Annotated in this window: 57 protein-coding genes and 2 pseudogenes (2 of these 59 only partly in view); 22 read left to right on the forward strand and 37 right to left on the reverse strand. The window is 59.5% G+C overall.

Annotation, left to right across the window (positions count from 1 at the left end; translation table 11 throughout):
• Together ACCC96_RS17775 and glsB are read right to left on the reverse strand one after the other, a co-directional pair.
• On the reverse strand, nt 1–1,061 hold the 5' portion of the coding sequence (locus ACCC96_RS17775) for an aldehyde dehydrogenase family protein (protein ID WP_413696454.1). 442 nt of this gene lie to the left of the window's left edge; 1,061 of the gene's 1,503 nt are visible here — the first part of the coding sequence; its start codon is at nt 1,059–1,061; the stop codon falls past the left edge of the window.
• Between the two features lie 85 nt (nt 1,062–1,146).
• Nucleotides 1,147–2,055 (reverse strand): glutaminase B, encoded by a 909-nt coding sequence (gene glsB / locus ACCC96_RS17780; RefSeq protein WP_018929762.1) that lies wholly within the window; start codon nt 2,053–2,055, stop codon nt 1,147–1,149.
• 228 nt (nt 2,056–2,283) lie between these two features.
• Here glsB and ACCC96_RS17785 point away from each other — a divergent pair, with 228 nt between their 5' ends.
• The 3 genes from ACCC96_RS17785 (at nt 2,284) to ACCC96_RS17795 (ending at nt 4,395) form a co-directional block, all read left to right on the forward strand.
• Nucleotides 2,284–2,913, forward strand: a complete 630-nt coding sequence (locus tag ACCC96_RS17785; RefSeq protein ID WP_413696455.1) for a ferric reductase-like transmembrane domain-containing protein — start codon at nt 2,284–2,286, stop codon at nt 2,911–2,913.
• Nucleotides 2,914–3,132: 219 nt separating this feature from the next.
• Complete coding sequence (locus ACCC96_RS17790; RefSeq protein WP_413696456.1) at nt 3,133–3,648, forward strand: DoxX family protein; 516 nt, start codon at nt 3,133–3,135, stop codon at nt 3,646–3,648.
• A gap of 48 nt (nt 3,649–3,696) precedes the next feature.
• Nucleotides 3,697–4,395, forward strand: coding sequence for a dienelactone hydrolase family protein (locus ACCC96_RS17795; protein WP_413696457.1), 699 nt, complete (start codon nt 3,697–3,699; stop codon nt 4,393–4,395).
• Nucleotides 4,396–4,447: 52 nt separating this feature from the next.
• Here the strand turns inward: ACCC96_RS17795 and ACCC96_RS17800 are convergent, their stop codons facing one another.
• From ACCC96_RS17800 to ACCC96_RS17820, 5 genes are all read right to left on the reverse strand, one after another.
• Nucleotides 4,448–4,810 (reverse strand): copper-binding protein, encoded by a 363-nt coding sequence (locus ACCC96_RS17800; RefSeq protein ID WP_413696458.1) that lies wholly within the window; start codon nt 4,808–4,810, stop codon nt 4,448–4,450.
• Entirely contained in the window at nt 4,807–7,965 is a 3,159-nt protein-coding gene (locus tag ACCC96_RS17805) for an efflux RND transporter permease subunit (protein WP_413696459.1), read from the reverse strand. Before ACCC96_RS17805 ends, ACCC96_RS17800 begins: the two co-directional genes overlap by 4 nt.
• Entirely contained in the window at nt 7,962–9,191 is a 1,230-nt protein-coding gene (locus tag ACCC96_RS17810) for an efflux RND transporter periplasmic adaptor subunit (protein WP_413696460.1), read from the reverse strand. The genes ACCC96_RS17805 and ACCC96_RS17810 overlap by 4 nt, the downstream gene beginning before the upstream one ends.
• A complete protein-coding gene (locus ACCC96_RS17815) occupies nt 9,188–10,444 on the reverse strand; it encodes a TolC family protein (RefSeq protein ID WP_413696461.1) in 1,257 nt (418 codons plus the stop codon). Before ACCC96_RS17815 ends, ACCC96_RS17810 begins: the two co-directional genes overlap by 4 nt.
• A gap of 95 nt (nt 10,445–10,539) precedes the next feature.
• Nucleotides 10,540–10,881, reverse strand: coding sequence for a hypothetical protein (locus ACCC96_RS17820; RefSeq protein WP_413696462.1), 342 nt, complete (start codon nt 10,879–10,881; stop codon nt 10,540–10,542).
• Nucleotides 10,882–11,051: 170 nt separating this feature from the next.
• Here ACCC96_RS17820 and ACCC96_RS17825 point away from each other — a divergent pair, with 170 nt between their 5' ends.
• Complete coding sequence (locus ACCC96_RS17825) at nt 11,052–12,242, forward strand: MFS transporter (RefSeq protein ID WP_413696463.1); 1,191 nt, start codon at nt 11,052–11,054, stop codon at nt 12,240–12,242.
• Here ACCC96_RS17825 and metC read toward each other — a convergent pair.
• The 9 genes from metC to ACCC96_RS17870 all read right to left on the reverse strand — a co-directional run bounded on the left by metC (nt 12,239) and on the right by ACCC96_RS17870 (nt 22,592).
• A complete protein-coding gene (gene metC / locus ACCC96_RS17830) occupies nt 12,239–14,998 on the reverse strand; it encodes a cystathionine beta-lyase (protein ID WP_413696464.1) in 2,760 nt (919 codons plus the stop codon). The genes ACCC96_RS17825 and metC overlap by 4 nt on opposite strands.
• A 259-nt stretch (nt 14,999–15,257) precedes the next feature.
• Nucleotides 15,258–15,854 (reverse strand): cysteine dioxygenase, encoded by a 597-nt coding sequence (locus tag ACCC96_RS17835; protein WP_413696465.1) that lies wholly within the window; start codon nt 15,852–15,854, stop codon nt 15,258–15,260.
• Nucleotides 15,855–15,871: 17 nt separating this feature from the next.
• Nucleotides 15,872–16,708 (reverse strand): amino acid ABC transporter ATP-binding protein, encoded by an 837-nt coding sequence (locus ACCC96_RS17840; protein ID WP_413696466.1) that lies wholly within the window; start codon nt 16,706–16,708, stop codon nt 15,872–15,874.
• The gene (locus tag ACCC96_RS17845) at nt 16,695–17,483 is read right to left on the reverse strand and encodes an amino acid ABC transporter permease (protein ID WP_413696467.1); all 789 of its coding nucleotides are present in this window, start codon (nt 17,481–17,483) and stop codon (nt 16,695–16,697) included. The genes ACCC96_RS17840 and ACCC96_RS17845 overlap by 14 nt, the downstream gene beginning before the upstream one ends.
• A complete protein-coding gene (locus ACCC96_RS17850) occupies nt 17,473–18,207 on the reverse strand; it encodes an amino acid ABC transporter permease (RefSeq protein ID WP_019648695.1) in 735 nt (244 codons plus the stop codon). The genes ACCC96_RS17845 and ACCC96_RS17850 overlap by 11 nt, the downstream gene beginning before the upstream one ends.
• On the reverse strand, nt 18,204–19,415 hold the full coding sequence (locus ACCC96_RS17855) for an aminotransferase class I/II-fold pyridoxal phosphate-dependent enzyme (RefSeq protein ID WP_413696468.1): 1,212 nt from the start codon (nt 19,413–19,415) through the stop codon (nt 18,204–18,206). Before ACCC96_RS17855 ends, ACCC96_RS17850 begins: the two co-directional genes overlap by 4 nt.
• Nucleotides 19,412–20,836, reverse strand: coding sequence for an FAD-binding oxidoreductase (locus tag ACCC96_RS17860; protein WP_258668827.1), 1,425 nt, complete (start codon nt 20,834–20,836; stop codon nt 19,412–19,414). The genes ACCC96_RS17855 and ACCC96_RS17860 overlap by 4 nt, the downstream gene beginning before the upstream one ends.
• Entirely contained in the window at nt 20,833–21,684 is an 852-nt protein-coding gene (locus ACCC96_RS17865; RefSeq protein ID WP_413696469.1) for a transporter substrate-binding domain-containing protein, read from the reverse strand. The genes ACCC96_RS17860 and ACCC96_RS17865 overlap by 4 nt, the downstream gene beginning before the upstream one ends.
• A 65-nt stretch (nt 21,685–21,749) precedes the next feature.
• A complete protein-coding gene (locus ACCC96_RS17870) occupies nt 21,750–22,592 on the reverse strand; it encodes a transporter substrate-binding domain-containing protein (protein ID WP_413696470.1) in 843 nt (280 codons plus the stop codon).
• A 240-nt stretch (nt 22,593–22,832) separates the two neighbouring features.
• Between ACCC96_RS17870 and ACCC96_RS17875 the strand changes: the two genes are divergently transcribed.
• The 3 genes from ACCC96_RS17875 (at nt 22,833) to ACCC96_RS17885 (ending at nt 24,617) form a co-directional block, all read left to right on the forward strand.
• Entirely contained in the window at nt 22,833–23,693 is an 861-nt protein-coding gene (locus ACCC96_RS17875; protein WP_413696471.1) for a LysR substrate-binding domain-containing protein, read from the forward strand.
• A gap of 118 nt (nt 23,694–23,811) precedes the next feature.
• Nucleotides 23,812–23,973, forward strand: coding sequence for a hypothetical protein (locus ACCC96_RS17880; protein WP_413696472.1), 162 nt, complete (start codon nt 23,812–23,814; stop codon nt 23,971–23,973).
• Entirely contained in the window at nt 23,970–24,617 is a 648-nt protein-coding gene (locus ACCC96_RS17885) for a helix-turn-helix domain-containing protein (RefSeq protein WP_258668832.1), read from the forward strand. The genes ACCC96_RS17880 and ACCC96_RS17885 overlap by 4 nt, the downstream gene beginning before the upstream one ends.
• Nucleotides 24,618–24,872: 255 nt before the next feature.
• Here the strand turns inward: ACCC96_RS17885 and ACCC96_RS17890 are convergent, their stop codons facing one another.
• The 3 genes from ACCC96_RS17890 to ACCC96_RS17900 all read right to left on the reverse strand — a co-directional run bounded on the left by ACCC96_RS17890 (nt 24,873) and on the right by ACCC96_RS17900 (nt 28,229).
• Complete coding sequence (locus ACCC96_RS17890; RefSeq protein WP_413696473.1) at nt 24,873–25,379, reverse strand: hypothetical protein; 507 nt, start codon at nt 25,377–25,379, stop codon at nt 24,873–24,875.
• Between the two features lie 294 nt (nt 25,380–25,673).
• Nucleotides 25,674–26,888, reverse strand: a complete 1,215-nt coding sequence (locus ACCC96_RS17895; RefSeq protein WP_413696474.1) for a diaminopropionate ammonia-lyase — start codon at nt 26,886–26,888, stop codon at nt 25,674–25,676.
• Nucleotides 26,889–26,963: 75 nt separating this feature from the next.
• Nucleotides 26,964–28,229, reverse strand: coding sequence for a Zn-dependent hydrolase (locus tag ACCC96_RS17900; protein ID WP_413696475.1), 1,266 nt, complete (start codon nt 28,227–28,229; stop codon nt 26,964–26,966).
• Nucleotides 28,230–28,379: 150 nt separating this feature from the next.
• Here ACCC96_RS17900 and ACCC96_RS17905 point away from each other — a divergent pair, with 150 nt between their 5' ends.
• Nucleotides 28,380–28,847: an Lrp/AsnC family transcriptional regulator gene (locus tag ACCC96_RS17905; RefSeq protein WP_019648684.1), complete on the forward strand. Its 468-nt coding sequence runs from the start codon at nt 28,380–28,382 to the stop codon at nt 28,845–28,847.
• A 20-nt stretch (nt 28,848–28,867) separates the two neighbouring features.
• On the opposite strand, the gene ACCC96_RS17910 is transcribed toward ACCC96_RS17905, so the two are convergent.
• Nucleotides 28,868–29,509 carry an FMN-dependent NADH-azoreductase gene (locus ACCC96_RS17910; protein WP_413696476.1) on the reverse strand — a complete coding sequence of 214 codons (642 nt, stop codon included), beginning with the start codon at nt 29,507–29,509 and terminating at the stop codon, nt 28,868–28,870.
• A 103-nt stretch (nt 29,510–29,612) separates the two neighbouring features.
• Here ACCC96_RS17910 and ACCC96_RS17915 point away from each other — a divergent pair, with 103 nt between their 5' ends.
• From ACCC96_RS17915 to ACCC96_RS17925, 3 genes are all read left to right on the forward strand, one after another.
• Entirely contained in the window at nt 29,613–30,467 is an 855-nt protein-coding gene (locus ACCC96_RS17915; RefSeq protein ID WP_413696477.1) for a LysR substrate-binding domain-containing protein, read from the forward strand.
• Between the two features lie 47 nt (nt 30,468–30,514).
• A complete protein-coding gene (locus ACCC96_RS17920; RefSeq protein ID WP_413696478.1) occupies nt 30,515–30,940 on the forward strand; it encodes a GNAT family N-acetyltransferase in 426 nt (141 codons plus the stop codon).
• A 167-nt stretch (nt 30,941–31,107) separates the two neighbouring features.
• Nucleotides 31,108–31,590 (forward strand): GNAT family N-acetyltransferase, encoded by a 483-nt coding sequence (locus ACCC96_RS17925; RefSeq protein ID WP_413696508.1) that lies wholly within the window; start codon nt 31,108–31,110, stop codon nt 31,588–31,590.
• A gap of 105 nt (nt 31,591–31,695) precedes the next feature.
• Here ACCC96_RS17925 and ACCC96_RS17930 read toward each other — a convergent pair.
• The 5 genes and pseudogenes from ACCC96_RS17930 to ACCC96_RS17950 form a co-directional block, all read right to left on the reverse strand.
• Nucleotides 31,696–32,025, reverse strand: a pseudogene (locus tag ACCC96_RS17930) (DUF4158 domain-containing protein); the annotation flags it as partial.
• A gap of 3 nt (nt 32,026–32,028) precedes the next feature.
• Nucleotides 32,029–32,268, reverse strand: a pseudogene (locus tag ACCC96_RS17935) (recombinase family protein); the annotation flags it as partial.
• A 55-nt stretch (nt 32,269–32,323) separates the two neighbouring features.
• A complete protein-coding gene (locus ACCC96_RS17940; protein ID WP_413696479.1) occupies nt 32,324–32,692 on the reverse strand; it encodes a hypothetical protein in 369 nt (122 codons plus the stop codon).
• Nucleotides 32,693–32,749: 57 nt separating this feature from the next.
• Nucleotides 32,750–34,270 carry a DUF1566 domain-containing protein gene (locus ACCC96_RS17945; protein WP_413696480.1) on the reverse strand — a complete coding sequence of 507 codons (1,521 nt, stop codon included), beginning with the start codon at nt 34,268–34,270 and terminating at the stop codon, nt 32,750–32,752.
• A gap of 513 nt (nt 34,271–34,783) precedes the next feature.
• The gene (locus ACCC96_RS17950) at nt 34,784–35,713 is read right to left on the reverse strand and encodes a malate dehydrogenase (RefSeq protein WP_413696481.1); all 930 of its coding nucleotides are present in this window, start codon (nt 35,711–35,713) and stop codon (nt 34,784–34,786) included.
• 500 nt (nt 35,714–36,213) lie between these two features.
• Here ACCC96_RS17950 and ACCC96_RS17955 point away from each other — a divergent pair, with 500 nt between their 5' ends.
• Complete coding sequence (locus tag ACCC96_RS17955) at nt 36,214–36,612, forward strand: hypothetical protein (RefSeq protein WP_305412344.1); 399 nt, start codon at nt 36,214–36,216, stop codon at nt 36,610–36,612.
• Between the two features lie 87 nt (nt 36,613–36,699).
• On the opposite strand, the gene ACCC96_RS17960 is transcribed toward ACCC96_RS17955, so the two are convergent.
• A complete protein-coding gene (locus tag ACCC96_RS17960; RefSeq protein ID WP_413696482.1) occupies nt 36,700–37,425 on the reverse strand; it encodes a tetratricopeptide repeat protein in 726 nt (241 codons plus the stop codon).
• A 228-nt stretch (nt 37,426–37,653) separates the two neighbouring features.
• Here ACCC96_RS17960 and ACCC96_RS17965 point away from each other — a divergent pair, with 228 nt between their 5' ends.
• Complete coding sequence (locus ACCC96_RS17965; RefSeq protein WP_413696483.1) at nt 37,654–37,815, forward strand: DUF2986 domain-containing protein; 162 nt, start codon at nt 37,654–37,656, stop codon at nt 37,813–37,815.
• Nucleotides 37,816–37,950: 135 nt separating this feature from the next.
• Here ACCC96_RS17965 and ACCC96_RS17970 read toward each other — a convergent pair whose 3' ends face one another.
• Nucleotides 37,951–39,000 (reverse strand): alpha/beta hydrolase family protein, encoded by a 1,050-nt coding sequence (locus ACCC96_RS17970; RefSeq protein ID WP_413696509.1) that lies wholly within the window; start codon nt 38,998–39,000, stop codon nt 37,951–37,953.
• A 287-nt stretch (nt 39,001–39,287) separates the two neighbouring features.
• A complete protein-coding gene (locus ACCC96_RS17975; protein WP_019648669.1) occupies nt 39,288–39,902 on the reverse strand; it encodes a hypothetical protein in 615 nt (204 codons plus the stop codon).
• 263 nt (nt 39,903–40,165) lie between these two features.
• Here ACCC96_RS17975 and ACCC96_RS17980 point away from each other — a divergent pair, with 263 nt between their 5' ends.
• The gene (locus tag ACCC96_RS17980) at nt 40,166–40,426 is read left to right on the forward strand and encodes a DUF6429 family protein (protein ID WP_258668863.1); all 261 of its coding nucleotides are present in this window, start codon (nt 40,166–40,168) and stop codon (nt 40,424–40,426) included.
• A gap of 173 nt (nt 40,427–40,599) precedes the next feature.
• Here ACCC96_RS17980 and ACCC96_RS17985 read toward each other — a convergent pair whose 3' ends face one another.
• Nucleotides 40,600–41,481 carry a LysR family transcriptional regulator gene (locus tag ACCC96_RS17985; RefSeq protein ID WP_413696484.1) on the reverse strand — a complete coding sequence of 294 codons (882 nt, stop codon included), beginning with the start codon at nt 41,479–41,481 and terminating at the stop codon, nt 40,600–40,602.
• Nucleotides 41,482–41,591: 110 nt separating this feature from the next.
• On the opposite strand from ACCC96_RS17985, the gene ACCC96_RS17990 reads away from it, so the two are divergent.
• A complete protein-coding gene (locus ACCC96_RS17990) occupies nt 41,592–42,176 on the forward strand; it encodes an isochorismatase family protein (protein ID WP_413696485.1) in 585 nt (194 codons plus the stop codon).
• A 57-nt stretch (nt 42,177–42,233) separates the two neighbouring features.
• Here the strand turns inward: ACCC96_RS17990 and ACCC96_RS17995 are convergent, their stop codons facing one another.
• On the reverse strand, nt 42,234–44,135 hold the full coding sequence (locus tag ACCC96_RS17995) for a potassium transporter Kup (protein WP_413696486.1): 1,902 nt from the start codon (nt 44,133–44,135) through the stop codon (nt 42,234–42,236).
• Between the two features lie 517 nt (nt 44,136–44,652).
• Between ACCC96_RS17995 and ACCC96_RS18000 the strand changes: the two genes are divergently transcribed.
• On the forward strand, nt 44,653–45,999 hold the full coding sequence (locus tag ACCC96_RS18000; protein WP_413696487.1) for a PAS domain S-box protein: 1,347 nt from the start codon (nt 44,653–44,655) through the stop codon (nt 45,997–45,999).
• A gap of 35 nt (nt 46,000–46,034) precedes the next feature.
• On the opposite strand, the gene ACCC96_RS18005 is transcribed toward ACCC96_RS18000, so the two are convergent.
• Complete coding sequence (locus tag ACCC96_RS18005; RefSeq protein WP_413696488.1) at nt 46,035–46,655, reverse strand: cell wall hydrolase; 621 nt, start codon at nt 46,653–46,655, stop codon at nt 46,035–46,037.
• Nucleotides 46,656–47,104: 449 nt separating this feature from the next.
• On the opposite strand from ACCC96_RS18005, the gene ACCC96_RS18010 reads away from it, so the two are divergent.
• Nucleotides 47,105–47,956 (forward strand): CAP domain-containing protein, encoded by an 852-nt coding sequence (locus tag ACCC96_RS18010; protein WP_258668869.1) that lies wholly within the window; start codon nt 47,105–47,107, stop codon nt 47,954–47,956.
• A 70-nt stretch (nt 47,957–48,026) separates the two neighbouring features.
• On the opposite strand, the gene ACCC96_RS18015 is transcribed toward ACCC96_RS18010, so the two are convergent.
• The 5 genes from ACCC96_RS18015 to ACCC96_RS18035 form a co-directional block, all read right to left on the reverse strand.
• Nucleotides 48,027–48,425 (reverse strand): DUF5329 domain-containing protein, encoded by a 399-nt coding sequence (locus ACCC96_RS18015; RefSeq protein WP_413696489.1) that lies wholly within the window; start codon nt 48,423–48,425, stop codon nt 48,027–48,029.
• 64 nt (nt 48,426–48,489) lie between these two features.
• Nucleotides 48,490–48,726 (reverse strand): hypothetical protein, encoded by a 237-nt coding sequence (locus ACCC96_RS18020; protein ID WP_081628196.1) that lies wholly within the window; start codon nt 48,724–48,726, stop codon nt 48,490–48,492.
• A 123-nt stretch (nt 48,727–48,849) separates the two neighbouring features.
• Nucleotides 48,850–49,086 (reverse strand): hypothetical protein, encoded by a 237-nt coding sequence (locus ACCC96_RS18025; protein WP_019648658.1) that lies wholly within the window; start codon nt 49,084–49,086, stop codon nt 48,850–48,852.
• Nucleotides 49,087–49,147: 61 nt separating this feature from the next.
• Nucleotides 49,148–49,936 (reverse strand): DeoR/GlpR family DNA-binding transcription regulator, encoded by a 789-nt coding sequence (locus tag ACCC96_RS18030; protein WP_413696490.1) that lies wholly within the window; start codon nt 49,934–49,936, stop codon nt 49,148–49,150.
• A gap of 95 nt (nt 49,937–50,031) precedes the next feature.
• Nucleotides 50,032–50,925, reverse strand: a complete 894-nt coding sequence (locus ACCC96_RS18035) for a LysR family transcriptional regulator (protein WP_111453640.1) — start codon at nt 50,923–50,925, stop codon at nt 50,032–50,034.
• A gap of 86 nt (nt 50,926–51,011) precedes the next feature.
• Between ACCC96_RS18035 and ACCC96_RS18040 the strand changes: the two genes are divergently transcribed.
• From ACCC96_RS18040 to argE, 5 genes are all read left to right on the forward strand, one after another.
• Nucleotides 51,012–51,806 carry an NAD(P)H-dependent oxidoreductase gene (locus ACCC96_RS18040; protein WP_413696491.1) on the forward strand — a complete coding sequence of 265 codons (795 nt, stop codon included), beginning with the start codon at nt 51,012–51,014 and terminating at the stop codon, nt 51,804–51,806.
• 550 nt (nt 51,807–52,356) lie between these two features.
• Nucleotides 52,357–53,667, forward strand: coding sequence for a flavin-containing monooxygenase (locus tag ACCC96_RS18045; RefSeq protein ID WP_413696492.1), 1,311 nt, complete (start codon nt 52,357–52,359; stop codon nt 53,665–53,667).
• A 24-nt stretch (nt 53,668–53,691) separates the two neighbouring features.
• On the forward strand, nt 53,692–54,108 hold the full coding sequence (locus ACCC96_RS18050) for a RidA family protein (protein ID WP_018930235.1): 417 nt from the start codon (nt 53,692–53,694) through the stop codon (nt 54,106–54,108).
• A gap of 156 nt (nt 54,109–54,264) precedes the next feature.
• The gene (locus ACCC96_RS18055; protein WP_064618446.1) at nt 54,265–54,942 is read left to right on the forward strand and encodes a DUF1028 domain-containing protein; all 678 of its coding nucleotides are present in this window, start codon (nt 54,265–54,267) and stop codon (nt 54,940–54,942) included.
• On the forward strand, nt 54,939–56,090 hold the full coding sequence (gene argE / locus ACCC96_RS18060; protein ID WP_413696493.1) for an acetylornithine deacetylase: 1,152 nt from the start codon (nt 54,939–54,941) through the stop codon (nt 56,088–56,090). The genes ACCC96_RS18055 and argE overlap by 4 nt, the downstream gene beginning before the upstream one ends.
• A gap of 15 nt (nt 56,091–56,105) precedes the next feature.
• Here the strand turns inward: argE and ACCC96_RS18065 are convergent, their stop codons facing one another.
• On the reverse strand, nt 56,106 holds a 1-nt sliver of the coding sequence (locus ACCC96_RS18065) for a LysR family transcriptional regulator (protein ID WP_413696494.1). Its footprint extends 911 nt past the window's final position; a 1-nt sliver of its 912-nt coding sequence is all that appears in the window; the start codon falls outside the window, past its right edge — the gene reads right to left on this strand; the stop codon is cut by the window's right edge — 1 of its three bases falls inside, at nt 56,106.

Below are 56,106 nucleotides of genomic sequence, written 5' to 3' on the forward strand. Positions count from 1 at the left end.
AAATGCTGCTCGCTGCCCTCAACGATGTGCAGTTTGCAGCCCTGGCCCCGAGCGGTGCCGGCCTGTTGCAGTGCATCGAGAAACAGCGGCACCAGTTCGGCTGCTCGGTCGCGGTGGATCAGGCAAACGTTCAAGGTGTTGCAGACTTTGCGGTCCAGCGAATTGCGCACCACGGCGGCGAAGCGCTGGGCATCGGCATCTTTATTCGCGATCATCCAGGCGCCACCGGTGCCGTGCAGGCTGACGGCGGTGCCGGCCTGTTGCGCGATGCTGCCCAACTGGCTGACCGCACGCCCCGAACCACGGGCCACGGCCAGCGACAGGCGCCGGTCGGCGAACATTGCCCAGCCGGCGGCGTGATTGACACTTTCGACCAGCGACACCGCACCGCTCGGCAACCCGGCATCGGCCAGTGCCGGATTCAATGCATGGGTGACGATGGCCTGGGCGGTGCCCAACGCGTCGCTGCCAATGCGCAGCACCGCGGTGTTACCAGTGCGTAGCACACCGGCAGCGTCGGCGAAGACATTCGGCCGGCCTTCGAACACAAAAGCGACGATGCCCAGCGGCGAAACCACCTGTTCGACTTTCCAGCCGTCGTGCTCGACGCAGCTCACGACTTGACCGCGGGTGGCCGGTGCATCGCGCCAGGCCCGCAGGCCTGCGATCATGTCGCGGCGCATGCGCTCATCGGCCAGCAATCGCGTGGTGGAACGCCCGCGCGCCTTGGCCCGCTCGATGTCGGCCAGGTTGGCGGCTGCAATCAAGGCCCAGCATTCCGGGGTTTCCAGGCGTTGCGCGAAGCGATCGAAGAACTCGCTGATGGCGTGATCCGAAACGCTGGACATTGCGGCAAACGCCGCCTCGGCGCGCTCGATGGCGACCGTCGCCGCGTGCTGATCCGCCACCGGGATCAGCAACAACTCGCCGCTGACCTGCTCCACCAGCAGATGGTCGCCGGGCTGAAAGCGCGCCGCCAGTTCGGGGCTGACGACAGTGACACGATTACCAGCAAAAGGGATCGGCGTGCCGGCGACTAGACGTTCGAGCGCAAGAGACATGAAGCGGTTTCACCATGCAGGGGGCGGTCGGAAAATGTATAGCAAATTTTCCGTAGCGTCATTATCGCCCCCCGCCTACACCGCTCTAGAACACCGACCAGCCAATCCGCTGACTCAACAACTCCAGCGCCGCCATGCCAGCGAGCGAGTTGCCGGCGGCGTTCAATTCCGGGGACCAGACGCACACCGTGAATTGCCCCGGCACCACCGCGACAATGCCTCCGCCCACGCCGCTCTTGCCCGGCAGACCGACGCGATAGGCAAAGTTGCCCGCTTCGTCGTACAGCCCGCTGGTGGCCATGATCGAGTTGACTTGTTGGGTCTGGCGGGCGCTGAGGATCTGTGCGCCGCTGTGTTTGCAGAAACCGTCGTTGGCCAGGAAGCAGAACGCCCGGGCCAGGTCCACGCAACTCATGCGCAGCGCGCAATGGCTGAAGTAGCTGCGCAGCACCGCTTCGACATCGTTATGAAAGTTGCCGAACGACTGCATCAGGTAAGCCATGGCCGCGTTGCGCGCGCGGTGCTGGTATTCGGACTCGGCGACCTTGCCGTCCACCATGATGTTCGGGTTGCCGGACAAGCGCCGGACAAAATCGCGCATCGACAACGCCGGAGCGGCAAAGCGCGATTGATTGATGTCGCAGATAACCAATGCGCCGGCGTTGATGAAGGGATTGCGTGGGCGCCCGCGCTCGAATTCCAGCTGCACCAGCGAGTTGAACGGCTGGCCGGATGGCTCGTGGCCCAGGCGTTCCCAAATCGCTTCGCCGGAGTGTTCGATGGCCTGCACCAGGCTGAACACCTTGGAGATACTCTGCACCGAGAACGGCGTGTCGGCGTCCCCCGCGCAAAACAACTCGCCGTCATTGCCATAGACGGCAATGCCCAATTGATTGCCCGGTACCTCGCCGAGGGCGGGAATGTAGTCAGCCACTTTGCCCTGACCGATCAACGGTCGGACTGCGTCAAGGATCTCGTTCAACAGCGCTTGCATGCCGGGTTCCGAAGTCTCGCCCCATGGGATTGCGGGGACACTGTCGCTAGACGCCGCTGGTCGGCGCTGAATCACAGTTTTGTACGCGAATGTATCTGTCGCGGCCCGGGATACACCAACTTGCACCGGGCGGTCTTTCAGACATATCGCCAATACAGCTGATTGCAACACTTCTGTCGTCCGCTGACTACCGGCAAACCGGGTCGGCAATTGCTCAGGAGTGTTGTCATGATGACCCGAGTCCCCCGTTACCATGGCTGGTCGCTGTTTGGCCTGCTGGCCATGCTGGTGCTGTTGATGACCGGCCTGATTCTGCTGTTCAACCCCGACCTGGTGGAAGCCACCCGCATCGCCATTCGCGCCACCGCACGCACTTCGTTTGCGCTGTTTCTCGCTGCGTTCACTGCATCGGCCCTGGCGGTGCTGGTGCCCTCGCCTTTCAGCCGCTCGCTGGTGCGTGAACGACGCTTCATCGGCCTGGCCTTCGCGTTTTCCCATCTGGTCCACGCCGTTCTGATCTACAGCTACGGCCAATTGAACCCCGAGTTCTGGCCCGGGCGCACCACGGTTGGCAATATTCCGGGTTCGGTCGGTTACCTGTTCATTCTGTTGATGGCGTTGACCTCATTCAAAACCACGGCGCGCCTGATCGGCCCCAAAACCTGGAAAGCCCTGCACACCAGCGGCATGTGGGTGATCGCGGCGGTGTTCGCCTTTTCCAACTTCAAACGCATCCCCCTGAGCGCCTGGTACGTCCTGCCGTTCGGCCTGATGTTTTCGGCGATTGTCGTTCGGCTGCTGGGCAAGATTGCGCAGAAGTACAAACGGTCCGCCAGAAACACGCTATTGACCGAATAAAACCTCAACAACACCACCAATCCCCCGTGGGATCGGGCTTTTGTGGCGAGGGGGCTTGTCGGAACGCCGCACCGCCCCGTTGGGTTGCGAAGCAGCCCCAAAATCTCTGATGCATCAAAGATCTTGTGAGTGCTACGCACTCAAACGGGGCGGTGCGGCGTTCCGACAAGCCCCCTCGCCACAGTTCGCTCCCACAATGAATCCCCGGAGATCAAACCCATGAACACTTCACTTTCGTCGGCCATCCAAGGCCTGCACCTGAACCTCGACCGCGTCGGCAACTGGATCGCCCCCCTTACCCTGCGGCTGTTTCTGGCCTGGGAGTTTTTCGAGTCAGGGCTCGAAAAATGGAACGGCCAGAATTGGTTCGCCGACATCCAGGACCGCTTCCCGTTTCCCTTCAACCACGTTCCCGCCTCGCTGAACTGGGAACTGGCGATGTGGGCCGAGCTGATCTGTGCCCTCACCCTGCTGGCAGGCCTCGGGACACGGCTCTCGGCGATTATTCTGGTAGTGGTCACGGTCGTCGCGACCGCTGCCGTCCACTGGCCGGCCGATTGGTCTACATTGAGTGAACTTGCCCAGGGTTATGCCATCAGCAACAAGGGCCACGGCAACTTCAAACTGCCGTTGATCTACCTCGTAGCCCTCATGCCGTTGTTGTTCTCGGGGGCCGGCAAACTCAGCATGGACGCGTTGTTGGTTCGACTCTTCTGGCGGCGCAATCACCGCTGATACGCCAGCGTCTCGATACCCCCATCCAACTTGTGTAAAGGAGCCATCATGAGCGTAACCAGCCAATGGATCGAAATCAGCAGCCCCGAAGGCACCTTCGGCGCTTACCTGGCCATCCCCCACACCCGTAAAGGGCCGGGGATCGTGCTGATTCAGGAAATCTTCGGGGTCAACGAACATATCCGCTCGGTCGCCGAACAATACGCCGCCGACGGCTACCTGGTCATCGCGCCGGATCTGTTCTGGCGCGACGGCCACCGTATCGAACTGGGCTACGACGAAGCTGGCTGGAAACGCGCTGTCGAATTGATGATCGCCACCGACACCACCAAGGCCCAGGCAGACATCAAACTGGCCATCGACACCCTGAAGACGCATACCGGGCTGGACGGCAGGATCGCCTCCATCGGTTTCTGCTTCGGCGGCATGCTGTCGTACAACACCGCGGCCAACGGTTTCGTCGACGTGGCGATCGCCTATTACGGCGGCGGCATTCAGAACCAGCTGGATCGGGCCGGTGAAATCAAGGTGCCGCTGCTGATGCACTTCGGCGAACAGGACAGCCACATCCCCATCGATGCCGTGAAGCAAATCGCCGAGCGTTTCGAGTTCAACGACGACGTCGATATCGAGGTGTATCCGGGGGCCGAGCATGGCTTCAACTGCTCGCACCGTGACAGCTACAACCAGCGGGCGGCGGTCGAGGCGCATGGCAATACGTTGCTCTTTCTCAGCCAGAACCTTTGAACCAGACGACCCGGCGGCCGAATCACATTCGTGCCGCCGGGAAGGCTGAGCGCTATTTCACGATTTCAATCGATGTGATCGTAGCGGTCGCACCCTCAAGCTGAAATTCGAAGTTCACCTTATCCCCGACCTTCACCGAGGCCAGTTGCTCCTCTGTGGCCCGAAACCCCATGGTCATCGGCGGCCATTGCACTGCCGGCACAGCACCGTGAGCAATGGTCAGTGTGTGTTTCGTATTGTCGATGGCTTTGACCGTTCCCGTCGCCTTAGCCACTGGCGCCTGCGCTGCCTGCTGCTTCGTCGGTGTGCCGTCCATGTTCATATCGTCCATGTTCATACCCGGCATCTGCGCTGCGTGGGCAGGAAAAGCAAGCGCGACCAAGGTGCTTGCCGTTGCGATCAGAGTCAGTTTCATTGGATTTTTCCTTGAGTGTGGTTGGGTTCAAGCTGGAGCTGACGGCGGCGCATCAAGCGATACGCTGCCGGGATGACAAACAGAGAAAGCAGGGGCGCGGTGATCATTCCGCCGACCATCGGCGCGGCGATGCGGCTCATGACTTCACTGCCGGTGCCGCCGCCCAGCAGGATCGGTAACAGACCGGCAATGATCACCGCCACCGTCATGGCCTTGGGTCGGACGCGTTGCACCGCCCCCTCACGAATCGCGGCGACCAGCCCGCGCTCAGTGCAATCGCCAGCGTCTTCACGCTCGGCCCAGGCGTTCTTCAGATAGAGCAGCATGATCACGCCAAACTCGGCGGACACACCGGCCAGCGCAATGAAGCCGACACCCGTGGCCACCGACAGATTGAAGCCGAGCCAATAGAGAAACCACACACCGCCCGCAAGGGCAAAAGGCAGTGTTGCCATAATCAGCAAGGCTTCGTCGAAACGCGCGAACGTCAGGTAAAGCAGCACAAAAATGATCAGCAGCGTGGCCGGCACTACCAGCTTGAGTCGCGCGTTGGCCCGTTCGAGGAACTCGAACTGCCCGGAATAGCTAAGGCTCATGCCGGGCTGCAATTTGACCTGCTCATTGACCACCCGACGCAGGTCGGTGACCACTGAGGCGATGTCCCGCCCACGCACGTCGATATACACCCAGCCGGAAGGTCTGGCGTTTTCACTCTTGAGCATCGGTGGCCCGTCAGTCACCTTGACCTTGGCCACCGTGCCGAGAGTGATCTGGCCTCCCAGCGGCGTGTAGATCGGCAGTTGCTCCAGAGCGCCGAGAGAATCGCGCCACTCGCGGGGATAACGCACATTGATCGGAAAACGCGCACGCCCCTCGATGGTTTCGCCAACGTTTTCACCGCCAATGGCACCGGCCACGATCGATTGCACATCGGCAATATTGAGTCCATAACGAGCGGCAGCCTTACGGTCAATGTCCACATCGATATAGCGCCCACCGGTCAAACGTTCGGCCAGCGCGGAACTGACGCCCGGTACGCCCTTGGCAGCGCGCTCGACACCCTGTGTGGCCATGTCGATTTGTGCCAGATCGCTACCGGAAACCTTGATCCCGATCGGGCTTTTGATACCGGTGGCGAGCATATCGATACGGTTGCGGATCGGCGGAATCCAGATATTGGTCAGCCCCGGGACACGGACCACTCGATCCAGTTCTTCCACCAGTTTTTCCTGGGTCATTCCTGGGCGCCATTGTTCATGTGGCTTGAACTGGATAGTGGTTTCAAACATCTCCAGCGGTGCCGGGTCGGTGGCTGTTTCGGCACGACCGGCCTTGCCGAAAACGTGTTCGACTTCCGGCACGGTTTTGATCAGCCGGTCCGTCTGTTGCAGCAACTGCGCCGCTTTCTGTGCAGACAATCCCGGCAGCGCCGAAGGCATGTACAGCAGATCACCTTCATCCAGCGGCGGCAGGAACTCGCCCCCTAAGTGAGACATCGGCCACAACGCGCTGACGAAGATCAGCAACGCAGCCAACAGGGTGATTTTCGGTCGGCGCAGCACCGCGTCCAGCAACGGTTGATAGAGCCTGATCAACCAGCGATTCAGTGGGTTTTGTCGTTCGTCAGGGATCCGCCCGCGAATCCAGTAGCCCATCAACACCGGCACCAGAGTCACCGACAGCCCTGCCGCGGCGGCCATGGCGTAGGTTTTGGTGAACGCCAGGGGCCCGAACAAACGCCCTTCCTGAGCCTCCAGAGTAAACACCGGAATAAACGACAGCGTGATGATCAACAGACAAAAGAACAGCGCCGGCCCTACCTCCACCGCCGCGTCGATCATCACTTGCCAGTGACGCTCACCTTTGAGTTCTTCCGACGGATGACTGACATGCCAGGCCTCGATCTTCTTGTGGGCGTTCTCGATCATCACCACCGCGGCATCGACCATCGCACCGATGGCAATCGCGATCCCGCCCAGGGACATGATGTTGGCGTTTATTCCTTGATGACGCATGACGATAAAAGCAATCAGCACCCCAATCGGCAACGAGATGATTGCCACCAGCGCCGAGCGTAGATGCCACAGGAAAATCCCGCAGACCAGCGCGACGACGATGAACTCCTCGATCAACTTGTGGGTGAGGTTCTCCACGGCTCGATCGATCAACTTGCTGCGGTCGTAGGTGGTGACAATCTCCACACCGGGCGGCAAGCTGCGTTTCAATTCATCAAGCTTCGTTTTAACCGCCGCAATGGTTTCGCGGGCATTCTTGCCACTGCGCAAAATAACCACGCCGCCCACGGTCTCGCCTTTGCCGTCGAGTTCAGTGATACCACGACGCATCTCCGGCCCCAGTTGAATCGTCGCCACATCGCCGAGGGTGACGGGCACGCTGCCCACGCCGAGCTTGAGGGGGATGGCACGAAAGTCATCGAGGGTCTTCAGATAGCCCGAAGCGCGCACAATAAACTCGGTTTCAGCCATCTCCAGCACAGCACCGCCGGTTTCCTGATTGGCCTTGCCGATCGCCTCGGTGACCTGGGCCTGGGTGATCCCCAGACTGGCCATTCTCAGCGGGTCGAGCTGAACCTGATATTGCTTGACCATCCCGCCCACGGTGGCCACTTCGGCAACGTTGGGCAGCGTCTTGAGCTCAAACTTGAGGAACCAGTCCTGCAGGGCGCGCAGTTGCGCGAGGTCATGCCCGCCGCTGCGATCCACCAGGGCGTACTGATAGATCCAGCCAACCCCAGTGGCATCCGGCCCCAATGCCGGTTTGGCGCTGGCCGGCAGGCGACTCTGGACCTGGCTCAGGTACTCCAGCACCCGCGAGCGCGCCCAATACAAATCGGTTCCATCCTCGAACAACACGTAGACAAAGCTGTCGCCGAAAAAGGAATAGCCGCGAACGGTCTTCGCACCGGGTACCGACAACATGGTGGTTGCCAGGGGATAGGTCACCTGGTTCTCGACAATCTGCGGCGCCTGGCCTGCATAGGGTGTACGAATGATCACTTGAACATCAGAGAGATCCGGCAGTGCATCGATGGGGGTACTTTGGACTGACCAGACGCCCCAGGCCGTGACAAACAAGGTCGCCAGCAGCACTAGGAAACGATTGGCCACCGACCAGCGAATCAGCGCGGCAATCATGGCTGGGCTCCGGTTTGTTCCAGGGGCTGAACAGTCAGCCCTTTGAGACTGGCCTCCGAGTCGAGCAAGAACTGGCCCGAACTCACCACCTGCTGCCCCTCCTCCAGACCGTTCAGAACCGCCGTTTGCCCATCGTTTTCCTGGCCTGCCCGCACCTCTACCGGGCGATAGCGCCCGCCGTCTTCGGCAAGCATTACCAACACGCGCCGGCCAGTGCGAATCAATGCCTCGCTAGGCACCCACAACACGCTTTGCTCAGTCGACCGGTTCAACCGCACCTGCACCGTGAGGCCAGGGCGCAAGCGGCCGTCAGGATTGGGCAATTCAACCCGCACGCTGACGGTTCGGCTGTCCGCGCTGGTTTGCGGCAGGATCGCACTGACCGTACCGTGAAGGATTGCGTCCGGGAACGTCGCCAGCCGGGCCTCTACCGTCTGACCGACCTGGACTGCCCCGGCTGCCGATTCCGGCACGGCCACCGCCAGCCACACACGATCAAGGCCGTTGACCCTGGCCAGCGTCTCGCCGACGGCCAGGGTCATGCCGGCACGTACATTCAACTCCTGCAACACGCCGGCAGTGGGAGTGGTGATGGTCTGGTTTGCCTGCACCTTGCCGCTGCGCTCAACCTGAGCGATCAACGCCGCCGGCATTCCGGTCAGACGCAGGCGTTGACGGGCCGCCGCCAACAGGCCGGCATCGCCCACGTTTTTGAGTGCCAGGAACTCTTCCTGGGCCGCGGCCCATTCAGGCACCAGAATGTCCGCCAATGGCGCACCGGCCTTGAGTACATCGCCCGGCGCACGGGCATACACCCGTTCGACAAAACCCGGCGTGCGTGCCTGGATCACCGCGACATCCCGTTCGTTGTAGGTCAGCACGCCTGCCGCTTCGAGGCTGGAAGCCTGAGCGCCACGGGTCACGGTAGCCAGACGAACGCCCAGGTTCTGCGCCACGCTCGCGTCGATCTGCACGGCGGCTGTGTCCTGGGCGCCGTCGGCGTAGCGCGGCACCAGTTCCATGTCCATGAAAGGCGACTTGCCGGGCTTGTCGAACTTTTGCTGCGGGTACATCGGGTCGTACCAGTACAAGGCCTTGCGCTCGTCCTGAGTCATGGTGCCTTGAACGACGGGCTCAGCTCTATGGGCAAGCCAGTAACCGCAGACACCGCCCAGCGCCAGTGCGCCACCAACCCACAGAACACCTTTGAAACGCTGAATGCTCATTGACCCGCCTCCCCATACGCGAAATACAGCCGAGCACTGGTCAGCGCTTTCTGTTCGTTGACATCGATCTGCTTCAGGCGGGCGTCGATCAATTCACGCCGGGCGGCGACGACGGCCGACAAATCAGCTTTACCCGCTCGGTAACTGGCCATGAGCAACTCGACCTTTTCTTTGGCCAGCGGCAACAGGCTCTCCTGATAACGCCGCACAGCACGGTCGAGCCGTTGATAGTCGGCCAGTTGTTCTTCCAGTTGCTGGGTGTGCTCACGGGTCAGGGCTTCGCGTTCGGCCTCCAGTTGATTCAGCTCAGCACGCTTTGCCGCGATCTTCGGGTTCTGCCGGGTGTCGGGGAACAGCGGCAGATCGAAGGTGAATTGCACGCTGACCATGTCGCCAAATTCCCGACCGCGCCGCTGATAATCGACCTCCCAACTCCAGTCGGACCGTTTGTCAGCCTCGGCCTCACGAACTTTGGCCTGCGCCTCACGGGTCATTGGCGCAAACGCCGCCAATGAGGGGTGATGCTCAAGCTTGTGGACGTAACCCGACGTATCGATGGGCCATTGCGGCCAGTTTCCGACCGGTTGTTCGTTGGCGGCAGAACCAATCCAGCGCTTGAGTGCCGCGCGGGCTTGCGCGCGTTGCAGCAGTAATTGGTCTTGTTGCTCTTCCAGTTGCGCCGCTTCCTGTTTCGGTGTCACCGCATCGGCAGGCTGAGCCCGACCGCTGGCGATCTGTGCACGAACGGTGTCGGCCAACAACCGATTCTCGCGGTAAAACGCCTGGAACAGCGTCTGTTTCAGCTCCACCGAATAACTGCCGATCCAGGCCAGCGCCGTGGCCTGCCGTACATTCAGGCGTTCGACACGCCCTTGCGCAGCGGCCAGCTCAACCGCGGCCTCGGCAACTTCAGTGCGCGCCCGACGCTTGTCACCATTGGGCATTTCCTGCATCACACCGACCGTTTGCATGGTCATGAAATCGTGATCCAGCGTCCCGCGATCGGGACCGCCCACCGGAAAGTTCTGCACCCCCAGCACCAGCTTGGGGTCGGGCAACTCGCCGGCAGGAATCGCGGCGCTTCTGGCCGCCTGGAGCTTTTCGGCCTGGGCTGTGAGGGACGGCGCGTTGTCGTCAGCCAGCCGCAGGGCTTCGTCGAGAGTCAATGGGGCAGCAGCGCACGGCAAAGCCAGCACGCTTGCCGCCAGGGCAGCCGCCAGCGGCCACCCTGTGCGAAAGCACATGGAGTTCATGTTCACAATTCCTGTGATGATCCACTGCGCGCTTTCAAAGGCGCACAGCAACGCCATCCCGTGAAGGCGGAATGGGGCTCAGCGTGGAACAGGAATCAGGCGCGAGGGGGTCGCCATACCCCGGACGGGGTCTGGACAGGCAGTGCGTCTACAAAAAACGTGGTTACGACGGGGTTGAACAAGGTGACTGGAGGTTTAGCGATGCTGACTTGCAGCATGCCACCGGTCTTGCACTCCTGACCGGGCTTGCAGGCTTTGCCGTGCTCGGACGGGGTGCTCATGTCCTGGCAGCAGTCTTGGTCCATGTCGCCCATCATCGCCATGCCCGTGGTTTTCATCGGGCAAGGTTCCGTGGGCGCCTGAATGCCCGCCATTCCACTCAGCGGAAGCGCGAAGCACATCAGGAAAATGAGACAACACCGCAAATAACGTTTCATGGGCCGAAGTCTAGCCAGAGGAATCGTTGCTTACAATGACAGTTGGGTGAAAAACATATCGCACGGTGCAAGCACGGCCTCGCGATACATCGGTAGACTTTTGGCCCACAATCAAACACACGCAGGCTGCGACAGCCCACCAGCGCCCGGTGTTCAGATGAGGACTCGATGTGAACAAAAACCTCGCCAACGCCCAATCCACGCCACTGCGCATCCCACGAACAGTCTGGGCCCTGGGCTTTGTCAGCCTGTTCATGGACCTTTCGTCAGAGCTGGTGCACAGCCTGCTGCCGGTGTTTCTGGTCACCACCCTAGGCGCCAGCGCACTGACCGTCGGGGTGATCGAAGGCATTGCCGAGGCGACGGCGATGGTGGTCAAAATATTCTCCGGCGCCATCAGCGACTTTATCGGCCGGCGTAAAGGCCTGCTGTTGATGGGCTACGGTCTGGCGGCGTTGGCGAAGCCGCTGTTTCCCCTCGCGCACTCGGTTGATGTGGTATTTACCGCACGCTTTCTGGACCGCATCGGCAAAGGCATTCGTGGCGCGCCGCGCGATGCGCTGGTCGCCGATGTCGCCCCCGCCGAAATCCGTGGTGCCTGCTTCGGCTTGCGCCAGTCGATGGACACCGTGGGGGCGATTCTGGGTCCGGTTCTGGCGATCGTACTGATGCTCTGGCTCGGGCAGATCCATCTGGTGTTGTGGTTTGCGGTGATCCCGGCGGTGATATCAGTGGCGCTGATTGTCGGTGGAGTCAAAGAACCTACCGATGTCACCGGGAAACACACCTTTCGCTCGCCTATCCACTGGAAAGTTTTACGGGAGTTTTCCCGCGGCTATTGGTGGGTGGTCATCGTCGGCGGGCTCTTCACGCTGGCCCGTTTCAGCGAGGCCTTTCTGGTCTTGAAAGCCCAGCAAACAGGCCTGACGGCCACTTGGGTGCCGATGGTGATGGTGGTCATGTCGCTGCTGTATGCGGTGTCGGCCTACCCTGCCGGCTGGTTGTCCGACCGGATCAGCCGCACCAAGTTGCTGTGTGTCGGCATGGGATTACTGATCCTGGCGGACCTGCTGCTGGCGCAAGCGGACTCAATCATGACCATGCTGGCAGGCGTGGCCCTGTGGGGCCTGCACATGGGGTTCAGCCAGGGCATTCTCGCGACGCTGATCGCCGACACCGCCCCCGAACATCTCAGGGGCACGGCGTTCGGCCTGTTCAATCTGATCAGCGGCGTGTGCCTGTTGATCGCCAGCGTACTGGCCGGCGCACTGTGGGAAACCTCGGGTTCCGCCAGCACCTTCATTGCCGGTGCGGTGCTGGCGGCTGCGGCGTTGCTGTTGCTTTTGCTGCGCAAGCCCTAGTCCGCGATAGCGGCGAACCCGCGTTGCAAATCCTCGGTCAATGCATCGACATCTTCCAGGCCAATGTGCAACCGCAGCACCGGGTTCAATGCGCGATCTGCCGCACTGTTGCGATCCTGGGTGTCGGCGACGGTGATCAGGCTTTCATAGCCGCCCCAGGACGCGCCCAGACCAAACACCTGCAACGCATCGATGAAGCGCTCTACGTACGTGGCGTCGGCATCGCGCAGTTCGAAGGACAGCAGTCCGTTACTGCCCGTGAAGTCCCGCCGCCACAGTGCATGATGGGGATGATCGGGCAACGCCGGATGGAACACCCGTTTCACCTGCGGTTGCGCCTGTAGCCAATGAGCGATTTCCAGGGCCTGGCGTTCGTGCACCTCCAGGCGTGGCGCCAGGGTTCGGGCGCCGCGCAGCACCAGCCAGGCGTCGTCGGGGCTGACGGCGATGCCAAAGGTGTCGCTCATGGACGCCAGCGGCTGCCAGACTTCTTGCCGGGTACAGACGCTGCCCATGACCACATCGCTGTGGCCGCACAGGTACTTGGTCAATGCCATGATCGAGATGTCCGCGCCCAGCGTCAGCGGCCGGTACAGGTAGCCCGAGCCCCAGGTGTTATCGACGGCCAACAGAATGCCCCGTGGTTTGCACAGCGCGGCGATGGCCGGCAGGTCGCAGAGTTCATACAGCAGCGAGCCGGGCACTTCGGTGTAGACCATTTTGGTGTTGGCTTGCAGTTGAGTTTGTAGCCCGCTGCCGTCAGGCGCGAAGTAGCTGACCTGAATGCCGAACGGCTCAAGCAGTTCGCGAGCCAGACGCCGCACGGGCGCATACACCGCGTCAGTGATCAGCACATGATCACCGGGCCGCAAGTAGGCCAGGAACGTCTGCACCACCGCCGCCAGTCCGGTGCCGAACAATCGGGTGCGGTAACCGCCCTCCAGTTCCGTCACCAGATCTTCCAGGGCAAAAGCGGTCGGATTACCCCGGGCGCCATAGCTCAGCACCCGCTCCCGGTCACGGCGAACACGGGCATCGCGCATTTGCGCCAGATTGTCGAACAGCACTGTGCTCAGGCGAGTGACCGGCACGTTGACACCCCGGCTGCCACTGCCCTTTTCGGTACGCGCCGCCTGCACCAGACGGGTACGCACCCGCGCATCACGAGTCGCTTGAGACGGCGCACGCAGCGGTTTCAGGCTGGCGATTTCGTCTGCGCTCATTTGCGCCAACAGGCCGATTTCCCAAGCCAAATACTGACGCGCCGCGTCTTTGTTGCCGGTGTGGCGATCATGGGTAAAGAACAGAAAATCGATGCACTGGTGATCGGGCGGCGTGTTGGCATCCTCTTGCAGCACAAACCCCGCCGTACGCCAGGCGTCGACACCACCGTCCAACAGCCGGGTTTGCGCACGCTGAACATCAGGCAATTCCAGCGCCGCGAACGCTGCCAGCTGCGGGTCATCGGTCAGCAACACCAGAGGTCGCTGTTCACCGGCCACTTCACTTGCCAGCAACGAACGGATCGACCAGCGTGAGCCGGCAATATGACCTTTGCGGAAGGTCATGCTCGGGCGCAGGTCAATCAATGCTACCGCGTCATCCTTCAACTCATCGGCCAAGGCTTGTGCCGTGATGACCGGCAACGCTTCGTGTGCGGGCGTCTCATGCGTCGATAACGCCAGACCGCTGCTCACCCCACCCTCCAGCACATAAGCTTCATGCCCCAACTGCCGAAGCCAACTGGCAACGATCGGTGCCCGTATACCATCGCTGTCGATCAGCACCAACCGCGCCTGACGCACGCCGATGTACAGGTCGGTAGACTGAATCAATTGCCCACCCGGCGTGTGTTGCGCACCCGACAGACTGCCGGCGACAAACTCCTCGGCAGTGCGCACATCGCACAGAAACAAACTGCGTGCGGCCTCCCCTGCCCACTGCTCGACCTGCGCCGCCGCAACGGTTTTTACCCCGGCCCGCTCGGCCAGTTGTGCCGCGGCGAGGCGTTGTTGCGGCAAGGTCTTCGATGACACCTCATCGGCATAGCGGCGGGTGCTGCCATGTTCCAGCCGGAAATCTTCCAGGTACCAGCCCTGCGTACCGTTTTCCAAGGCGTAGACCGGGTTCTTCAACCCCAGATTGATCAAGGTCTGGGCGCCGATAATGCTGCGGGTTCGACCGGCGCAATTGACCACGATCGGCGTGCTGTCATCCGGCACCAGATCCTGTACGCGATAGCCCAGTTCGCCATTCGGGCAGCAGACAGAACCGGGGATGGTCATCTTGCGGTATTCGTCGAACGGCCGACCGTCCAGCACCACCAGCGGTTCGCCCCGGGCTTGCCATTCGGCTAACTGCCTGGCGGTGACATGCGGCGTATCACTGGCCTCTTCCACCAACTCACCAAACGCTTTGGACGGCACATGCACACCCGCGAACAGTTGCAGGCCTGCCGCCTGCCAGGCATCGGCGCCGCCGTCGAGAACATGCACGCGGCTGTACCCCAGCGCCTGCAAACGCCGAGCAGAGCGCACCGCGATGTCCCCGCCGTCCTGGTCATAGATAACCAGCCGCACTTGAGGGTTCGGCGCCAAGCGTCGGACCTCCAGTTCCAGGCGACTGTAGGGCAGGTTCACCCCGTGAAACAGGTGGGCTTCGCCATATTGGCCATGCTCACGCACATCAAACAGAGCAATTTCCTGCCCGTCGAACAGCCATTGCTGCAGTTGCCCTGGGGTTACGGTCTGGCTCATGAGGGTCCCGTGTGAAAAATAAAAAATGAATATTGTTGAAGGGCCTGCGACCAAATCCGGTCAGTTATGCGTGGCACTGAACCTGTGGCGAGGGAGCTTGCTCCCGTCGGACTGCGTAGCAGTTCTTTGTTTGGGGCCGCTTCGCGGCCCAGCGGGAGCAAGCTCCCTCGCCACAGGTTATTCATTGCTCGGCCTATCGCTTAAATGCCTGGTATCAGGGCCCGAGCACTCGTTGGCCGCGATTTCCCGGCAAGATCAATCATGCGTAGGCCTTGATCGACGGCGCCATTTGCGAGGCGTTGTAATTGAGAATGCGCCCGTCGGCCTCGACCCCGTAGCGGCCGTTGAGCGATTCCAGCGGCAAACCGTACAGGTGGAAATGCAGGGTCGGCTGCTCGCCTTCGACACGGATGCCATGCAGGTCTTCACCGAGAAACGAGATCGACGTGCCGGGTTGCACGATCACTTCTTTTTCCAGGTGCAACGTGGTGAACCCGGGCTCGCGGCCCTCGTCATCACGGGTGTAGACGTAGTTGATTTCCTGGCCTTCGATGGCGCTGATGATCGCCCAGGTTTCGTGGTTGTGAGGGATGGTGCTTTTGCCCGGCAACAATGAGTTGAGGTACAACGTCGGCGTGTCGCCATCGTCGTTCAGACGGTAGCGAAACGCGGTGCTGCCCTGCCCCGGCACTGGCGCCGGGAACGTGTCGAAATTGAACAGATCGCGACGCTCGGCAAGGGTTTCGAGCAAGGCGACGATCTCCGTCAACGCGGCACGGTCGACGCCACGCTGATGGATGACGCGGATTTTCTTGAGGAAATCCTCGATGACGGCGGCACGGTTATCGGTACTCATGAACAGACTCCTCGGTATTAGACGGACAGGCTGTAGCGGCTCAGGTTACTCAACAGATACGGATCGTTGGCGACACGGGGACGGCGTCCCGGATCGCCCAGGGCGTGACGCAGAAACTCCTGGGTCCGCTCGCTGGTGGGGTGCTGGAAAATCTGCTCGGCACTGCCGTGTTCGACGATCACCCCGTTTTCGGTGAAGTAGACGATGTCGCTGATCTCTTCGGCGAAGCGCATTTCGTGGGTCACCAGCACGCAGGTCATGCCCTCTTCAGTGAGTTCGCGAATCACCGTCAGCACCTCGCCAACGGTTTCCGGATCGAGGGCAGAAGTCACCTCATCGAACAGAATCAGTTCCGGGCGCATCGCCAACGCCCGGGCAATCGCCACCCGCTGTTGCTGACCGCCGGAGAGTTGCCCCGGATAAGCATCGGCCTTGTGCTCCATGCGCACTTTGGCCAGCAAGGCGCGGGCGTCTTTCTCGGCCTCGGCGCGATTGCGCCCCAGCACTTTGCGGGGGGCGATCACCAGGTTCTCCAGCACCGACAAATGCGGGAACAGGTTGTACTGCTGGAACACAAACCCCACACGCTTGCGTAACTCGATGCGCTGGGTTTCCTGGGCCAGGGTGTGAACCTCAGTGCTGCCGACGCGGATGGTGCCGCGTTGGGGCTGCAACAAACCGGTGATGCAGCGCAGGATCGTCGACTTGCCGGAACCGGATGGGCCGATGATCGACACGGCCTGGCCGCGGTGCACGTCGAGGTCGATGCCCTTGAGCACCGGGTTACTGCCAAACGACAGGTGCAGGTCGCGCAGGCTGACCAGAGGCTCGGCGACGGTTTCAGTAGAAGGCATAACGTCGCTCCAGGCGTTGGGTGAGTCGGGAAATCGGGTAGCAATAAGCAAAGAACAGCACCAACAGGCTCAGGTAAATCACCACGGTGAAGCCGGTGAGGTTCACCGTGTTGCTAGCGATTTGCGCGGTGTCGATCACGTCATGCACGCCCACTAAAGACGCCAGTGCGGTGCCCATGGTGATCACCGCGTAGAGGTTCATCCACGGCGGCAACATGCGCTTGAAGCACTGCGGCAGGATGATCGAACGAAAAATCTGCCCGCGAGTGAAGGCCAGGGATCGCGCCGCTTCCCATTGGGTACTGGGGATCGAGGCGACGGCGCCACGGAATATCTCCGCAACGTTGGCGCTCGCCGGCAACGCCAGGCCAATCGTGACCTTGACCCAATCCGGGAACGAGACATAAGTGCTGCCGATGTGGATCTCGAACGGGAACACATAAGTGGTGAAATAGATCAGCGCCAGCCACGGTGCGTTGCGAAAAATCTGCACCCAGATCCGCGCCGGCAAGCGCAGCAGCCACAACGGCGACAACGCCAGGGCACCGACCAACAATCCCAGCAACGAGCCCAGCCCGATCGCCACCAGACTGATCAGAATGTTCTGGCCAAACCCGGCGACCAAGGCCGGCGACCATTGCAACAAAGCCTTGAATACCGGACTGTGCGGCACGAAATACACCAACCAGAGCACGCTACCCACCAACAGCAGCAACTTGCCGCCATGCCGACGCGGCCAGGCCAACGGCGCGGTGACGGACGATTCAATGGCCATAGCCGGGCATCCTCAGGCGCGCTTCGAGCAGGCGACCCACACAATTGACGGTAAAACTCAGCAGGCCGAAAAACGTCAGGATCAGAATCATCAGCTCCAACACGTTATCGCTCTGGGTCCAGATCATGATCGCCGCGTAGGTGATATCGCCGACGGCGATGGCCGAGGCGACGGCGGTCATTTTCACCAGGTCGATCAGATTGTTGATCAGCGACGGCAAGGCAAAACGCAAGGCCAGCGGCAGTTGCACATTCCACAACAACTGGCGACTGCTGAACGCCAGCGAACTGGCCGCCTCGATTGTTACCGCCGGCACCGCTTCGATCCCGGCGCGCAAGGCTTCGGCATGAAACGCGCCTTTGTGCAGCGAAATCACGATCACCACCCAGGCGAACGGCGTCAGCGGGTTGGCCGCGCCGACGGCCTGAGTCAGCAGCATATTCAGCACCAGAAATGCGCAATACAGCTGCACCAGCGTCGGCGTGTTGCGGGTGACTTCGACAAACACCCGCGCAGGTTTTGCCAGCCAGGGTTTGCCCGAGGTCAACATCGCCGCCAAACCGACGCCCGCCAACAGGCTGCCGACGATAGTGAAGAGGCACAGCAACACCGTGGTCAGCGCACCCTGCTCCAGGGTTCCGCGCTGATAAGCGTCCAGCAAAAAGCCGTAGTTCAGGCCGAACCCGGCGGCCCAGTGGACGAATAGTTCCAACAAATGACTCATGGTTCGCCCCGCAATTGCCTGCAGGCTTGAGCGATGCGGCGTCCGGCTTCGACTACGGTCTCGGTCGCCGTGGCAATGGACAGGCGAAACCACGGCGACAAGCCATAAGCGCTGCCCGCCACGCCGGCCACGCCCTCTTCCAGCAAATACGCGACGACGTCGGCATCGCTTTGCAGACGTCGACCGTCCGGGCGATAGCGCCCCAACAACCCGGCGCAGCGCACAAACACGAAGAAACCACCTTGAGGTTCGAGCACTTCAAGACCGTCCACTTCGCGTAAGGCGCTGACCAGTGAATCCCGGCGTTGTTGATAGGCCGCGACTTGCGACCGCAAGAAATCCAGTCCACCTTCGAATGCCGCCAATGCAGCGGCTTGTCCGACCGAGGAAGCGCCCGAGGTGGATTGCGATTGCACCACGGTCATGGCCTGGGTCAGCGCTTGCGGTCCGGCGCCGAAACCGATGCGCCAACCGGTCATGGCGTAGGTCTTGGACACCCCGCCCACCAGCAGGCAGCGCGCCTGCAAATCCGGCGCAACGTTGAGCAGGCTCTGGGCAGGCAAACCGTCGAAACGGATATGTTCGTAGAGCTCATCCAGCAGAATCAACGCGTGGGGATGGCGCCGCAGCACCTCGGCCAGGGCGCGCAGTTCGGCCGCGCTGTATACCGCGCCGCTGGGATTGCCGGGGCCGTTGAGGATCAGCCAGCGAGTCCGTTCGCCAATCCGTTGCTCCAATTGTTCGGCCGTCAGTTTGCAGCCCTGCGCCAGCCCGCATTCGATAAACACCGGCTCGCCGCCATTGAAGCGCACGCTGTCGGGGAACGACGGCCAGTACGGCGTTGGCACCAGCACCTGATCGCCGTCGTCGAGGGTGGCGGCAAAGGCATTGAAGATGATCTGTTTGGCACCGTTGCCAATCACGATCGATTCCAGCGGATAGTCCAGCTGGTTTTCCTGCTGGAGTTTGCGTTGCACCGCGATGCGCAAGGCCTTCACGCCCGGTGTCGGCGTGTACTTGGTGGCACCGGCGGCGATGGCGGCATAAGCGGCCTGCTTGATGTGCTCCGGGGTGTCAAAATCCGGCTCGCCGGTGGTCAGGTCGAGGATGTCGCGACCAGCCTCGCGCAATGCCGTGGCTTGAGATTTCGCGGCGGCATTGGCCGACAGCGAGACGTGCTGTACGCGTTTGGACAGACGAAGCGTCATGACTGACTCCCCTTCAAAACCTTGCCGGGGTTCAGCAGATTGTTCGGGTCCAGCGCTTGCTTGATCCGGCGCATCAGGTCGAGTTCCACCGGGCTTTTGTAGCGCCCGAGCATGTCCCGTTTGCGCTGGCCGACACCGTGCTCGGCGCTAATGGAGCCGCCGTGAGCGTGGGCGCTGTCGTGCACCAGTTGGCTGAGTGCTGCGTAATGGGCCATGTGCGCCTCGACCGTTGAGTTGTGCGGATGGGCTACGTTGTAATGCAGGTTACCGTCGCCCAGATGGCCGAAGGTGTAATGCCGCACACCAGGGAAATGGCGCTGCAACAGCGCATCGGTATGGGCGACAAATGCCACGACCTGGGAAATCGGCACCGAGATGTCGTGCTTCATGTTGCGACCGGCACGCTTCTGCGCCTCGCTCATGTTCTCGCGCAACAGCCAAAACGCCTGGCTCTGGGCGAGGCTTTCGGCGATCAGCGCATCGGCCAGCAGGCTCTGCTCGTAGGCCTCGCCCAGTACCTGTTCAAACGCTTCGCGGGCATGGCTTTCGCTGTGGTTATCGGACAATTCCAACAACGCGAACCAAGGCTGACGGGCACCGGAAAAGGGTTGTGGGCCTTCGGGAAATTGCTCGCGCAGCAACGCAAGGCACCCGGCACTGAGCAGTTCGAACGCGGTCAGGCTGGCACCAAAACCGGCGCGGGCATGGGACAGGAACGTCACCGTCTGGGCCAGCGAGTCGAAGGCCAACAGCGCTGTGGCCTGGGCCTTGGGCAACGGGAACAGTTTCAGGGTGGCGGCGGTGATGATGCCGAGGGTGCCTTCGCTGCCGATGAACAGGTCGCGCAAGTCGTAGCCGGTGTTGTCCTTGCGCAAACCGCGCAGGCCATTCCAGATGTCGCCCTGGGCGGTGACCACTTCCAGACCAAGGGTCAATTCGCGGGTATTGCCATAGCGCAGCACCGCCGTGCCACCGGCATTGGTGCCCAGATTGCCGCCAATGGTGCAGCTGCCTTCGGCGCCCAAGCTCAGCGGGAACAGGCGCCCGGCATCGCGGGCGACGCCCTGAATGGTGTGCAGAATGCAGCCCGCCTCGACGGTCAGGGTGTCGTTGTCGGTGTCCACTGCCCGAACGCGATTCATCCGGTCGAGCAGCAACAACACCGCGCGGCCACTGGCGTCCGGAGTCGCGCCGCCCATCAGCCCGGTGTTGCCGCCCTGCACCACCACCGGCGTATCGCAGGCCACGCACGCGCGCACCACCGCCGCAACTTCTTCGGTGCTTGCCGGGTGCACGGCAGCAATCACCTGCCCCACGTAACGGCCCTGTTTGTCGGTCAGGTACGGCGCGGCCTCTTCGCTGGTCTGCACATGACGGGCGCCGAGCAGTTGCTGCAAGGCCACGAACAACGGTCGACTCATGACCGCACTGCCAGCGGTGCCGCGTTGCGGTATTGCTCGTGCAGGTCACGTAAGGCTTGCGACGGCGCCATGCCGGTGCGTTCGCCCAATTCGATCAGCCAGCCGCTGCGGTGCCAGTCACGCACGATGGCATCCAGTTTCGCCTGGGTATCGTGCTCGCCCTTGCGCACCCAGATCACCGAGTTCGACGGGATCAAATCCCCCGGCAGCGGAATTTCATACCCGGCCCACTCGGCATCGCTCAATAAGGTATACATGGTCGGGCTGACATGCACCGCCGCCACGCAACCATTGCCGCGCAGCGACAACAGCGATTCGGACTGGCTGCGAAACGCCTTGATCTGCGCGCCATAGGTTTCCTGCAATGGCTTGATGAAGTTGCTGCCCTGGGACACGCACACCGGCTTGTCCTTCAAGTCACTCCACTGGGCGATACCCGCGCCCTTGCGAATCAACGCGGCGCCGCCGACCTCTTCATAGGGCGTGGGCACGTAATCGAGAATCTCGGCGCGTTCTTCGGTGAACTGCATATTGGCGATCAGGATGTCGACCTTGCCCTGTTGCAGGAACTGCACCCGGTTGGGTGCCAGCACCGAAACAGTCTGGGCCTCGACACCCAGCGCCTTGGCGATGCCCTTGGCCAGTTCGACGTTGTACCCCAGGTGTTCGCCGGTCTTGGGGTCGAGGGTGCCGAACGGCGGACCACTGAGCATCACCCCGACGCTGATCGCGTGGCGTTGTTCGATCTTGTCCAGCGTGGCATCGGCCTGAGCGAGGCTGGCGCCCAGCACGGCGCATCCTGCCAGGCACAGCATGGCCAGGCTTCTAGCGGAAAAATATCGGTTCATGCACGACTACCTTGAACGACCGCCGAATCCGTCGGCGGTCTATTGAAAACGATGAGGTGAACCGCTCAGGCGCCGTTGGCCTGGAACTGTTTCTGCAATTCAACCAAAGCCGGTGACGCGGGGGTGATGCGGTTGCGGGTCTGGGCGTCGATCAGCCAGCCGCTGCGGTGCAGTTCCTTGATGATGGGGTCGAGCCGAGCCTGGGTATCGCGTTCGCCAGGTCGGGTCCAGATCACCGAAGGGGCCGGGTTGAGCTCCGGACTCAGCGCGCGATAGCCCTGCCATTCGGCGTTGTCGGCGATCAACGGGTTGATCAGCGTGGCGTCATGCACCGCCGCGACACAGTTGTTGCCACGCAGCGCGAGCAAGGATTCCGACGAGCTCTTGAACGCCTTGATCTCCACACCCAGCTCTGTGAGCGGCTTGATGTAGCTGCTGCCCTGGGAGGTGCAGACGGGCTGGCCTTTGAGGTCTTCCCAACGGCTGATCTTGCTGTCCTTGAGCAGCGCCGCGGTGCCGCCGACACGGTAGAACGGCGTCGGCACAAAACCGAGAATCTCACCGCGCTCGGCGGTCCATTCCATGTTGGCGATCAACAAATCCACTTTGCCCTGCTGCAAAAACTGCACACGGTTGGCGGGCAATACCGGCACCAGTTGCACCTCGGCGCCCAACTGCCGGCCCAGTTCCTGAGCGAGGTCGACATTCAAGCCCCGTGGTTTCTGAGTACCCGGATCGATACTGCCGAAGGGGCCACCGGACAGTACGACCCCCACCGTCAGCACATGGCGTTGCTGGATCTTGTCCAGGGTGGCATCAGCCTGAGCCCCGGCACTGGCGGCCAATGAGATCAAGGCGCCCAGCATCACAGGCAACCATCGTTTTACAGGTGAGCGCTCAAGCAACATGGATTTCCCCTCATGGATGATCGGCGTTCCCCGACCTGATGAGGCGGCATCCTAGGTACAGTCCTGAAGTAACGGAAATTCAAATATCTAATATCGTTATAACTTACCGTATTGCTGCTAAGCGAAAATCCTCACAGCGCCCGTAGTTACCGCATTAACGCTAAAATATCGCCAAGAACACATAAACAAATGTAATGTTTATGTTTGCAGCCCTGATATAAAAACAGCCCGGAAATGGCCATGTCGACCTCACCTACCCTCGATCTCGAATTACTGCGCACCTTCATTGCCGTGGTCGATCACCACAGCTTCGCCGAGGCCGGCGCACAACTGGCCCGCACGCAATCGTCGGTCACCCAGCACATGCAACGTCTGGAACAACAAGTGGGGGTGAGTCTGTTCGAGAAGCGCGGGCGTCAGAAACAACTGACCGAAGCCGGCTTGCAGTTGTTGCGTCATGCGCGGCAGATGCTCTCGCTCAACGACGATGCGCTGAATTCCCTGCGCGAAAGCAACTTGAGCGGTGTGCTGCGGATCGGCTCGCCGCATGACATCGCCGACACCATCCTGCCGCCGATCCTCAGCCACATCGCCCGCTCGGCCCCGCGCTTGCGCCTGGAGATCGATGTCGGCCGCAGCCCGTTTCTGATGGATGACCTGCACCGGGGCAAGGTCGACATGGTGATCTCCACCCGCGAAGACCCGAGCCTCGAAGGCTTCGCCTTGCGCACCTCGCCGGTGTGGTGGATCTGCTCGGCACAGTACATTCATACGCCGGAAGAACCCTTGCCGCTGATTCTGGTGGATGAACCGAGTATCTATCGTCGCTACGCCCTGGAGGCGCTGGAGCGCGCGAATATTCCATGGCGCCAGGCGTACCTGGCGTCGAACCTGATCGGCATCAAGGCCGCAACGCGTGCCGGGCTGGGCGTCACGCCCAGAAGCATGGAAATGCTCGGCCCCGACATGCGTGTGCTCGGCGAAAACGATGGCCTGCCACGACTGCCGGACGTGACCTACCACTTGTGGATTCGGCCCAACACGGTGAATCCGCTGGTACGTCGGGCCTATGAGTTGATCAGGAGCAGTCGGGGGCTTTGACGCGGCCACGCATAAGAACAAAAGAGCATTAATAAATACAAAAACAGTATTTATAGTTATAAAAGTATCCGCGTACTCTCAGCTCATCCCGTCATTCATCACCACAGTGAAGTGCCCCATGAATCCGACTGACAACCTCATCGACTTCGCCAGCTACCGCAAACGCAAAAAGGCTCAGCAACGGGCACGGGCCATGTGGGAAATGTACGCACGCAACGCGGGTCTACAGGCCTTTCAGTGGGTCCAGGCCGCCCAGTCGACCGAGACCCGTCACGCATGAACGCGCAGCAACCCTCGCGCTTTCTGGTGAGCGCAGGCGAACCCGTGACGGACTTGAATAACCTCGAACAACTGGAAGAAGACCCGATCTGCGAGCGGGTCGCGCAGAACCTGCAACGGCTGCGGGGCAAGCGTCATCTATCCCTCGACGCCCTGGCCCGGCAATGCGGCGTGAGTCGGGCGATGCTGGCGCAGATCGAATCCGGACGCAGCGTGCCGTCGATTAAAGTGCTGTGCAAAATTGCCAAAGGCTTGAAGGTTTCGGTGGCGGCGTTTCTCGAGCACCGGGCTTTCGAAGGTGTGGCCGTGCTGTCGGCGAACCAGAGCAAACGCCTGGTCAGCGCCAGTGGCGCCTTCGTCAGCCGCGCGCTGTTTCCGTTCGACGTGGCACGCCAATCGGAATTCTACGAATTGCGTTTGAGCCCGTTGGGCGAAGACCACTCCGAGGGGCATGGTCCCGGTGTGCAGGAGAACCTGGTGGTGTCGCAGGGCGTACTGGAAATCAGCGTCAACGATGAACGCTACCTGCTGTCCACCGGCGACTCGATCCTGTTCTACGCCGACCAGCCCCACCGCTATCGCAACCCCGCCGACAGTGAGGCCGTGGCTTATCTGGTGGTGACCTACCCGGAACGCCTGGACTAAACACCGGAAAAAGCAATGAACATCCTATGTGGGCTTGTGTGGCGAGGGAGCTTGCTCCCGTTGGGTCGCGCAGCGGCCCCGGCATTTCAAAGTTAAACCGCATGTAAAGGATTTACGACCGCTTCGCAGCCGAGCGGGAGCAAGCTCCCTCGCCACACAAGCCCGCTCCCACAGGGGATCTGCGGTGTCTGATGGAATGAAAAAGCCCCCGCAACCGTCAGGTCGCGGGGGCTTTTAAATATCTGCTGCCAGGGATCAGCAGGTGCAGCACATCATTGGCATGCCGTTGCAGCTCATCATCATCGGCATGCTGCAATCGTTCATCATTTTCATCATCAGGGCGCAGCAGCTTTTCATCATGTCCGTGTTCATGCCGGCCATCGGCATGATTTTGCACATCATGCCGTCGGTCATCATGGTGCATTCCATCACGCACTTCATCGACGGCATCGGCATGCCCATCATGGGCATCATCATGTTCATCATTGGCATGGCCATGCTCGCCTGAGACATGCACATCATGCTCATGTTGCCGCAGTGCATTATCATCGGCATGCCGCAGTTCATCATCATCTGCATCATTTCAGCGCTGTTCTTGAACATCGTCATGTCCATGCCAGCGGCCGGCATCATTTTGCACATCATGCCGTCGTCCATCATTTCGCAGCTCATGGTCGCCATCATCATCGGCATGCCCATCATTGGCATCATCGGCATGTTGGCGTTCATCATCGGCATTGGCATCTGCATGGCGTTCATCATGGTGTAACTCCCTAAGCGATTCGATAGTTGGACGAAGCTGATGGGGGCGGATTCTAAGGACTGGCGAAGGGACGACAAGATGATGGCCGAGCAGCAGAAATTGATGTTGAAACCGCTTTAGTGCCGTGGCGGGGACACCGCTATCTGCTATAGCGCCCCCATGGAATTCATCGCAGACAGAATCGAAGCGAAGACGTGGTTTTATCGGTTATGGATATTCGACCCAGCGCTATATAAATAACCGAAAGAAATAATCGTTCTAAACAGCGCAGAGTTTTTTATCCGTACCAGGAGCTAGCAATGCTCGTGGATTCGCAACCAGGCCTGCTGGCGCTGTTGCACTGACTCAGCTGACTCGCCGACCAGCTCCTCATAGACAGCTGGCGCGGTAGCCCCCTCGGTGTTGATGATGAGCACTCTCGAATTCTTGTTCAGGCCGACCTTTTCGGCATCGGCAGGAACCCCCATGAGATTGATCAAACCAGCGAGCCCGGCGACGCCGGATTCTCCTCCGACAACAGGAACATCATTACCCGAGCCTGCAGCGAGCAGCCGCATTGCGCCTACCGCATCGCTGTCATTGATGAGCATGAAATGGTCAACGCTCTCACTCAGGAATTTCCATGCAAGCGGTGACGTTTCGCCACAGGCCAAACCTGCCATGACGGAATCCACGGAGCCGGTCGCATGGGCAGCCCGCCCCTTCAGCGCGCTTTGATAAAGGCAATCGGCCTGGACCGGCTCAACCATCACCAGGGTCGGGCGATCGGCGCCATAACGCTCCCAGAAGTAACTGACCAAACCTGCCGCCAGACCCCCTACTCCGCCTTGCACAAAGATATGCGTGAACGGTTCTGACGCCTCGATGATTTCGGCGGCGATCGTGCCATAGCCTTGCATGACATCGCGCGGAATCACTTCGTAGCCTTCATACGAGGTGTCGGAGACAACCTGCCACTGGTTCTCTCTGGCCAACGTCGCGGCACGCTCGACCGACTCGTCGTAGTTGCCAGTAATGCGGACAATCTCTGCACCATAAGCGGCAATGGCTTGCTCGCGCTCAACACTCACGTTGGCATGAAGGACGATAACGCACCGACAGCCAACACTTTGTGCCGCAGCCGCCAGTGCTCGTCCGTGGTTACCGTCGGTTGCACTGATCGCCGTAAAGATGCCGAGCTGGTCCCGGTACTCACCCGCGAGCAACGCTTGAGAATTAAAGTTCTTTTGCGGGAACAATCGCAAAATCAACCGCACCAGGGCAATCGGCGCGCCCAATGCCTTGAAGCTACCCAGCGGTGAGCGAACCGACTCATCTTTCACGCAGATTTGCCCGACATTAAGCTGCTTCGCCAGATCATCAAGATCCCACAGCGGCGTCGCTGTAACGCTGAGTTGATCCCATGTCGAAAGCCAGCGACGACTCTCTTCAGCCTGCTTGATGCTCATGATGTGTTGAAGTGACTCTGGGTACGCTTCGTGTGTGGCGTTCGGGTTGGAAAAAAGCATAAAACCTCCAATGTCAGGCAAAGAGATACCACCGCCGGGTCTTGAAAACAGGCGTCGTGTGTTGCAGCGAAAAAGTTATCGGGTGGTAGCGAGTCGTCGAGCAACCACGTCCAGCAGTACCTGAGCGCCCTTGATCAGTTGATCTTCATCGGTGTGCTCCCGAGGGTTATGGCTGATGCCGCCCTTGCTTGGCACAAAGATCATCGCGGATGGCGCAACGCGCGCGATCATCTGAGCATCATGCCCTGCCCCGGAAGTCATGCGTCGATGGGTGAAGCCGAAACGCCTGGCGCTGTCTTCGATGACCTGCGCCAATTCGGAGTCGAACACGACCGGCTGAAATCTCACCAGCTGCTCGGTGGAAACCCGTACGCCCTCACGCTCTGCGATGTTGGCGAGGAATCGGGATAAACGTGTCTCAGCCGCTTGCAAACGAGCCTCGTCGGGATCACGCAGGTCGACCGTAAACGTCGATTTGCGAGGAATGACGTTAATGACATTGGGTTCAAATTGCATGCAGCCAACGGTCGCCAAGGTAGTACCACCCGACTCACTGGCGATCTCGCGCAAGTGATTCACCACCGCGCTTGCGCAATAACCGGCATCGTGACGCAAATGAGTGGGCGTGGTGCCCGCGTGGTTGGCGTTGCCCTGAATCGTCACCTGCTGCCACGAAATCCCCTGGAGATTTTCGACCACACCGATCAGCGTTGACTCGGCTTCCAGGATGGGGCCCTGTTCAATGTGAAGCTCCACATATTCGTGCGGAATCAGCGCGCCTGGTTCCATATCCCCAGCGTAACCGATACGGATGAGCTCATCGCCAAGACGGGTTCCGTCCGTCCCGATGGTGTTGAGCGCTTCGTCGACACTCATACCACCGGCAAAAACCAGCGAGCCCATCATGTCCGGCTGGTAACGCACACCCTCTTCATTGGTGAACGCGCCGACCGTGATTGAGCGCTCAGGCGTTACGCCAGCGGCACGGAAAGCACGAATGACAGCGAGCCCCGCGAGAACCCCATAACACCCATCCAAAGCACCGGCGTTTGTCACGGTGTCGATGTGCGAGCCCATCATGAAAGGCGCCTCTGTGCCGTCATCGGTGCTTGAGCGGAGGGTTCCAAACACATTGCCGATGCGATCGACTTTGACGTCTAGGCCCAACTCATTCATCCAGCAGACGAGCTGATCACGGCCCTCCCTCTCGGCATCAGTCAGCGCAATTCGGGTACGCCCTCCGTCCTTGAGGTCAACACCGATCTGGCCCAGCGTCGCGAGTTGCTCCAGGAGCTTTGGCCCGTCCAGGTTTAATCCGTCATTGGCGCTTGCAACACTCATCAAACTTCTCCGTGACGCGGGATGCCCTTGGCGGGCTTTCGTAAATATTAATTCAATGAGATGCTCCATAAATTGACAATTTCGTAGTGCATACGCACTTCTGTTGCAAATATTGGCGCCTCATCGAAATAAAATTACCAGGATGCAGAAATGACGCTCGACGAGTTCGACATCAAGTTGCTGATTGAAATACAGCAAGATGCAACGCTCTCTCAGATTGAACTGGGCAAACGGGTTTCGTTGTCTTCCGCAGCCGTCAACCGCCGCCTGAAACGCCTGAATGACGAGGGCGTTATCAAGAAGACCATCGCAGTGATCGAACCAGCAGCCATGGGGCATCCGCTGACGATCATTGCTGAGGTCGAGGTCGAGAGCGAGCGGATAGATTTGCTGGATGCCATGAAGCAAAGCTTTGCCGCATGCCCTCAAGTGCAACAGTGTTACTACGTCGCGGGCGAGTGGGACTTTGTGCTGATCCTCGCGGTCAGGAGCATGCAGCAGTACACCGACCTGACCCGCGAGTTGTTCTTTGAGAACAATAACGTCAAACGATTCAAAACCCTTGTTTCGATGAGCACCGTGAAGCTGGGTTTGAATATCCCATTGGGCGTTGAATAACTTACGGTGCAGTGGAAGCGTCAGCGACCAAGACTATCCGCCAGTCCCCTGGCCTGCTGAGTTGCGGCCTCACGCGCATTGAGGTCAACGTCTTCCCCCAGGATGGTTTTCTCTACAATCACCGAATGCACATCCGTCACACCGATAAATTTCAGCCAGGCTTCCACGTAGGGCTTCTGGAAGTCGAAGCGCTCTGCCGGCGTGATCGATTGCGCCGAAAAATCCAGGCCACGGGCGTACATCACCACGGCGGTTTTGTCGTGCAGCATGCCTTCCAGACCGCGCTCTGGATCGAAGCTGAACAGGATGTCTTTCTGCGACACCAGGTCGATAAAGTGCTTGAGTTTGTACGGGATGCTGAAATTCCACAGCGGAACGGACATCACCAACACATCCGCGCTGTGCAAATGCGCGGCCAGATCCTTCAAGGTGTTCCAGGCGTCTTCTTGCCCCGGGGTCAAGGGCGTGCCGTTGAGTCCGGCGTATTTGGCCTCCATGGCCAGATCATTGAATTCCGGCAACGCCATGTTCCAAAGGTCGAGGGTGATGATTTCGGTGTCCGGGGTGTTTTCCAGATAGCGCGCAATGAAGCTGCGGGCGACTTCAAGGGAGGCCGAGCGCTGTTTGCGCGGGGAACATTCGATATGCAGAAGAGTAGCCATGGCACGCCTCGGGTAGTGGGAGATGGGGGCGATGAACATTGCAACATAGTTTTATTTAGAATATAAATCACAAATAAATCATCTATTAATCACAGACCAAACTATGTTCGATGCTCTGCTGCTCAAGACATTTGTCACGGTCGTCGATGAAGAAGGCTTCAGCCGTGCAGCCGAGAAGCTGCACCTGACCCAGTCTGCGGTCAGTGGGCACGTGCGGCGACTGGAAGAACAGATTGGTAAACCGCTGTTGAAGCGTACTACCCGTTCCCAGCAACTGACGCCCGATGGCGAACGCCTGGTGGCTTATGCACGCACCATCCTCGCGCTGAACCGTGATGCGTGGGCAGAACTGACACGCACGCCGTTTCACGGGCGACTGCGGATCGGGGTATCCGAAGACTTTGTCGAATCGCGATTAATGCGGACTTTTCAGGATTTCGCGGCGCAGTACCCGGGGATGGAGATCGACGTGCAGGTGGGCATTCCGGGCACGTTGCTGGCCTCGATGAAACAAGGGCATCTGGAACTGGTCATCGGTTCTCTGTGCGAAACCAGCGACACGGGGCTGCTGCTGTGGCAAGAACCACTGGTGTGGGCCTGGTCGGCGCAACCCGTCACCCAGTTACCGACGCCGTTGCCGCTGGCCCTGTTCCCCGAGCCGTGCCCTTATCGCGAGGTAGCCCTGACGCAGCTGGCTCGGGCAGGGATCGCCCAACGAACGGCGATGTTGTGCAGCAGCGCGGCCGGATTGCGAGCAGCGGCACTGGCTGGCTTTGCGATAGCGCCCATGCCAGTCAGCCAGTTGGGGCAAGGGTTGGCGGTTCTTGGCGCAGAACAAGGGTTGCCGGACTTGCCCGATGCGCAGTTTCGGTTGTTTAGCGCTCCTGAAGCGGATCAGGCGATTGTGGCAGCGGTCACTCAACTCATTGTGGAGTATTGCTCCACGCGCAGGACTTAAGAATCATACCTTGTCGACCCAATTACTCACTGCTCAGGGAGAGCGCCATGTCTGTAGAAATCCAGCTTTCGGAAAATGCGACTGAAGCAGAGCGACTAGGCATTTTGACCCCATTGCTGGCCCATAACCTGGCCAACGGTGGAGACGACGCCCATGAAACTTTTGCTCTGTTGCTACGAGACGCTGACAGTAATGAAGTTATTGGTGGGCTGTACGGCAAGGTCTCTTATCGATGGCTGCTCATCGATCTTGTCAGCGTTCCCGAGTCAATGCGTGGTCAGGGCATCGGAGAACGGCTAATGCGCATGGCTGAAGAAGTTGCGCAGAAAAAACACTGCATTGGTATCTGGCTGGAGACCTTCAGCTTTCAGGCTCCCGGTTTCTATCGAAAGCTTGGTTACTCCGAATTCGGACGCCTGGCAGACTATCCACCGGGACATACCCGGCTCTATTACCAGAAGTCGTTGTGCTGACCGCGCATTGGATCTTGGGCCGATAGCTGTGCTTCGTACTGTCCGCCATGGGCTGTGGATTTCGGTCAGTCATGACACACCGGAATCGGCTATGAAATATCCTCCCCGCTATGAGACAAAGACCGGGAGTCTGCGGAGCACCAATACATCAAGGAGAATTGCACATCATGGATGAAGCCATTACGTACCGAACGGCAACCGTAGAGGATGCACTGACCATTTGTGAACTCGGCCAATTGCTTAACGCGGTACATCACGCTGCCCGTCCCGATATTTATACTGCTGCTACCCAGGATTTTTCGCGCGACCTTCCTCACTGGATGAGTTTTTTCGAGAAACCGGGTCAGGTTGTATTCATTGCGAATGTCGCTCACCAAGCCGCAGCCTTCATTTCTGCCAGCCTGTCGACAAGCTCCGGACCGCTGATGCAACCGCTGGCTATTGTTCGAATCGGGTCGGTTTGCGTAGCCGAGCAATTTTGGGGAAAAGGCATTGGTCGAACCTTGGTAAAACTCGTTCAAAACTGGGCAATCGAGCACAACGCCCAAGACATAAGGCTGTCTGTATGGGCGTTCAATGCACGTGCTACGCGTATGTACACAGAGTTGGGGTTCGAAACCCGTGCATTCGAAATGGGAATGCGCGTGTAAGGGTGATTCCCTCCAACGTGAAAAAGAACTTTGAGCTACAGCTTTGGGTCGATTTCGGTTAGTCGCGACAGGCAGCAATCGGCCAGAAGCGGACATCCGTGACGTGTAGGTGCGCAGTTCCTGGGCGTGCTCTCGGCGGGTCACGTCGCGCTCGCCGTACTTCGCCCAGCTCGTCGGCTCGGCCTGGACCTGCTTGGCCACCCACTGGATCACCGATTCAGGGAGGTCCCTGTCGGTACCCAGCGCATAGCCGGGGTAGCGCAGCAGGCAAAGCTGCACCGCAAAGCCCAGGCGGTTGGCATCGCCACGCCGCTGGCGGATCAGCGACAGATCGGAGTCGTTGAAGGTGTAATAACGAATCAGGTCATCCTGACTCTCCGGCAGCGCAAGCAGGGTGTCCCGCTCCGTTGCCGAGAGGATCGAGCGACGCGGCATGGATCAGTCATCCGTGCGGAGGTACTGGTAGAGTGTTTCCCGGCTGATGTTGAGCTCGCGGGCCAGTTGTGCCTTGGGCTCGCCGGCCGCCGCCCTGCGCCGCAGGGTAACAGCCTGCTCGTCGGACAGGGCTTTCTTGCGGCCTCGGTAGGCACCGCGTTGTTTGGCCAGGGCGATGCCCTCGCGTTGCCGTTCACGGATCAGGGCGCGCTCGAACTCGGCGAAGGCACCCATCACCGGTAGTCGCCGGCGCCGTTGCGTGTGGCGATGCAAGTGCTGGTGCGTAGCTGACGCCGTTTCACCAGTCCATCGGGTAATGCTCGATCCTGCAAGGGTGGCTGTTGCCGTCGCCTTTGCAGATGCCATCCAGGTACTGGTAACGCATCCTTACCCATTGGCCGGACGCAGGCCAGAGCTTACGCGGGATCATACTTTGCCAGTCGGCGCTCTCCGGCTCGAAGGTGATCACCGTTCCTGTCTTCGGGCACTGAGCGCCTGCGGGGTCAGCCTTAACTGACGCCACACGGCCCTGGAGTTCGGGGTAGGGATGCTTCCCCCTCGCGGTGATCTCTACTTCTAACTTACAGACCTGCCAGCTGGAAGCCTGCGTGGAGCTTGCCAAGATCGACGCCATAACCCCTACAACAGCTATGATAATGCTTTTCACGGATATTCTTGTGCCCATAGGAATATATGGAAACGCGTGGTCACTGGAGATCGCACTTCACTCACGTACAAGTCGGACCTCAAGGTTCAAAACGAGCGGCTCGCAGGTAGTGTTGCCGTCGCGCCACAACACCCAGACCCTGACCCATGAACTGCTGTCCCGCGTCTCGGAGCCACCGTTGCAGACGGTAGAAGTCCAATAGCCCTCGTGCAGCGGCGATGTTCCGGACGCCGGGAAATCGGCAGCGGGTATGTTCACTATATTGAACCAACGCTCTGCAAGGCTGTTGACTTCTTTGATGGTGGGCAGGCGCCAGCCTGGTTGCGCGCTGGCGTCTACTAAGGCTCGCAGGTAGCGGTAGCGAACAGGCATCCCGATGCAGCGCTGGCCGCTCCATACTTGAGGCTCCTGACAGCGGCGCCACACCAGGCCGGTGTGGCGGTCTTCAACCACGCCGCCGGGCACGCCGCGTTCGTCGGCTACTGCGCGATAGCGCCCTGCCTCCGGAGCTTCGGGGCCGCGCACCAAGCGAACAAACAACGGCGCAGTGTCGCTTGTCATCCTGCGGTGGCACCTGTTGACAGATCCGGAGTCGAAGCTTACGCACCATATGCGGGTCATATCGGCAGGCTCGGAGGTCATGTAATTCCCCGACACGGTGTTGGGAAACCATTGCACATCGACGGCCGCCTCTTGGGGCCTTTTATCGGCCAGTACATTGATCAGTTCGTCCATATCGATCAAGCCCTGCAGCTCAGCCACCGTGGGCAGGCGCCAATCGGTAAAGCCGCACAGCCGCATCGTATTCACCTGTGCCACATAAGCCATGGCGTCACCCGGCCGTCCATCGCCATGGTAAGAATAAGCGTCGGTATTGGCCCGGCTTCCTGGTGTCGGCTGGTTGTGCGGTCCGTAGGTATTGACCAGCGAGCTATAGCCCAGGTCGGGCGGGCCAATCGGCCTACGTATGAACGCAGGTCTGCCGCTATCTGGCTTGCCCTCCCAGACCAATCCGGACACCCGATCCCGCACGCACGAGCTCAAAGGTTGGCCAGCCACCGTCTCGTAGTCGGGACGGCCTGCACGCAACATGCCGTCCTGTTTTGGTACTAAGGTCAGCGGCCCAGAAGCTGTACACGATTGAGGCGCCGGAGTTTGGCCTTGCTGCCACCCCAGGCATACGCGCGCTCCGGTGGGCGGCACCCTCATTGTTATCTGTTCTGCGGTGCTTGCTGACGGCTGCGCAGCGGCAGACACCGCGCCCAGCCCAAGCATGAAGATCACTGTGGCTGCGACACGCACCACGGTCATCGCGCTGGATTTCTGTTCGGATCGAAGTCGATTTCGGAAAGCCACCACTCCGGAAGCACGAACCATGGCGCAGAGCGCTCGGGGCTTGGGAGGGTACCGCGTACTGGCGAGATTGCTGCGGACTTGAAGGTCGGCCTCATGCATTGTACTTGTTCTTCCATCGGGCACATATGCTCGTGTAATGCCACCTGGGGCGCCATCGGGAGTATCCAGCAACTGCAAGCGCTTTTCTAGGTATCGTAAGGTCGAACAACTTCGATCATCCATTGTGAACACTATCCCTAGTCGATCGATTAGAACCTGGCCAGGTTGGCTTACGAGAACCTTAGCGTACGGCTTTCTCCGAATTCTGCGGGCTCCCCTATTACACTCGTCCGTCCGATGAGGGGGCAGATTCGTAAGATGACGAATAATACGCCAAGCGTCCGACGGTGCTTGGCACCTCCTGAAGCGATAACCAACCCCCGGTGACAGTCAGCTTCGGGTCGTTTTTTTCCTGTCGTAACGGTCAGCTTTTGGTCGATTTCTGGCCTTCGCGATAGGCAGCAATCGGCCAAAAGCGGCCATCGAATGTCTACTTATTCAGGGGCGATTCACAATCAGGATTGGCCTGACAGGGTATGGGGACAGTCGAAACATGCATCGGTCGTCCGCGCCAATCCGGCCTGTTCAGGCCCATAAAAGATCATAGTGCCACTGCCTGACACCAGTAACACCATGACCCCGAGCGCCAGGGACCGGCGCTCCACTCCCCGTTGCGTCCCCCTCATATAGCCCCGCTCACAAAGCATTCATTTCAGCAATATCACGCACCACCTGATCTGCAGAGCGGTCGAACATCGCCTGCTCCTGCGCATCCAGAGACAACTCGATCACCCGCACAACCCCATCCTCTGCCAGCACACAGGGGACACCCATGGCAATACCAGTTCGCCCGTACTCGCCCTCGAGAATCGCGACCGTCGGCAAAATGCGGTTTCGCCCATTGGCGATAGCATCCACCATCTGCGCAATTGCCACGCCTGGCGCATCGCAGGCGCTCCCCACCTTCTTCAAACCCAGAATCTCGCCGCCACCCTGACGTGTGCGCTCCACGATCTGCTCTATCTGCTGATTGGACAGGAAGTGAGACAGCGGCACCGAACCGACCGCACAGTATCGCATCAGCGGCACCATGCTATCGCCATGCCCTCCCAGCACCAGCGCCGTGATATCCCGAGCAGAAAACCCTGTCTCCTCGGCAATGAAACACTTCATGCGCGCTGTATCCAGTACCCCCGCCTGCCCGAACACCCTGTTGCGTCCCAGCCCACTGAGACACCAAGCCCGATAGGTCAGCACGTCGACCGGGTTCGACACCACCAACACCGTCGCCGCCGGAGCATGACGATTAATATCCAGCATGATGCTATCGAGAATTGGCAGATTGATACTCAATACATCCTGACGCGACTGACCAGGCTTGCGGGGCACACCCGCCGTAATCACCACCAGGTCAGAATCCTGCAGCAATTCGGCATTGGACCCGCCGTAAACCCTGGTATCAGAACCTGACTCAACTGCCGCCTGCCAGACGTCCAGCGCCTTGCCCTGTGCCAACTCACCCTGCACATCAATCAACATCAACTCACGACAGAACTCTTCCCGGGCGATGATCTGAGCCGCAGCCTCACCCACCATACCGGCACCCACAATTGATAGCTTATTCACCTCACACCTCCCTGCGGCTCGCGCCACCAGCAACACGCCCGCCTATACAGAGAAGTATTACCCGCTAATGCTAAAAGACCACCCGAAGGTGGTCTGTATTTGTTTTACCTGCTTTTCGCCATTCCCATGGCGGCATTACTTCAGCCTCTGATAACCCCCGTAGGCCGAGCCGTGCGGCCTTAGCGGACTGCTCCAGGTCTATCGCAGCCCTTTGCCATCGCCCGCAATGGGTTGTGGATTTCTGCCTGTCGCGAAAGGCTGCAACCACCCCATAGCTGCCCGTGGTGAGTGGCGGCAACCGGCCAGAAGCCGACAACCAGATAGCAAACCTCAAAGAGACCGAACAATGAGGTCGCCGGCTATTTAAGCAGCGCTATCCTAGAACTTTTCTCTTTTTATCGGTCTATGTGGACAGGCACATCCTCGGTAAGCGCGACCTCGCAGGCTTCCCGCAGTCAGATGGCCACACGTCCATTGTCAATCAGAGGTTGTCTTCGCTCATGAAATTCCATGACCCACGGATGGTGCTCTTCGGCCTGTTCGCGCTCGCGGCAGTGGGCTCCGCATCAGCAACACAAATGAAGACCTCAACCCCTGTTTTCGCAACTGAAGTAGCAGCCGTTCAGGCTCCGGTCGAGGCCGCCGGCAACCCTTGGCCAACCTTGGCCAGTATGGCCGGCAAGCAGCCAGGCCCCTTGCTGGCCCATGACGACCGATACTGGCATGACGGCCGTTGGCACGATCGTAGAGACGATTGGCGCCGAGACGAATGGCGTAGAGAACAGTGGCGCAGAGAGCAAGCTCGTCGAGAAGCTGAACGCCATCGTTATTGGGAGCGCCACGATGATCGGCCCATGCGGCACCGCTATGAGGATGATCACCGCTACTATCGTCGCTAGTGCGACGCCACGAGACGGAAGTCTGACCATTCAACGCGACGGTCGTAGCTGGACCGTCGCCGACCAGCCAGAAGGCCACTCAGAAACTCAACCGCGCACCAGGTAGGCTCCCGACGGAACCCGATGCCGTAGCTTCTTGCATTTGCCGGGTGGGGGCTGATGCCCGGGCGGGCGATCAGGAAACCAGATTCGGCATTTACCCGGAGGCGGCCAATGGCCGCGGGGAATCTCAACGCCATCGTACGCGGGCGCTGGCTCGGCGGAAGCCGATTGCAATTCTCCTTCGGGCATCGCGCGAGCGAAGTTGCCAGCATCGCGCCCAGTATCCGGAGCGGCTTGTTCAGTAGCGGCCATTTCTGCTTCGCGGAGCCTTTGGGCCTCCTCTTCGAGCCCCTTCTGTACTGCAACCTGGTCCTCTTCTTTGGCGTTGGGTGAGGTGCTCGATGCGTTGGCCTGCTGCGCCGCCTGGATCAATTGGAAGTTGCGGTTGCGTAACGCTGCGTTGCTACCGACTCTCATGTTCGAGCGCACCGCCAATGTTTCAGCCTGCTGGTACTGCCCCTGCTGAAGACGCAACACACCGAGATAATGCAGCGTCGCGGGATTGTTTGGCTGGATATGCAGGGCACGCTCCAGCGTGGCAGCGGCTTGGTCCAACTGGCCATCTCCATACTGCCGCGAGGCGGTTTCGATCAGGGTGGTTGATGCGCTGTTGCTTTGCGAGGGCGCCCTTCGCTCGGCAGCAACCGAACAAAGCGACGTGACGACGCAGAACGCCAGGATAAGACCCGGCAGAAAATTCTTGGTTGGCATCAGGGGGCGGACTCGGCTGATCTCGGACGGCACTGTCGTAAAACAGGCCACCAGCACTGCTCGGCATCTGCGACACAGGGCCCCCATTGACCTGGCCAGTACCCTGAAGTTCCCGCCGCAACGGCCATTGCGGACGGAGTGGAATTCGCAGGCCGCCGCACCGGTATCAATTTTTACCTGAAATTTTAAGCTGGTATCATTCAAGCACTGACAAACCGAGCAGAAAATATGAATCGTCGTAAAAAAATAAATCAGTTATTAAAGGCTAATGCCAAAAAGGCCAGCGCCAAATTGGCACCGAAAAGCAAGACTAAATACATTAGTAAAGCTGACCGATTGAAGCTGGCGGCTGAAGCCGGTCAGGACTCAATCACTTCCGCTGAGAGCTGATCTACGTAGCCTTCGCGACCGACCGCTTCCGCCGCAGAGCCCACTTCCCTGCCCAACCGATCTGACAGATTGCGCGGACGTCAAAACTGCTACAGCGGTTTTTTGTTGAGCTGCAGCAGTTCCCTTAGCACGAGTTTACAAACTTTCTTCTTTGTAGGATGACTGAAGAAACTCTGCTATCAGCGATGTGATCTGCTGCTGAATCACCCCACGTGAGCGACCGCCGTCGCCATCCAGGCAAATGATGCCATCGCCTGGTACATCGTCTTCGAGCAGTTTCTGCGCGCCAGGTTTGCACATCGACAAGAAGCTGAAATGGCTTGCGTCGCTGATTTCGACGTAACGGCTTGACGCCGCAGGCAAGCGTTTGGCCAGGTTGGCAGACTCCAGTTCAGCAGGAAGGTCGTGCGACGGTACGCCGGCAGCGATCACCAGCGTTGGTACCGGCAGCGCCGCCAGGCTTTCATCGGTCATGCCCCGTGAAAGGCCAATGTCCAATGTAACCACGGCAGTGACGCGTTTATCGCGCAAATCGGCGGCCAACGCGGCCTTTGATTTTGAGGTGCTTGCAGGGTTTATCGTTTCGTAGACGGTGCAACTCGCTAACTGCGGGTGGGCTTTGCAGTCAAGGGCGAAGCGGTCTGGATCGAAACGAGCACCGGCGATCTCCAAGGCGGTCATGCCGCCGAGTGAATGGCCCACTACTGCAATTCGGTCATTGGCGACCAAGCCGAATTTTTCAGGTTGAGTCGTGACGCTATCAATGGCTCGACGCACATCAACGGGCCGCTGCCATAACTGCGCCGCTGCTTGAGGGCTACGGTCATGAGTGGTGGTGCCAGGGTGATTGATCGCGGCGACGATGTAACCCCTATGGGCCAGAGCACTGGCAAGCCAGATCTGGTTGCTCCAGTTCCCCCTGTACCCGTGGGAAAGCACCAACAAGGGATGCTTGCCAGCAGCGGGCGGCGCGTTACGAACGGCAGAAGCACCGACAAACACCACATCATCGCCGATCAACTGCGTGGCGGCGGTAGTCGCACTGGGGTACCAAACGACCATCTCCAGTGAGCGGTCACTGTGCGAGTCCGGCAGTGTGGAAGATTGGAAGCCGACAGGGTTCTCATCGGCGAGTGCGAGAGTAGTCAGGCAGGTCAACAACAGGGCGCCAAAAGCTATTTTCAATGTCGTTTCTTCCTTGATTAGACAAATACATGGCAACCTGAACCCGCCGTCAGGCGAATCCACCTTCGTACGGAGTCGAAGCTAACGTGGCTGCATAGTGAGAGCACGGACATTAAAGCCCACAATCGAATCCACGGGCATGAATTTCATCGTTAACTCTGTTCGCGGCCTTTAGTGAGAAGGCTGAATGCCCGCTTTTCCGCGTGTCTTTCCTGATGCCAGGAACCAATAGCGATTCAAGGCCAACCCTTTGGCATACACCTGAAAGAATTGGCCCATGCCCCCTCTTATGGCTCGTTTGGAAATTCGACATAAGCGATGACTTTACCGAACGGCGCACTTGTCATACCTATCGGCATATTCACTCCTGGGTAGCCTGCTATCGGTGTATTGATGATTGAAACCTGCTCCCCCGGGGCGCGGTTATCCGCAGCGATCAGCAAAAAGTAAGTGCCATCGGCGGGCGCGACGCCGGACCATTCAATTGCCAGCGCATTGGGGCCGACCAAATTATCAGCCACGATATTACCTTGTGCATCGAGCACCACTGCTTTGGGTTTCAGAGCACTTTTCGCAAACCCCATGCACATGTTGTTGCACATTGAGCTGACGTTGATCACGTAGGTCTGGCCCTTGAGCAAACGGAAGTTGAACAGTCGGTAGTTGCCTTGCTGCGTCCCCATGACAATGCGTGGCTCTGCTGGGCTGATCTCCCATCGCACCGGAAACAGGTCACGATTGATCGGCAGAGGAGTGACCGGTGCCTGGTGAATGGCTTCCTGGAATGAATGAGCGATTGGTGTATTGCTGGACTGGACCTGATCGATGTATTGGTTTTGCGAATTGCTTGAGCAGCCAACCAGGGACAAGACAACAGCAAGTGGTAGTAAGCATTTGAGCATCGGGGGTCGTCCATTGAGTACTACAGGCGGGAGCCGTTAGTCGAATTTAAAAATGTAAACAGTCATTGTCGGCGGCTCTGGCTGAAGCTTGAATGTAAGTAGGTAAAATCGTTGCCCGTCCGCTAGGGAGAGAATGGAGAAGTCTCTTTTGAGACTCGCCCTCTTTTTCAACATAGGCCCCAACCGTTAAAGTGTGGGGTTCACGGATCGCTTAATGAACATGAACTCGATGAGACCTGTTGAATACGAGCGGAGCAACGATCATGGAATATGACGACAAACTGATTGAAGAAGCCGTGCTTGCCCTGTTGGCAACCTTCAGTTTTGACAACGGCAATGCCTGGAAAGGGTTCGACTTCGAGACCATGAACCGATTGCATGAACAAGGTTTCATCAGTAATCCGGTGAACAAGAACAAATCGATTTGGTTGACGGCCGAAGGGCTGGAGCAAGGTCGGCAGATAGCCGACCGGTTGTTTGAGGTAAGAACTCAAGTGGGGCACGTATCCGACTCGGATACCTGACTTCATGCTGCGGCAACCCTAGGTGCCCCTCGAAAAAAGCGCAAAAAAGGGGACGGATTTATTTCTCTCAAATAAATCCGTCCCCTTTTCGTTCCGTTCGCGGTCTTTTAGAGAGAAGGCTGAACGTCTGCGTTCCCGCGTATCTTGCCTAGTGAAAAGGCACTCACCACCCACTAAGCATCCTGCAATTTCTCACGCAGAAACTCGATAAACCGTTGGGTTTTCGCCGGTAACAGTCGCGTCTCGGTGAGGGCATAAACCGAGACGGGCGAAGCCTGCCACTGCGGCAAGACTCTGCGCAGCGTGCCATCGGCGAGGTCTTGCGCAACGATGCCTTCGGCCAGTAACGCGACTCCCAGATCCAGCGTCGCCAGACGTCGAATCATTCCCACGCTGTTGAGTTCAAATCGACCGCCCACCTCAACCTCCTCCTGCCCTTCACTGCTGGAAAGTATCCAGCGCTCAGCACGGGTTCCGCGCAGACGCAGGCATTGGTGATGAGTCAGGTCCGAGGGCTGGACGGGATCGCCGTACTGTTCGAGATAACGGGGTGAGGCGTAAAGACCGCGGCGCAAACTGGCGAGCTTGCGGGCGATCAGGTTCGAACTCGCGGGTTCACCCATGCGGATGACCACATCAATCGGCTCACTCACCAGGTCGACCTGACGCGGAGTCAGATCAAGCTCGAAGCTGATGCCGGGATACAGCCGGGCAAACTCCGCTATCAACGGCGCCAGGTAGATATTGGCGAAATCCACCGGCAACGAGGCCCGCAGTACACCGCTGGGGCGGGCCAGCATTTCACCGAGCTGCTCGTGCGCAAGCCTGGCTTCTTCGACGATGCGTTTGCAGCGTTCGAAGTACAACTGCCCCGCTTCGGTCAGCTCGATCTTGCGCGTGGTGCGATGCAAAAGCCTGAGCCCGATTTCTTTCTCGAGGCCGCTTATCCGGCGCGACAGCGTCGAGTTCGGCATGCCCATCGCCTCGGCCGCGCGGCGGAAACTTCGCGCCTTCACAACCTCGACGAACAGCGCCATGTCGTTGAGAAACTCCAAGGCTATTGCTCCATCAGTGGATCAGTCATTTCAATTTTACCCGGTTTATCCCGGATTCGGATTGATCAATGATAGCCCCATGCCGCAACCCGACCGCCAGGAGCATCATCATGACGTATGAAAAATTCAGTGCCGACAATGCCGCCCTGCTGTTGATCGATCACCAGGTGGGAACGATGGGCTGGGTGAAATCCATCCCGTTCGAAGAACTGAAACGCAACGCGCTGATGCTCGCCAAAGCGGCCAGCATTCTGAAGCTGCCGGTGGTGCTGACTTCCAGCATGGAAGAGTACGCACAGGGGCCGCTGCTGAGTGAACTGGAGCAGATCCTGCCTGCCGAGTTCGCTTCCCGCGTCAAACGCCTGGGCATCGTCAACGCTATGGACGATGAAAACTTCGCCGCCGCCGTCAAAGCCACGGGCCGTAAAAAGCTGATCATTGCCGGAGTCACCAATGACGTCTGCACGGTTTATCCGGCGCTGAGTCTGGTGTGTGAAGGCTATGACGTTCAGGTAGTGGCCGACGGTGGCGGTTCACCGAGTGTGATGGCCGATGACATCGCCCTGCGGCGGATGGATAAAGGCGGCGTGACGCTGACCACCACCAACCAGCTGATTGCAGAACTCGCCGGAAGCTGGGCTACGCCGCAAGGTGGGCAGTTGGTGCAAGTGTTGATGGAAGCACTTCAAGGCTAAAGATTGGGTGCAATACCTGTGGGAGCAGCGCACCGCCGCTCCCACAGGGATGAGTCGCTACATCTCAACCTGCGTACCCAGCTCAATCACACGATTGAGCGGCAAATTGAAGTATTTGAGGTTGCTGTTGGCGTTCTTCAGCAAGAACGCGAACAGGGTCTCGCGCCAACGGGCCATGCCGATACGCTTGGTCGGGACGACCGTCTCGCGGCTGAGGAAATAGGTGGTGCGCATCGGACTGAAATCCAGCTCTTTCAAATGGCACAGACTCAACGCCAGCGGCACATCGGGCTCCTCTATAAAGCCGAAGTGCAGACTGACCCGGAAGAACCCTTCGCCAAAAGACTCGATCTCGAACCGCTGATCCGCAGGCACACGCGGGCGGTCTTCAGACACCACGGTGAGCAACACCACCTGCTCGTGCAGCACCTGGTTGTGCAACAGGTTGTGCAACAGCGCATGGGGAACTGCATCGGATCTGGCCGTCAGAAATACCGCGGTACCTTGCACTCGATGGGGTGGTTGCGCGCCGATGCTGCTGATGAACAACGGCAGCGGCAGAGCGGTTTCGTCCAGTCGCTCGACAATGATCTTGCGGCCGCGCTTCCAGGTGGTCATCAAAATGAACAGGGCAATACCGGCGATTACCGGGAACGCACCGCCCTGGAAGATCTTCGATATGTTGGCGGCGAAGTACAGGCTGTCGACCACGAGAAAACCCAACAGCATCGGAATCGCCAGCCAGCGCGGTGTTTTCCACAGCAGCAAGACCACGGCCGAGGACAGGATAGTCGTGATCAACATGGTCCCCGTCACCGCCACGCCATACGCCGCCGCCAGCGCACTGGACGACTCGAAGCCGATGACCAGCAACACGACGCCGACCATCAGCGCCCAGTTCACCAGGCCGATGTAAATCTGCCCCTGCTCCTGACTGGAGGTGTGCTGGATAAACATACGCGGCACGTAACCCAGCTGAATGGCCTGGCGAGTCAGTGAGAACGCCCCGGAAATCACCGCCTGGGAGGCGATGATGGTGGCCAGCGTCGACAACGCGACCATCGGCAGCAGCGCCCAGTCGGGTGCCAATAGATAGAATGGGTTGCGTACCGCTTCCGGGCTCCCGAGGATCAACGCACCCTGGCCAAAGTAATTGAGCACCAGGCCAGGCAGCACCAGCATGAACCAGGCACGGGCAATCGGTTTGCGACCAAAATGGCCCATGTCGGCATACAGCGCTTCAGCACCGGTCAATGCCAATACCACGGCGCCCAGAATGGCGATGCCAATGCCCGGATGAACTACGAAGAATCGCACCGCCCAAGCAGGATTGAGCGCTTGCAGCACTTCCGGGCGTTGCAGAATGCCGAATATACCGAGAATGCCCAACACCACGAACCACAGCACCATGACCGGGCCGAACAGGATGCCGATACGCGCCGTGCCATGTTTCTGGATCAGGAACAGTGCTACCAGAACGATAACGGACAGCGGAACGACCCAATGCCCGATGCCCTCGAACGCAAGTTGCAGACCTTCAACCGCGGAGAGCACCGAAATGGCCGGGGTGATCATGCTGTCCCCGTAAAACAGTGCCGCGCCAAACAGCCCGAGCAGCACCAGGTTCCGGCTCATTTTCGGATACGGCGCCGAGGCCCGGCGTGCCAGTGCCGTCAAGGCCATGATGCCGCCCTCGCCCTGGTTGTTGGCGCGCAGGATAAACAGCACGTACTTGATCGAGACGACCCAGATCAGCGACCAGAAAATCAACGACAGAATGCCCAGTACACCGTCCTGATTGGCCTGGACGCCATAGTGGCCGGCGAACACTTCCTTGAGTGTGTAAAGCGGGCTGGTACCAATGTCTCCATAAACCACGCCGACCGCGGCGACGAGCAAGCCCACTCCTGATGTTTTGGCGTGGGAGTTTTCATGGGCGGGGATCGCTGTTTCGCTCACGGGTAGCTTCTCTGAGATTGAAGGAAATAAATGGCATGCCACCTTCGAGCAAGAGGGTTTGCGGGGCTACCGGGCAAACATTGGAACTCAGCCATGAAACCCCACGGCCTGATAATGAGATTAGTCCATGGGTGTCATGCCGTTCGTTCAGGCGACCTGGAGAGTTTGCAGGCCTGTCGACGATCAAAAAAACGCGGCAAGTATCCTCGCAAGGGAAAACACCTACCGTAAAGAAAGCGTAAAAATGTACGGGCAGCAGCGAGCGAATTTCGATCAAGCTTGTTGTGCGCGACCAAAAATAGTCCTTAATTAGAGGCAAGGTTCTTTCCGGGACCTCGCCACATCGCTATATCCTGTATTTCACCCCGAATCATCTGAATCGAGTGCCAAGGCACCACCAGCATGGAGTTTGCGAATGAGCCAAGGGCCTGTCCATGAGGACGACACCGCTATTGGACCTACCTGTACACCCTCAGAAGGTAGCGAGCAAACCTCCCCGTCCCTTCACGACCTGGGGTTGAGTGATGTCCTTGAGGCACTGCCCGAGGCCATCTACACCACTGATGCCAAGGGTCTGATCACCTTTTACAACCATGCAGCGGCGGTGCTGTGGGGAGTGACCCCGGCGCTTGGGGAGAGCACCTTTTGCGGCTCCTGGAAGCTCTATTGGCCCGACGGCACGCCGCTGCCCCACGATGAATGCCCCATGGCCATGGCATTAAAGGAACAACGTCCTGTCCGAGGGCTTGAAGCCATCGCCGAGCGGCCGGATGGCACACGCGTTCGTTTTCTGGCGTGCCCCTCGCCGATCTTCGATGCAACAGGCGGCCTGATAGGCGCCGTTAACATGCTGATCGACCTGACCGACCAGACCGTCGCCGATGAAGCCGCGCTGAGGCATGACGCGCTGGTCGAATCGTCTGCCGATGCAATCATCGCCAAAGACCTGAACGGCACGATTACCAACTGGAATGCTGGTGCCCAGCGACTCTTCGGTTACACAGCCGAAGAAGCCGTCGGCCAACCCATTGCCATGCTCATTCCGCTGGATCGACTGGATGAGGAATCCAGCATCTTGACGCGCATCCGTCGAGGCGAGCGCATCGAACACTATGAAACCCTCCGGCGGCGCAAAGACGGCAGCCTGGTCGAGATCTCTCTCGCCGTCTCTCCCATCAGAAATCGGCAAGGCCGTATTGTCGGAGCGGCCAAAATCGCTCGCGATATCACCGAGCGACGACAGGCGGAAGAACAAAAGAGCCTGCTCATCAGAGAGATGGATCACCGGGTGAAAAACCTGTTTACCCTGGCGAACAGCGTGGTCTCACTGAGCGCCCGTTCGGCAACGACCCCCGGTGAACTCGCCTCCGCCGTTTGCTCACGGCTGAACGCATTGGCGCGAGCCCATACCCTGACCATACCGCACGGTTTGAGTAACGAGCAGCCAACGACATTGCATGCCCTCATTCAAACCATTCTCGCGCCTTATGCCGATAGCGGGGATAACAGCCAGTCACGCGCTTTCGTGACCGGCCCTGACGTAACGATTGACGGTGCGTCAGTCACCAGCTTCGCGCTGCTGTTGCATGAGTTTGCAACCAACGCCGCGAAATATGGGGCGCTCTCTTTGCCTGAAGGGCTTTTGGATATTGCCTGTAGCGAGAGTGAGGAGGTATTCACCGTGGTCTGGAGCGAAAGGAATGGCCCGCTCATTGACCGGGAACCCGACAGCACCGGTTTCGGCACCCTTCTCGCCAAAGCGACCGTGCATGGCCAGCTTCACGGCGAAATCCGCCGTGACTGGAAGCGCGAGGGGCTGACCATCACCGTAGCGTTTCCCACCCGTAGCATAAGCGGCCAGTAGAGGGTTGGCTCCAGATGGTGCGAAGCGATTCGCACCTACTTTGCCGTCCCGCCACCAGGTTTATAGAACAGAAACTTCCGGGTCTCGCCCGTCTTGATGTACTCCTTCGCCCAGTCGGGTTTCACCGTTCTGTCGTGGAAATACAAGGCACCGTGGGTGCGGTCCGTAAGTTGCTTGTTGAGTGCCTTGCGCGCGATCTCCTTGGCGATGGCATATTCGTCGTCTTCCTTTACCTGATCCGCACGCCCGTCGCACCACCAGGAAAACTGGCAGGCATGCTTTTCGGAACCTTGCTTGACCACGGCGCACACCGTATCCGGAAAACCTTCGTGACCGAGCCGGTTCATGACCACGCTGGCGACGCCTTCCATGTCGGCAGCAGTCACCCCTTTGGCTTCCCAGTAGATACTGCGTGCAAGGCACGTTATGGCATCCTCCAGCGGCGCCGTGCCCGCCGGATCGACCGCCTGCGCTTCGGAGGGGGTGATGACCTCGGATTTGGGCACCGGAACCTCGCTGCCCTTCTCTGCCGCTTTCTGCTCCAGAACCTGCGCCTTCTCTTCGGCCACCTCCTTTTTTTGCTCCTGGTCAGTCGCCCACACCTGGCCACACAGAAGGATGATTGCGAAGCAGGTGGCTACCCCTTTGAATCGCATGTTCCGACCCTTCTGATTGAAACCTTCGTGAGCAATGAAACGATCGCAGACCTGGGTTGATTGTAGTAGCCGCAATTCAATCCAACAGGCAGGCAATAAACTGCATTTGGGCGCGAAAAGGCATTGCATCGGGAGGGGTGTATTCGCGCATCATGGGAGGGGGGCGTTCTCAATTAGTTTCCCCGCCGCGCCGGGTCTGCTGTTGTGCAGGGCAAGGCGCGAGAAGCGTGGTTTGGTCATTCCAAATAAGCTTCGAGCAACGCAGCCCTGCACAACAGCAGGCCCGGCCCTTCGGGTTGTGCCTTAAAGCGGGCCAGGCTGCGTTGCAGGCCTTGGAAAGGGAACAACCATTCCCAGCGGCCTGCGCCTTGCCTGGCCCGCTTTAAGGCGACAACGCGGCGGGGAAACTAATTGAGAACGCCCCCCTAGTCCGTTCAAGGGAGATTTTCATGCGCAGCCTGTCATCCGTTTTGCATCTTGGCGTGTTGTCATTCGGGTTGGTGTTCAGCGTCATCGCGTCGGCGGCCGATGAACAACAGCTGGTGGAGTCGATCAACGTTTACCGCAGCCAGGTACAGCGCTGTGCCGGACAGGCGTCTTCGGAGTTACCACCGCTGGCCAGCGATCCGCGCCTGGTGCTGTCCGCCAACAGCATCGGCGACCTGCAGCAGGCATTGGCCCGCGCGGCATATCCGATGGTTAACGTGCAGGCGATCAGCTTGTCCGGCCCGCGTGATGCGCCCGCCGCGATGAAGGCGATTCAGGAGAGCTTCTGCCGGGTGGTGCTGGACCCGCAATTTGTCGATATCGGCGTCAGCCGGGAGGGCCGTGAATGGCGCATCGTGCTGGCACGCCCCCTGTTGACCGGGCGCTTGGGCGACTGGCAGGCGGAGGGACAGAAACTCCTTGAAGCGATGAACAGCGCCCGCACGCAAGCGCGCCAGTGCGGTGCCCAATCCTTCACCGCCACCACACCGCTGGCCTGGAACGCCACGCTCGGGTCAGCCGCCGAGGGCCACAGCCGGGCCATGGCCAACCATAACTTTTTCGATCACAAGGACCGCGACGGCCGCACGCCGGGTGATCGGGCTGAACTGGCGGGTTACGCCGGCCAACAGGTCGGTGAGAACATCGCCGCCGGGCAGGACACGGTGCGCAAGGTGGTCGATGGCTGGCTGGCCAGCCCGGGCCATTGCGCCAACCTGATGAACCCACAATTTCGCGAATTGGGTGCAGCCTATGCAGTGGACCCGAAGAGTGACGCAGGCATTTACTGGACGGCGATGTTTGGCACGCCGTGAAGAGTCGCCATCGGAAAAAGGAATCGCCATTTTGGCGGTGCATCTACTGCGCTAGCGCCCGACAAGACCATCAGTGAAGTTGCCGTTGCCGCTGTAGCTCGGTCTTCAACCAGAGGCTGGCCGGTTGTATGCCTGCCGGACAGTGCACTTCATAGGCGCGGCCACTCATGCTGCTTTGGGTGGCCGCCAGTTCAATGAAGTCTTCTGCGCTGTTCACCCTCTCCTGCTCTTCAAGGTACTCCAGCTTCTTCTCCAAATGCGCCCGGGCTTGAGGGCCAGCGTATTCGCTGCCGTTGCGCACAAACCGGCATTCACTGTGCTCGACAAAGTCCAGCAAGCTGTTTATTTCCTGAGTGACTTGAGGTCGGATTTGCGCCTGTGCATTGAACACCACGGCGGTCAGGCCGATACCCGCCGCCATCAGCCATTGAGTGAGGGGCGCAGCAACATATCCAGTCAGCCTTCGCATGGTTATTCCTCAGGAGGAGGTTCAGAGCGGTAATGACCCCGCTCTGAAGTCAGGCGATCAAGCGTCAATCGTCGCCTTGGTTATCATCGTTGCCACGGTCGCGGTGCCGACGGCGATCATCACGACGATCGTAATCCCGGTCATACCCTCGATCATCACGGTAATAATAGCCACGATCATGGTCGCGACGGTATTCACGGTGATCCCGATCGTACCTGTCTCCCTCTTCCCAGTAAGGAAAGCAACCTCCCAGCAGGAGAGTACTTGCAATGGCCAGGGTCATTATCGCGGTGCGCTTCATTTTAATGTCCTAAAAGGTCAGAACTACGGGGATGAGGTGACGCTGGCGGCGAATCGATCGCAGTGCGTTCAAACCCATAATTACGACCTTCAAGCCGGTCAATGATTCCGTTATCGCCGGGCCTTACAGCGTTCTCTGGCTGTTACCGATGGTTTTGGCTTTTTCAATGGCCCACTCCATCGCTGCTTCCATGTCCAGCAGATGCGGTGAGGGGTGTTTGTCCTCAACGATGGCCGAGCCATCCGGCCAATAGACCCCCATGAACATCTTCAGCGAACCGTCTCTCAATATCTCGGCTTTAACCTCAATCGTGCATCCGTTCGACAGCGTTTCCGAGTGGATCATGTGGCGCTCAGTCATGACTGCATTCCTCCCGTCGTTGCTATCAGCGTAACCCATGCAGCGCCGGGCGCGATGACGCTCAGGCGTCTGCCTGCACCACCTCGATCCCCAGTCTTTGATAATCCTCGAGATTGCCCGAGGCCACGTGGCGCTCGGTGATCAGCGTATGCACACGGGCACAAGGCGCAACCACGAAGGGCTCCACTGCCCCCAGTTTGTCCGCGGTGGTCACGGCAATCACATGGGAGGCGCTGGCGAGCATCGCCTGCTTCACCGGCACTTCATCGAAATGCAGCGAGCTGAGGCCGACTTCCGGATGAATGGCACAGACCCCGGTGAACACCAGGTCGGCCTTGATGCTCTCGATCAACCGCAGGGTTTCATGCCCGCTGGAAGACATCGTCGCAGGGTTGAGCTGACCACCGGCGACAATCACCGTGATGCCTGCGTATTCGGCCAATGTGATCGCAATCATCGGCGACGCGGTGACGGCTGTGATGACAATGTCAGCGGGTAGCGAGCGTGCGATCTGCAGCGTGGTGCTCCCGGAATCGAACATCACGATCTGGCCGTCTTTGACCCGGCGCGCGGCAAGTTGCGCCAACCGGGTTTTCACCTCGTCGGTTTCGCTGACCCGGGTGAAGTAATCCTTGCCCGTGTCCTTGGGCCGTGGCAACGCCCCGCCGTGCACCCGCTGCACCAGCCCGGCACTGGCCAGCTCCGACAGGTCCCGGCGAATGGTGTCTTCGGACACGGCGAAATGCTGGCTCAGCTCGGAAGCCATGACCTTGCCATCACGTTCGAGGATCAGCAGGATTTTTTGGCGGCGAAGTTGGGGGAGCTCTGCGGAGGAATGCTCGGCGTGCATGGTTATGCCTGTTTTTGCGTGTTTATGCGAGATTAGCCAAACACCTCAATGAACACAAGGCGCTCCCACAAGGGATTGTGTTTGATTGATACCCATCACAAGGCACTCACGATGAACTCACGCAACCATTGATGCCCAGGGTCGCGGTGACAGCGCTCGGGCCAGAGCATCGACATCTCGTAACCCGGGACTTCAAGCGGGGGCTCGACCATGGTCAAAGCGTGCGTATCGCGAACCAGGCGAGCTGGCAGCATCGCGACCATGTCGGTGCTCTCCACCACCGACGGGACAAACAGAAAATGGGGGAGCGAAAGCACCACTCGGCGCGTCATGCCCAGCTGGGAAAGCGCCTGATCGGTGACTCCCTGAAAGCCTCCGCCATCCCGGGATACGATGACGTGGTCGAGTTCGCAGAACTGCGCGAGTGTCGGTCGCTTTCTCAACAGCGGATGGCCAGTACGCCCCACCAACACATAGCGTTCGGTAAACAATGCACGACGTCGCAAGCCTGGGGGAGCATCCTCGGTGGTATGAAACGCCAGGTCGATTGCCCCCTGCTCCGCTTGTTTGGCCAGCTGTGACGGCATCAGGTCAAACACCGCCAAACGCGTGCCGGGTGCCGCCGAACGCAGCCCGGCCAACGCGGGCAAGATGATGGTCGACTCGCCGTAGTCCGACGCCATGACATTCCACGTCTGCCGTGCCTCGGCCGGGTTGAAAGGGCTGGCGGGCGACACCGCGCGCTCCAGGGCTTCCAGGGCCTGGCGCAACGGCTCGCGCAACTCATCGGCCCGAGCCGTGGGCCGCATGCCCCGTGGCCCCGGCAGTAATAGTGGATCGTTGAAAATATCCCTCAATTTGGCGAGATGAACGCTCACCGAAGGTTGCGACAGATTCAGACGTTGCGCCGCACGGGTCACGTTGTGTTCCGAGAGCAGGACATCAAGCGTCAGCAGCAGGTTGATGTCCAGACGTCGCAGATTATTCATGACAATACCTGGCATATTGGTTATTCATTTCCAATATACCGGGTAAGGCCTGATTCTGCTGGCTTCTGACAACGGAGACTCAGCCCATGAATGTTCTGCTCGTTTACGCCCATCCCGAACCCAAATCGTTAAACGGTTCGCTCAAGGACTTTGCCGTCAAACGCCTGGAAGCTGCCGGCCACCAGGTACAGGTTTCCGATTTGTATGCGATGGACTGGAAAGCCTCGCTGGACGCCGATGACAGTTTCGGCCGGCCTGCCGACGCACGGTTCGATCCGTCGCAAGACTCCAAGCGTGCCTTCAAAGAAGGCCGGCAACGCCAGGACATCGTTCTCGAACAGGAAAAACTGCTCTGGGCCGATACCGTCATCCTGCAGTTTCCGCTGTGGTGGTTCTCGATGCCGGCGATCCTCAAAGGCTGGGTGGAGCGCGTCTACGCCTATGGTTTTGCCTATGGCGTAGGGGAACACTCCGATGCGCGTTGGGGCGACCGTTACGGGGAAGGCACGCTGGCGGGCAAACGGGCAATGTTGATCGTCACCACGGGTGGCTGGGAATCTCATTACAGCCCACGGGGCATCAACGGGCCGATCGACGATGTGCTATTCCCGATCCAGCACGGCGTACTGTTCTACCCCGGCTTCGACGTGCTGCCACCGTTCGTGATCTATCGGACTGGTCGAATGGATGAGGCGAGATTTGCAACGACCTGTGAGGCGCTCGGCCAACGGCTCGATGACCTATGGGAAACCGCGCCGATTGCTTTCAGACCGCAGAATTCAGGGGCGTATGACATTCCGCAACTCACGTTGCGCGAAGAGATTGCTGCGGACCAGTCGGGCTTTGCGGCTCACATCAAACAGGCGGCACACTCGTTGTAGCAGCTGTCGAGCCTGCGAGGCTGCGTTCGGCTGCGAACACGAAAAAGCCCGCACAAGGCGGGCTTTGGAAATCGATGTAGGTGGCCAGCGCTGGTCTCTGGCTTACAAGGTTTATCGGGCCTCTCACAGAACAGGATTTTTAGCTTTAGGCTGTTCTGCCTCACACGGCATAAGGGCTGGATCTCAGCGCGGAGATCTTTCTAACCGTGTACCCTTGGGAGCGCGCCCCACGCCTCCTCGCTATCCCTTTGCGCATCAGTCTGCGTCTTCACCTACAACCTCAGAATAGCAAACCATTCGAAGCCTGGGTCGGAGTTTTTAGACTGATTATTTTCAAGGGGCATGATGGGTAAATGGAAAAATACTAACGCCGCGAGACGGACTTCCGCGCTGCCTCCAACACGCCCGCAATCTTTGCAGGCGCTACATCGGTAATTTGTATTCAAATACCAGCTTTATAATATTTTACCGATCCAGGGGTGATCCCTAGTCTTGACCCAAGAAATGGCAGGCCACAACCGACCTGATTCCAACTTCGATGGGTATAGAGATGACCACTGAAAAAACAAAAATAGATACGCTGATTGTGGGCGCCGGTCAGGCTGGCGTGGCCATGAGTGAACACCTGAGCAAACTCGGCGTGCCTCACCTGGTGCTCGAGCGCAGCCGCATCGCCGAGCGCTGGCGCAGCGGTCGTTGGGATTCGCTGGTGGCCAACGGCCCGGCCTGGCACGATCGGTTTCCGGGCCTTGAGTTCGACGATCTCAGCCCCGACGGCTTTGCCCCGAAAGAACGGGTGGCTGATTATTTCGAAGCCTACGCGAAGAAGTTCAACGCCCCCATCCGCACCGGCGTGGAGGTGAAGAAAGTCGAGCGCAATGTCGGTCGTCCAGGCTTCACCATTGAAACCTCCGAAGGCGTGATCGAGGCCAACCGCGTAGTGGCCGCCACCGGACCTTTCCAGCGCCCGGTTATTCCGCCGATCGCGCCGAAAGATCAGCCATTCACCCAGATCCACTCCGCCGAATACCGCAACCCGCAGCAACTGCCAGAGGGCGCTGTGCTGGTGGTGGGCGCCGGCTCGTCCGGGGTGCAGATCGCCGATGAATTACAGAGTGCCGGCAAGCAGGTTTACCTCTCGGTGGGTGCGCACGATCGCCCTCCTCGCGCCTATCGCAACCGTGATTTCTGCTGGTGGCTGGGCGTACTCGGCGAGTGGGATCAGGCCGTGATGAAACCCGGCCGGGAACACGTGACCATCGCGGTGAGCGGCGCGCATGGCGGCCGCACGGTGGACTTCCGTGGGCTGGCCCATCGCGGAATGACGCTGGTGGGTCTGACCCAATCGTTCAATGGCAGCGTGGCGACGTTCCAGCCCAACCTTGCCGACAACCTGGCACGCGGCGATGAGAACTATCTGGCGCTGCTCAATGCCGCCGACGCTTACGTCGAGCGCAATGGCCTGGACTTGCCGGAAGAACCTGAGGCGCGGCATACCTTCCCGGATCCGGATTGCGTCACTAACCCGATTCTTGAACTCGACCTGGCCAAGGCTGGCGTGACGTCGATCATCTGGGCCACCGGGTTTGCCACAGATTACAGCTGGCTGAAGGTCAACGCGTTCGACGACAACGGCAAGCCGCAGCATCAGCGCGGAGTGTCGAGCGAGCCTGGGGTGTATTTCCTCGGCCTGCCGTGGCAATCGCGTCGCGGCTCTTCGTTCATCTGGGGTGTTTGGCACGACGCCAAGTACGTGGCTGATCAGATCGCCATCCAGCGCTCATACCACGACTACCGCGATGCCCTGCAACGCGAAGTTGAAACCGCCCCCGTCGCGCATAAAACCACCGTCAGCGCTTAACGAATAGTTCTTCAGGAGCCTCAGATGTCCACGCCAACCCATACCCGTATTCGCATGTTCAACACCAAGGAAACCTACCCGAACCAGAGCCTGGACAATGACCTGTGCCAGGCCGTGCGGGCCGGCAACACCGTTTATGTTCGCGGCCAGGTCGGCACCGATTTCGAAGGCAACCTGGTGGGCCTCGGCGACCCGCGTGCGCAAACCGAGCAAGCCATGCGCAACGTCAAACAGTTGCTGGAAGAAGCTGGCAGCGACCTCAGCCACATCGTCAAAACCACCACTTACCTGATCGACCCGCGTTACCGCGAGCCGGTTTATCGGGAAGTGGGCAAGTGGCTCAAAGGGGTGTTTCCGATTTCCACCGGGTTGGTGGTGTCGGCACTGGGGCAGCCGCAGTGGCTGATGGAGATTGATGTGATTGCGGTGATTCCTGAGTAAGCAGGTAGACCGAGTCGCGGCTTTCGCGAGCAAGCTTCGTTCCTACAGTAGATCGCTGTTTCATGAACGACCCTGATCATCTGTAGGAGCGAAGCTTGCTCGCGAAGACGCCCGCACAGACAACAACTTCGCCAAGGCCAACCAAGGAGCAAAACCATGACCTTCTCCATCGCCGCCCGTTGCCCCGAAACCGGTCAGTTCGGCATTGCAATCAGTTCCTCAAGCATCGCCGTCGGCGCCCGCTGTCCCTGGCTATTGCCCGGTGTCGGCGCGGTCTCCACACAAAACATCACCCTGCCATCCCTCGGCCCGGAAACCCTCGCCCTCATGGAACAAGGCCTCTCACCTGCCGAGGCTCTGGACAAGGCATTGACCCGCAACGGCTACAGCCAATACCGACAAATCACGGCGATTGACCACCTCGGTCGCACCGCGCATTTCAGCGGCTCAGAAACCCTGGGCAACCACAACGCCGTGTCTGGCGAGCAATGCGTGGCCGCCGGCAACATGCTCGCGGACCGAGCCGTGATCGAGGCCATGGTCGAGGCGTACGAACATGGCGAGGGCCAACTGACCGATCGCTTGCTCACCGCGATGAAAGCGGCGGTGGTCGCAGGCGGTGAAGCCGGGCCGGTGCATTCGGCTGCCGTTGTAGTGGTCGGCGAACTGACCTGGCCGATCATCAACCTGCGGGTCGATTGGGCTGATGAAGATCCGATAGGCAAATTGCAGCAGTTGTGGGACGCCTATCGCCCACAGGTCAAGGACTACATCGACCGCGCCCTCGCCCCCGACAAATCCCCTGGCTACGGTGTCGCCGGAGACGACCGATGAGCAGCAGCCGCGATTTGCTTGAAGCCTTGGTGGCGTTCGACACCACCAGCCGCGAATCAAATCTGCAGCTGATCGAGTTCGTCCGCGACTACCTCGCTCGCTTCGATGTGCCTTGCGAGCTGGTCTACAACGACGAGCGCAGCAAGGCCAATCTGTTCGCCACCATTGGCCCGGCGGATCAGCCGGGCATCGTGTTGTCGGGGCACTCCGATGTGGTGCCCGTCGACGGCCAGCCATGGACGGTTGCGCCCTTCCAGCTCACCGAGCGCGACGGCAAGCTGTACGGTCGCGGCACCGCGGACATGAAAGGCTACATTGCCTGCGTACTCGCCCTGGTGCCGTCACTGGTGAAGGCCTCGCTACGACTGCCGGTGCACATCGCGCTGTCCTACGATGAGGAAGTCGGCTGTCTCGGCGTTCGTTCGCTTTTGAAAGCCCTCGAACAGCGCCCGGTCAAACCGATGCTCTGCATCATTGGCGAACCCACCGAACTCAAACCGGTGCTCGGCCACAAGGGCAAGCTGGCGATGCGCTGCGACATTCATGGCGAAGCCTGCCATTCAGCGTACGCGCCACTCGGGGTCAATGCGATTGAATACGCTGCCGAACTGATCGGCGAACTGGGGCGGATTGGCCACAGGCTCAAGGCACCGGAGCATCACGACACCCGTTTCGATCCGCCGTTCAGCACCGTGCAAACCGGCGTCATCTCCGGCGGCAAGGCCTTGAACATCGTCCCCGCCGATTGCCGCTTCGACTTTGAAATCCGCGCCCTGCCCTCACAAGACCCTGGCCTCGTTGCGCAGGAATTGCAGACCTACGCCGAGCAACAAGTGCTACCGCGCATGCGCGCTGTGAGTGATCAGAGTGAAATCCGCTTCAGTGAGTTGTCGGCCTACCCCGGTTTGGCGACCGATGCGCACAGCCAAGCCGCTGAGCTGATCGCCGCGTTTTCCGGCTCGCGGGAATTCGGTACGGTGGCGTTCGGCACCGAGGGCGGTCTGTTTGACGCGGCGGGTATTGCGACGGTGCTGTGTGGTCCGGGCAGCATGGATCAGGGGCATAAGCCGGATGAGTTTGTCAGCCTTGAACAATTGAACGGCTGCGATGAAATGCTGCAACGGATGCTGTCATCGATTTGCAGCTGATGAGGGGCCCGACGCT

Origin of the sequence: Pseudomonas sp. Pseusp11, assembly GCF_047304405.1 — a bacterium.
GTDB lineage: Bacteria > Pseudomonadota > Gammaproteobacteria > Pseudomonadales > Pseudomonadaceae > Aquipseudomonas.

Coding starts and splice junctions, on each gene's coding strand:
- glsB (WP_018929762.1), bottom strand. CDS start 2,055: ATGCAAGCGCTGTTGAACGAGATCCTTGACGCAGTCCGACCGTTGATC.
- ACCC96_RS17785 (WP_413696455.1), top strand. CDS start 2,284: ATGATGACCCGAGTCCCCCGTTACCATGGCTGGTCGCTGTTTGGCCTG.
- ACCC96_RS17790 (WP_413696456.1), top strand. CDS start 3,133: ATGAACACTTCACTTTCGTCGGCCATCCAAGGCCTGCACCTGAACCTC.
- ACCC96_RS17795 (WP_413696457.1), top strand. CDS start 3,697: ATGAGCGTAACCAGCCAATGGATCGAAATCAGCAGCCCCGAAGGCACC.
- ACCC96_RS17800 (WP_413696458.1), bottom strand. CDS start 4,810: ATGAAACTGACTCTGATCGCAACGGCAAGCACCTTGGTCGCGCTTGCT.
- ACCC96_RS17805 (WP_413696459.1), bottom strand. CDS start 7,965: ATGATTGCCGCGCTGATTCGCTGGTCGGTGGCCAATCGTTTCCTAGTG.
- ACCC96_RS17810 (WP_413696460.1), bottom strand. CDS start 9,191: ATGAGCATTCAGCGTTTCAAAGGTGTTCTGTGGGTTGGTGGCGCACTG.
- ACCC96_RS17815 (WP_413696461.1), bottom strand. CDS start 10,444: ATGAACTCCATGTGCTTTCGCACAGGGTGGCCGCTGGCGGCTGCCCTG.
- ACCC96_RS17820 (WP_413696462.1), bottom strand. CDS start 10,881: ATGAAACGTTATTTGCGGTGTTGTCTCATTTTCCTGATGTGCTTCGCG.
- metC (WP_413696464.1), bottom strand. CDS start 14,998: ATGAGCCAGACCGTAACCCCAGGGCAACTGCAGCAATGGCTGTTCGAC.
- ACCC96_RS17835 (WP_413696465.1), bottom strand. CDS start 15,854: ATGAGTACCGATAACCGTGCCGCCGTCATCGAGGATTTCCTCAAGAAA.
- ACCC96_RS17840 (WP_413696466.1), bottom strand. CDS start 16,708: ATGCCTTCTACTGAAACCGTCGCCGAGCCTCTGGTCAGCCTGCGCGAC.
- ACCC96_RS17845 (WP_413696467.1), bottom strand. CDS start 17,483: ATGGCCATTGAATCGTCCGTCACCGCGCCGTTGGCCTGGCCGCGTCGG.
- ACCC96_RS17850 (WP_019648695.1), bottom strand. CDS start 18,207: ATGAGTCATTTGTTGGAACTATTCGTCCACTGGGCCGCCGGGTTCGGC.
- ACCC96_RS17855 (WP_413696468.1), bottom strand. CDS start 19,415: ATGACGCTTCGTCTGTCCAAACGCGTACAGCACGTCTCGCTGTCGGCC.
- ACCC96_RS17860 (WP_258668827.1), bottom strand. CDS start 20,836: ATGAGTCGACCGTTGTTCGTGGCCTTGCAGCAACTGCTCGGCGCCCGT.
- ACCC96_RS17865 (WP_413696469.1), bottom strand. CDS start 21,684: ATGAACCGATATTTTTCCGCTAGAAGCCTGGCCATGCTGTGCCTGGCA.
- ACCC96_RS17870 (WP_413696470.1), bottom strand. CDS start 22,592: ATGTTGCTTGAGCGCTCACCTGTAAAACGATGGTTGCCTGTGATGCTG.
- ACCC96_RS17875 (WP_413696471.1), top strand. CDS start 22,833: ATGTCGACCTCACCTACCCTCGATCTCGAATTACTGCGCACCTTCATT.
- ACCC96_RS17880 (WP_413696472.1), top strand. CDS start 23,812: ATGAATCCGACTGACAACCTCATCGACTTCGCCAGCTACCGCAAACGC.
- ACCC96_RS17885 (WP_258668832.1), top strand. CDS start 23,970: ATGAACGCGCAGCAACCCTCGCGCTTTCTGGTGAGCGCAGGCGAACCC.
- ACCC96_RS17890 (WP_413696473.1), bottom strand. CDS start 25,379: ATGATGAACGCCATGCAGATGCCAATGCCGATGATGAACGCCAACATG.
- ACCC96_RS17895 (WP_413696474.1), bottom strand. CDS start 26,888: ATGCTTTTTTCCAACCCGAACGCCACACACGAAGCGTACCCAGAGTCA.
- ACCC96_RS17900 (WP_413696475.1), bottom strand. CDS start 28,229: ATGAGTGTTGCAAGCGCCAATGACGGATTAAACCTGGACGGGCCAAAG.
- ACCC96_RS17905 (WP_019648684.1), top strand. CDS start 28,380: ATGACGCTCGACGAGTTCGACATCAAGTTGCTGATTGAAATACAGCAA.
- ACCC96_RS17910 (WP_413696476.1), bottom strand. CDS start 29,509: ATGGCTACTCTTCTGCATATCGAATGTTCCCCGCGCAAACAGCGCTCG.
- ACCC96_RS17915 (WP_413696477.1), top strand. CDS start 29,613: ATGTTCGATGCTCTGCTGCTCAAGACATTTGTCACGGTCGTCGATGAA.
- ACCC96_RS17920 (WP_413696478.1), top strand. CDS start 30,515: ATGTCTGTAGAAATCCAGCTTTCGGAAAATGCGACTGAAGCAGAGCGA.
- ACCC96_RS17925 (WP_413696508.1), top strand. CDS start 31,108: ATGGATGAAGCCATTACGTACCGAACGGCAACCGTAGAGGATGCACTG.
- ACCC96_RS17945 (WP_413696480.1), bottom strand. CDS start 34,270: ATGGATGATCGAAGTTGTTCGACCTTACGATACCTAGAAAAGCGCTTG.
- ACCC96_RS17955 (WP_305412344.1), top strand. CDS start 36,214: ATGAAATTCCATGACCCACGGATGGTGCTCTTCGGCCTGTTCGCGCTC.
- ACCC96_RS17960 (WP_413696482.1), bottom strand. CDS start 37,425: ATGCCAACCAAGAATTTTCTGCCGGGTCTTATCCTGGCGTTCTGCGTC.
- ACCC96_RS17965 (WP_413696483.1), top strand. CDS start 37,654: ATGAATCGTCGTAAAAAAATAAATCAGTTATTAAAGGCTAATGCCAAA.
- ACCC96_RS17975 (WP_019648669.1), bottom strand. CDS start 39,902: ATGCTCAAATGCTTACTACCACTTGCTGTTGTCTTGTCCCTGGTTGGC.
- ACCC96_RS17980 (WP_258668863.1), top strand. CDS start 40,166: ATGGAATATGACGACAAACTGATTGAAGAAGCCGTGCTTGCCCTGTTG.
- ACCC96_RS17990 (WP_413696485.1), top strand. CDS start 41,592: ATGACGTATGAAAAATTCAGTGCCGACAATGCCGCCCTGCTGTTGATC.
- ACCC96_RS18005 (WP_413696488.1), bottom strand. CDS start 46,655: ATGCGATTCAAAGGGGTAGCCACCTGCTTCGCAATCATCCTTCTGTGT.
- ACCC96_RS18010 (WP_258668869.1), top strand. CDS start 47,105: ATGCGCAGCCTGTCATCCGTTTTGCATCTTGGCGTGTTGTCATTCGGG.
- ACCC96_RS18015 (WP_413696489.1), bottom strand. CDS start 48,425: ATGCGAAGGCTGACTGGATATGTTGCTGCGCCCCTCACTCAATGGCTG.
- ACCC96_RS18020 (WP_081628196.1), bottom strand. CDS start 48,726: ATGAAGCGCACCGCGATAATGACCCTGGCCATTGCAAGTACTCTCCTG.
- ACCC96_RS18025 (WP_019648658.1), bottom strand. CDS start 49,086: ATGACTGAGCGCCACATGATCCACTCGGAAACGCTGTCGAACGGATGC.
- ACCC96_RS18030 (WP_413696490.1), bottom strand. CDS start 49,936: ATGCACGCCGAGCATTCCTCCGCAGAGCTCCCCCAACTTCGCCGCCAA.
- ACCC96_RS18035 (WP_111453640.1), bottom strand. CDS start 50,925: ATGAATAATCTGCGACGTCTGGACATCAACCTGCTGCTGACGCTTGAT.
- ACCC96_RS18040 (WP_413696491.1), top strand. CDS start 51,012: ATGAATGTTCTGCTCGTTTACGCCCATCCCGAACCCAAATCGTTAAAC.
- ACCC96_RS18045 (WP_413696492.1), top strand. CDS start 52,357: ATGACCACTGAAAAAACAAAAATAGATACGCTGATTGTGGGCGCCGGT.
- ACCC96_RS18050 (WP_018930235.1), top strand. CDS start 53,692: ATGTCCACGCCAACCCATACCCGTATTCGCATGTTCAACACCAAGGAA.
- ACCC96_RS18055 (WP_064618446.1), top strand. CDS start 54,265: ATGACCTTCTCCATCGCCGCCCGTTGCCCCGAAACCGGTCAGTTCGGC.
- argE (WP_413696493.1), top strand. CDS start 54,939: ATGAGCAGCAGCCGCGATTTGCTTGAAGCCTTGGTGGCGTTCGACACC.